A 49,483-nucleotide genomic window follows, 5' to 3' on the forward strand; every position below is an offset into this window, starting at 1 on the left:
AGGAGACCGAGGTGGGCATGGTCTTCGCCAATCAGGGCGAGGGCGAGGCCACCATCCGCCGCTTCCTCGATCAGGAGGATCTGCCCGGCGCCGATGTCTGGCTCGATCCGTCGAGCTCGCTTCTGGCCGAGTTCACCGTGCCGGGCCTGCCCGCCACGCTGTTCTTCGACGCCTCGGGCGCGCTGCACCACATCCACATGGGCGAGATTTCCCGCGCCGCCCTCCTGTCGCGGATGGACGAGATCCGCGGCCCCGCCCCTCAAGCCCGCCCGTAGGCCCCATCCTTAAGGCTGAGATAAGCCGCGGCGGCTTCGTTGCGGCGACACAGGGAAGGACAGTCCATGCCGCTTACCCGACGCAGCCTCATCGCCGCCAGCGCCTCGCTGGTCCTCGCCCCGCTCGCCCTGCGCGCGCAAGGCTATCCCGATCCCGGCGAGGTGCTGAACGACCCCGACGCGCCGGTGCTGGGCAACCCGCAGGGCGATGTCACCATCGTCGAGTATTTCGACTACCAGTGCCCTTACTGCAAGCGCGGCCACCCGGCGCTGACCGAGGAGGTGGCGCAGGACGGCAACATCCGGCTGATCCTGAAGGACTGGCCGATCTTCGGCACGGCCTCGGTCCATGCCACGCGGCTGGTGCTCGGCGCGCAGAAGCAGGGGGCCTATGCCGCCGGGCTCGAGGCGCTGATGGCGACCGAGGGGCGGCTGAGCGAGGCGCAGGTCGACCGGCTGCTGACCGGGGCCGGCGTCGATCTCGCCGCGGCCGGCGCCGCCTACGAGGCAGAGAGCGCCCGCTGGGACGCCTTGCTGCAGCGCAACGACGCTCAAGCCTCGGCCTTCGGCTTCATGGGCACACCCGCCTACATCATCGGCATGACGATGTTTCCCGGCGCCATCGACCGCGACACCCTGCGCGAGGCGATCAGGGCCGCCCGCGGCGCCTGAACTCAGCGCGGGGCGCAGAAGGTGTCGTAGAGCGCGGCCATCAGCGCCTCGGTCTCGGCATCGCCCAGCCGGTAGTGGATCGTCTTGGCGTCGCGCCGCGTGGCCACCATGCCGGCGGCGCGCAGCTTGGCGAGGTGCTGGCTCAGCGCCGACTGGCTGAGCCCGACCGCCGCCTGCAGCGCCCCCACCGACCGCTCGCCCTGCGCCAGCTCGCACAGAATCAAGAGACGGCGCGCGTTGGCCGCCAGCGCCAGCCGGGCGGCGACATGCTCGGCCCGGGCTTCCAGATCGTCCAGCGGCAGGGTCGGGGTCATTTCAGGTATCTCTATTGCATATATTAGACATCGCTCATATGTGCGCTTCACGGGACCGATCCGCAACCGGTCCGGGATAGAAATCAAGGAGAACAGATGGGTCCCGTCGTTCCAACGGAGTTCACACCCTGGATGTCGCTGCTCGGCGGCATGCTGATCGGCCTGAGCGCCGTCATGGTCATGGCGCTGTTCGGCCGGATCGCCGGCATCGCCGGGATCACCAACGGCGTGCTGGGCGCCCTCGCCCCGGTGAAGCGCGCCGCGACCGACCGGGGCTGGCGGCTGGCCTTCCTGCTCGGCCTCGCCGCCGCCCCGCTCGCGGTGGTCGTGGCGGGGGGCGAGGTCACCCAGACGGTTTCCGACAACCTGCCCGGCATGGCCGTTGCGGGGCTGCTGGTCGGGTTCGGCACCGCGCTCGGGTCGGGTTGCACCTCGGGCCACGGGGTCTGCGGCCTCGCCCGGCTATCGCCCCGCTCCGCCACAGCGGTGGGAACCTTCATGGCCGCGGCGGGCGTTACCGTCTTCCTGCTGCGCCACGTGTTCGGAGCCTGATCCATGCGCCTGATCCTCGGTTTTCTCAGCGGCCTCACCTTCGGCATCGGCCTCGTCGTCTCGGGCATGTCCAATCCGGCCAAGGTGCTCAACTTCCTCGACGTCTTCGGCGCGTGGGATCCGAGCCTCGCCTTCGTCATGGGCGGCGCCACTCTCACCGCCTTCGTCGGCTACCGTCTGGCCTGGCGCCAGCCGGAGCCGGTGCTGACCGACAGCTTCGACATGCCTGACACAAGGAAGATCGACCGTCCGCTGCTGACGGGGGCGGCGCTCTTCGGCATCGGCTGGGGCATCGGCGGCTTCTGCCCCGGCCCGGCCTGGACTTCGCTGCCGCTCCTGTCGCCCGCGATCCTCGTCTTCCTGCCCATGATGCTCGTCGGGCTCTGGCTCGGCGCGCAGTTGAAATCAATGCCAGTCGTCAGAGGAGCGTGACCATGAGCGACCCGAAACTGAAGCAGCGCGTCGTGCGCCACTCGCCCTCCCGCGGCGCGGGCAGCCCGGATGTCTGGGGCATCTACGAGCCCGACACCGGCTCGATCCAGTATGTCTGCGCCGATCCGGCGACCAGGCAGGCGGCGCTGATCGACGTGGTGTGGAACTTCGACGCCAAGCATTACCGCTTCTCGACCGGCAGCATGGATCAGGTGCTGGAGCTGGTGCAGCAGCAGGGGCTCAGCGTCGCCTGGGTGCTCGACACCCATCCCCATGCCGATCACGTCATGGCCTCGGCCCGGCTGAAGGAGCGGACCGGCGCGCCCAATGCCATCGGCGCCAAGGTGGGCGAGATCGCGAAGATCTGGGCCGAGATCTACAACCTGCCCCATGCCTTCGACCCCGCCCGCGATTTCGACCGGCTGTTCGCCGAGGGCGAGACCTTCGCGCTTGGCGAGCTGGAGATGCGGGTGATGCTCTCGCCCGGGCATACACTGGGCTCGATCACCTATCTCTGCGGCGATGCGGCCTTCACCCATGACACGCTGATGCAGCCCGATGTCGGCACCTCGCGCGCCGACTTCCCCGGCGGCGCCGCGTCGGACCTGTGGACTTCGATCCAGGCGATCCTCGCGCTACCCGCCGATACACGCCTGTTTGTCGGCCATGACTACGGCACGAAGGAGCGCGACGAGCCGATGTGGGAGGCGACGGTGGCCGAGCACAAGGCGCAGAACGTCCATGTCCGCGACGGCACGATCCGCGAGGACTGGATCGCCAGGCGCAAGGCGCGCGACGCCACCCTGCCCCTGCCCGACCGCATCCTCGCGGCGCTGCAGATCAACCTGCGTGGCGGCCGGCTGCCCCCGGCGGAGGATGACGGGCGGCACTATGTGAAACTGCCGCTGAACCGCTTCTGAAGCACCGCTCCCCGCCCGGCGGCGGGGAGCCGGCAGGAGGCCCCCGGGCCGGTCAGCCCGGGTTGAAGCCGGCGATCAGCTGGCGCAGGCCGATCATCGCGCCGACCACGATCGACAAGAGGGTGACCGGCCCGGACCAGGCCAGCGTGGCGATACCGGTGACGCCCTGCCCGATCGAGCAGCCCATCGCCACCACGCCGCCCACGCCCATCAGCACGGCGCCGCTGACCTGACGGCCAAGCTCGCGCGGGTCCTCGCAGGCTTCCCAGCGGAACAGGCCGCGCAGCAGCGATCCCAGCAGCGCGCCCAGCATGACGCCCAGCACCGAGCCGACCGAGAAGTTGATGCCGCCGGCGGTGGAGGTCATCAGAAACAGCAGAGTCCGCCCCACCGGCGCGGTGAAGGATGGGCCCTCGACCGCCACCGCGCCGAGGCTGTCGTTGAAGAGCCAGGTGGTGCCGACCAAGCACCAGACCACCGCCAGCCCGGCGGCGACGCCCCAGGCCAGCATCTTCGGCTGCGCCCGCAGCGGCGCATGCGACAGCGCCCAGCCGAGCGGCAGCAGCCCCAGCGCCAGCACGGTCAGCAGCGGCGCGACGCCCAGTTGCCCAAGGTCGTGCACGATGCCCTGCGGCCCGGCGGCGGCAGGCTGCGGGAAGATGAGCTCGCGCAGCGGCGCCAGCGGGCCGGAGAGGGCGATGAAGCCGAAGATCCCCAGCACCACCACGATCACCAGGGATCGCAGGTCGCCACCGCCGAAGCGCACCAGCGCGCCGAAGCCGCAGTTGCCGGCCAGCGCCATGCCATAGCCGAAGACCAGCCCGCCGAGGATCGAGGCCGCCGGGTTCCAGCTGATCGCGTGGTAGAAGGTCGCGCCGAGATCGACGAAGCCTGCCAGCGCCAGCAGCTGCGTCCCGAGGATCGCGACCCCCAGCACGAGGCCCCAGAGCCGCATCCGCCGCTGGTCGCCGCCGTAGACCGCCGCCTCCAGCGCGCCGAGGGTGCAGAAATCTCCCAGCCGCGCGGCCAGCCCCAGCACGACGCCGCCGGACAGACCCACCAACGCGGCAAGCAACCCTGTCGGGACTGCCTCCATAGCCTTCTCCTCCCTTCAATTCCCCGCCAGTGGCGGGGGCGTCTGCGCCCTAGGGCCGGTCTTCCGCCGGTTCCGTGAAAAGCTGGGCAAGCAGTCCGATGAGCTCCGTCACCTTGGGGTCAAGGAGCGAATAGTAGATCGCCTGCCCTTCGCGGCGGGCGCTGACCAGTCCCTCCAGCCGCAGTCGGGCGAGTTGCTGACTGACGATAGCCTGACGCGACATCAGCAGGTTTTCAAGCTCGGTGACGCTCTTGGGACCGTCGCGCAGGTGACACAGGATGGTCAGCCGGCCCTCGTGCCCGAGCGCCTTCAGCAGGGTCGACGCCTCTTCGGCCCGGCGCACCAGGGAGCCGAGCGGGGGATTTTTCCGGATCCCGTCAAGATCATCGCCAATTTCGCCCACGTCCTACCCCGGCCCACCCTGTCCTGACCCATGTTAGCCCGGCAGCGGGCAAACCGGAACAGCGCCAGTTCGGAAGGACTTTGCGACGGGCGGGCCGGATCATTCAAGGGCGGGACGTGCGGAATCAATCAGTTCATCAAGAAGAGGCCAGAAAAAATCCTCACCGGGATAACCTTCGAGGCGGCCCTGCTCCTGCCCGTCCCGGACGAGGACGAAGGTCGGGGTGAAGACCGGCGGCGAGACCAGCCGGATGTCCTCCGGCACCGGGTCGCGCAGCTGCAGCCGCCGCAACGGGGCGGCGCGCCCCTCCTCGGTCAGCGGATAGGCGGGGGCCACCTCGGCGTTCCAGCGGGCGCAGTAGAGGCATCCCGGCTGTTCGAACATCAGAAGCTGAAGCTCCGCCGCCGTGACGGGGGAGGACCAGAGCAGCGCGGAGGCCAGGAATATCTTGCCGAGATGGCGCACGTTGACAGCCTTATTGAAACATAGGAATATGCTAATGTAACTTTGCCATTGGGGCAAGGCACCGCTTCGGGGAGGGGGCGATGCTGGAGATGACCTATGGCGGGGCTGCGCTGGCGGGACTTCTGTCCTTCCTGTCGCCCTGCATCCTGCCCATGGTGCCGTTCTACCTGTCCTACATGGCGGGCCTGTCGGTGCGCGAGCTGCGCGACGGCGGCGAGATCGCCCCGGGCGCCCAGGCGCGGCTGGTGCGGCAGTCGCTCCTCTTCGCCCTCGGTGTCACCACGATCTTCGTGCTGCTGGGCATGGGCGCCACCGCGCTCGGCCGGGTCTTCGTGCAATGGCGCGAGGTGCTGTCCTGGGTGGCCGGGGGCGTGCTGATCCTGTTCGGGCTGCATTTCCTCGGCGTGCTGCGCATCGGCCTGTTCTACCGCGAGGCCCGGGTGCAGACGCAGAGCAAGCCGACGACGCTGGTCGGCGCCTATGTCATGGGGCTCGCCTTCGGCTTCGGCTGGACGCCCTGCGTCGGCCCGGCGCTGGCGGCGATCCTGATGGTGGCCAGCGGCATGGGCGAGGTTTGGCGCGGCGGCGCGCTGCTTCTGGTCTACGGGCTTGCGATGACCCTGCCCTTCGTGATCGCCGCGCTCTTCGCTGGCCCCTTCCTCGGCTGGATCGCCCGCCACCGCGCGATGATGGGACATGTCGAGAAGGTCATGGGCGTCATGCTCATCGTCTTCGGGCTGCTGATCGCCACCAACTCCGTCAACCTGATCGCCGACTGGATGATCCGCAACTTCGACTGGTCGGCCACCCTGAACTAGCGGAAGGACACACCGTGACCCGACTTCTCCAGACTGTTGCAGCGCTCTGCCTCGCAGCCTTGCCGGTTCAGGCGGTCGAACTGGGCGACGACGGGCTGCACAAGCCGACTTGGCTGCGCGAGACCTTCAAGGACCTGCGCGAGGATCTGGCCGAGGCCAATGCCGAGGGCAAGCGGCTGCTGATCTCGGTCGAGCAGCGCGGCTGCATCTACTGCACCCGCATGCACGAGGAGGTGCTGGTCGACCCTGCGATCGACCGGCTGATCCGCGACAACTACTTCGTCATCCAGATGAACCTGTTCGGCGATGTCGAGGTCACCGACTTTGACGGCGCGGCGCTGCCGGAGAAGGACATGGCGGCGCGCTGGGGGGTGATGTTCACCCCGACCTTCATCTTCCTGCCGGAGGACGTGGCGGAGGGCGCGACGGCCGCCGACTCGGCGGTGGCGATGATGCCGGGGGCCTTCGGCAAGGGCACCACCTCCGCCCTGCTCACCTGGGTGAAGGATCACGGCTATGAAAACGGCGAGCATTTTCAGAAGTTTCTGGCCCGCCAGGTGCTTCCGGCCGAATGAGCCGGAATTGCTGCAGCGCAGAACATAGAAATATTCGCGGATTACTATATTTCTGTTGCGCCATGTGACATTCCGCCACTATCCTCGGGTGGAGAAGAGATCAGGGAGGATCGCAATGACTCGCCGGCTTTGGTCGGCGGCCCTGGCAGCGCTGTGCGCCGCCACGCCCGTCGCAAGTGAAACCGCCCCCAAGGACGTCGCCTTTCACGAGGGGGCGGTCGAGGCCCCCCTGTCCGGCGCTCCGGGGAATCCCGAAGCCGGCGTGACGGTGATGACGACCAACGCCCTGGGAAATTGCGTGGCCTGCCACACCGTCGCGGCGCTACCTGACGTGCAGTTCCCCGGCAACATCGCCCCGGCGCTGGACGGCGTCGCGGACCGCTATTCCGAAGCGCAGCTTCGTGGCATCGTGGCCAATGCCAAGATGACCTTCGAGGGCAGCTTCATGCCCGCCTTCTACAAGACCGACGGCTTCATCCGCCCCGGCGACGGTTTCACCGGCAAGGCTGCCGAGGGCGAATTGCCGCCCATCCTGAATGCACAGCAGATCGAGGACGTGGTCGCCTACCTCACGACACTCAAGGAGTGAGGCGACCCAATGCTCAAGGAGATCAGAATGAACCTGTCCAGACGTGACACCCTGATGTTCGGCCTCGGTGGTTTCGCCACCCTGGCCCTGCCCGGCGCGCTCTCGGCCGCCACGGTCGAGGAACTCGCCGCGCCCTTCACCGGCGGCGCGACGCCCGGCGCCGGCGGCATCACCCTGACGATGCCGGAGATCGCCGAGAACGGGAACACCGTTCCGGTCGAGGTCGACGCCCCCGGCGCCGTGGCCATCCTGCTCCTGGCCAGCGGCAACCCCGAACCGGCCGTCGCCACCTTCACCTTCGGCCCCGCCGCCGCGAACCAGCGCGCCGCCACCCGCATCCGGCTTGCCAAGACGCAGGACGTGATCGCGATGGCCAAGATGGCGGACGGCTCCATCGTGCAGGCGTCGGCGACGGTCAAGGTCACCATCGGCGGCTGCGGCGGCTGAACCAAGGGATCGAGGAGACAAACATGGCAGAAGATGCAAAACCCCGCGTGAAAGTGCCGAAATCGGCTTCGGTCGGCGAGGCCGTGACGATCAAGGCGCTGATTTCGCACAAGATGGAATCCGGCCAGCGCAAGGATGCCGAAGGCAAGCTGATCCCGCGCTCGATCATCAACCGCTTCACCTGCGACTTCAACGGCGCGAATGTCATCGACGTGGCGATCGACCCGGCTGTCTCGACCAACCCCTATTTCGAATTCGACGCCAAGGTCGATGCGGCAGGGGAATTCAAGTTCACCTGGTATGACGACGACGGCTCTGTCTACGAAGACAGCAAGTCGATCGAGATTGCCTGAGCGGACGGGACATTAGGGAGGATAGCCATGCACCGCACAGCCAAGTCGATCGCCGCACTGGCCCTGGGCCTCGCCCTGACGGGCATGGCGTCCGCCGACCCGGTCGAGGACACGCTGACGGTCGAGACCGATGACGGCCCGCTCACGCTGACCACCATGACCTCGGCGCCGGACCACCTGACGGATACGATGGATACCATCTGGTCCGGCTGGCACTACCGCGAGGACGATACCCGCGACATGGAACGGGACGACTTCGACAATCCGGGCATGGTCTTCGTCGACCGTGCGATCGACAGCTGGAACGCGCCGCAGGGCGTCAAGGGCGAAAGCTGCGCCGGCTGCCACGAGGGGCCGGAGAGCATGGCCGGGCTGCGCGCCGTCCTGCCGCGCGTCGATCCCGAGAGCGGCAAGCTGATGCTGATGGAAGACCACATCAACAGCTGCGTCACCGAACGGATGGGTCTCGAGGCCTGGAAGCTGACCGGCGACGAGATGAAGGACATGCTCGCCCTCATCTCGCTGCAGTCGCGCGGCCAGCCGGTGAACGTCGCCATCGACGGCGCCGCCGCTCCCTTCTGGGAGAAGGGCAAGGAGATCTACTACACCCGCTTCGGCCAGCTCGAGATGTCCTGCGCGAATTGCCACGAGGACAACCAGGGCATGATGATCCGCGCCGACCACCTGAGCCAGGGCCAGATCAACGGCTTCCCGACCTACCGGCTCAAGGATGCGGGCCTTCTGTCCTCGCAGCAGCGCTTCATCGGCTGCGTCCGCGACACCCGCGCCGAAACCTTCAAGGCCGGCTCGGACGAGTTCAAGGCGCTGGAGCTCTATGTCGCCTCGCGCGGCAACGGACTGTCGGTGGAAGGCGTCTCGGTGCGCCACTGACACCGTCGCGGCCGCCCGCCGGCCGCGACAGCATGTGAAATCACGATACGGATCGGTCCGGTCGGCGTCATGATGACGCCCGGCCTGCCATTCCCGACGACAGGGAGACGCGCATGATCACGCGCCGCGAGTTTTTTCAGGCCGCATTGGCCACGTCGGCGCTGTATGGCGCGTCCGGGCTCGGCAACTGGGCGCGGCTTGCCGCCCAGCAGGCGCTGACGCAGGACCAGCTGCTGCAGTTCGACGACTTCGGCAATGTGACCCTGATGCACATCACCGACATCCACGCCCAGCTGAAGCCGATCTGGTTCCGCGAGCCGGAGGTCAACATCGGCGTCGGCGAGGCCAAGGGGCATGTGCCTCATGTCACCGGGCTCGAATTCCAGAAGATGTTCGGCATCGCGCCACAATCACCCGAAGCCTATGCGCTGACCTATGCGGATTTCGAGGCTCTCGGTCGCGCCTATGGCAAGATGGGCGGCATGGACCGCGTGGCCACGGTGGTCAAGGCGATCCGCGCCGCGCGGCCCGACGCGATCCTGCTCGACGGCGGCGACACCTGGCACGGGTCGATGACCAGCTTCCTGACCAAGGGGCAGGACATGGTCAACGTGATGAATGCCCTCGGCGTCGAGGCGATGACCAGCCACTGGGAATGGACCTACGGTTCAGGCCGGGTGAAGGAGATCGTCGAGACCCAGCTGAAATTCCCCTTCCTCGGCGCCAACATCTTCGACGCCGAATGGGACGAGCCCGCCTTCGAGCCCTACAAGATCTTCGAGCGCGGCGGCCAGCGCATCGCCGTGATCGGTCAGGCCTTCCCCTACATGCCCATCGCCAACCCGCGCTGGATGTTTCCCGAATACAGCTTCGGCATCCGCGAGGAGCGGATGCAGGAGATGGTCGACGAGGTGCGCGCCGAGGGGGTGGATCTGGTGGTCTGCCTCAGCCACAACGGCTTCGACGTGGACAAGAAGATGGCCTCGCGCGTCAAGGGGATCGACGTGATCCTGACCGGCCACACCCATGACGCCGTGCCCCAGCCGGTGCTGATCGGCGAGACGATCCTGATCGCCAGCGGCTCCAACGGCAAGTTCCTGTCGCGCGTCGATCTCGACGTGCGCGACGGGCGGATGATGGGCTACCGGCACAAGCTGATCCCGATCTTCTCGGATGTCATCACCCCCGACCCCGAGATGGCCAGCCTGATCGACGCCGAGCGCGCACCGTTCAAGGCGGATCTGGAGGAGAGGGTCGGCACCACCGAAACCCTGCTCTACCGCCGCGGCAGCTTCAACGGCACCTGGGACGACCTGATCTGCGAGGCGATCCGCTCGGAGCGCGACGCGCAGATCTCGCTCTCGCCCGGCGTGCGCTGGGGCACCACGCTGATGCCCGGCGACGCGATCACCCGCGAGGACATCCACAACGTGACCTCGATGACCTACGGCGCCTGCTACCGCAACGAGATGACCGGCGAGACGCTGAAGACCGTGCTCGAGGACGTGGCCGACAACCTGTTCAACACCGACCCCTACTACCAGCAGGGCGGCGACATGGTGCGGGTCGGCGGGCTGTCCTATGCGATCGACGTGTCCAGGCCTATCGGCACGCGGATCTCGGATCTCAGGCTCACCGACAGCGGTGAGGCGATCGAGCCGTCCAAGGCCTATACCGTCGCGGGCTGGGCCTCCGTCAACGAGGGCACCGAGGGGCCGCAGATCTGGGATGTGATCGAATCCCACATCCGCAAGCTCGGCACCGTGACCCTGCAGCCCAAGAACCCGGTCACCGTGACCGGCCTCTGACAGACGAAGGAGAGTTCGCCAATGACCGACGAACCAAGGAGCGGCACGTCGCGCCGCGGATTTCTGCGGACATCCGCCCTCGCGGGCGCAGGCCTCGCCGCCGGGGCCACCGCCGCCCGCGCGGAAGCCGCCGACCCGCTGATCACCGAGGTGCAGGACTGGGCCAGCGCCTTCGGCGATCCCGTCGACGCCACGCCCTATGGCATGCCGATCAGGTTCGAGAGCCATGTGGTGCGGCGCAACGTGTCTTGGCTGACCGAAAGCCCGGTCTCCTCGATCAACTTCACGCCGATCCACGCGCTGGAAGGCACGATCACCCCGCAGGGCTGCGCCTTCGAGCGTCACCACTCGGGCGCGATCGAGATGTCGAAGCAGGACTACCGGCTGATGATCAACGGTCTGGTCGACCGTCCGCTGGTCTTCACCTTCGAGGATCTGCTGCGCTTCCCCCGCGCCTCGACCACCGCCTTCCTCGAATGCGCGGCGAATGGCGGCATGGAATGGGCGGGCGCCCAGCTCGAGGGCTGCCAGTTTACCCAAGGCATGATCCACAACATGGAATATGTCGGTGTGCCGCTGCGCGTTCTCCTCGAAGAGGCCGGGGTGCAGCCCGAGGGCAAGTGGATCTACGCCGAGGGCGCCGATGCCTCCTCCAACGGTCGCTCGATGCCGCTGGAGAAGGCCATGGACGACGTGATCGTCGCCTTCTTCGCCAATGGCGAGGCGCTGCGCAAGGAGCATGGCTATCCCGTGCGCCTCGTGGTGCCGGGCTGGGAAGGCAACATGTGGATCAAGTGGCTGCGCCGGATCGGGGTCTACGATCAGGCGGTGGAAAGCCGCGAGGAAACCTCGAAATACACCGACCTCATGCCGGATGGCCGGGCGCGCAAGTGGACCTGGGTGATGGACGCGAAATCCGTCATCACCGCGCCGAGCCCGCAGGTGCCGATCCGGCACGGCAAGGGCCCGCTGGTCATCACCGGCCTCGCCTGGAGCGGCAACGGCGCGATCAGCCGCGTCGATGTCTCCACCGACGGCGGCAAAAACTGGCAGACCGCGCGTCTGACCGGCGATTCAAAGCCCAAAGCGCTGGTGCGCTTCCACCTCGACATCGACTGGGACGGCGAGGAGATGATGTTGCAGTCGCGCGCCATCGACGAAACAGGCTATGTCCAGCCGACCAAGGATGCGCTGCGGGAGATCCGCGGCCTGAACAACGTCTATCACAACAACGGCATCCAGACCTGGTGGGTCAAGGCGGATGGGGAGGTCGAGAATGTCGAAGTCGCGTAATCTGGCGCTCGGCGCGATCCTCTCGGCCCTTGCCGCCCCGGTCGCCGCCGAACCGCTCGGCCTCGGCCGCCCTGCCCTGCCGGGAGAGGTCACGGCCTGGGACGTGAGCGTGCTGCCCGACGGCACCGGCCTGCCCGAGGGCTCGGGCGACGTGCTGACCGGCGAGGAGGTCTTCGCCGAAAAATGCTCCTCCTGCCACGGTGAATTCGCCGAGGGGCTCGACAGCTGGCCGGTGTTGGCGGGGGGTGAAGGCACCCTGACCGACCGCCGGCCGGTGAAGACGGTGGGCAGCTACTGGCCCTATCTCTCCACCCTCTTCGACTACATCCACCGCTCGATGCCCTTCGGCGCGGCGCAGACGGTGAGCGTGGACGAAACCTATGCGATCACCGCCTTCCTGCTCTATTCCAACGGGCTGGTGGAGGATGACTACGTCCTGTCTAAGGCGAACTTCCTCGAGGTCGAGTTGCCCAACGCGGACGGTTTCTACGCCGACGACCGGCCCGAGGCGGAATACGCGCTGTTCAGGGGCGAGCCCTGCATGGCCGATTGCGCCGCCGAGGTGAAGGTCACCAAGCGCGCGGCCGAGCTGAACGTGACGCCGGAAGACCCGGACGGCCGCCCGGCAGGCAGCCTGCCCGACCTGCGGACGGCCGCGGCCGAGACGGCCGCGCCGGAGGCGCCCGCCGCCGAAGTGACGGCCGGTGACGCTGCCCCGGCAAGCGCCGAGGCGCCGGTAGAGGCTCCGACCGCCGCCGACCCGGCGCTGATCGCCGCGGGCGAGTCGGTGTTCAAGAAATGCTCCGCCTGTCACAAGGTGGGCGAGGATGCCAAGAATGGCGTCGGGCCGACGCTGAACGGCGTGGTCGACGGCCCGGCGGCGCATGAGGAGAAATTCAAATACTCCAAGGCGCTGCTCGACAAGGCCGAAGAGGGTCTCGTCTGGGACGAGGCCGCGCTGGGCGCCTTCCTCGAGAACCCGAAGCGCTATCTGAAGGGCACCAAGATGTCCTTCCCGGGGCTGAAGAAGGAAGAGGACCGCACGGCGATCATCGCCTATCTCGCGTCGCTGCCGAAGTAAGCTCGGCGCCGGCGCCGTCCCCGCGATGGCGCCGGCGGCCCGCCGGAACAGCCGCCGCCCCGGTTCCGCCGGGTCGGCCCCCTCTGGAGGAGACCCCCGCATGATCCTGACCCGGCGCCTGTTCATCGGCACCAGCCTCGCGGCCTCCTCCGCCCTCGCCTCTCCCGCCGTGCTGGCGCAGGCCCGCCTCCATGTCGTCGTCATCGGCGGCGGCGCCGGCGGGGCGACGGTGGCCCGCCACCTCGCCCGCGACAGCGGCGGCGCGCTCGACGTGACGCTGGTCGAGACCAACCCGGTCTACACCACCTGCTTCATGTCCAATCTCTACCTCGGTGGCCTCCGCAGCTACGAGAGCCTGGAGCACGGCTACGGGGCGATCGGCGCCGGGGTGACGGTGATCCACGACACCGCGACGGCCGTCGATCGCGAGCGCAAAAGCGTGACGCTGGCCGGGGGGCAGAGCCTCGCCTACGACCGTCTGGTGCTGGCGCCGGGGATCGACTTCGTCGAGGATGCCGTGCCCGGCTGGTCGCTGGAGCCTCACGCCGGGATCATGCCGCATGCCTACAAGGCCGGGCCGCAGACCCAACTGCTGAAGTCCATGGTCGAGGCGATGCCGCAGGGCGGCACCTTCGCGCTGGTGGCCCCGCCCGACCCCTACCGCTGCCCGCCCGGTCCCTACGAGCGGGTCAGCATGATCGCCACGCTGTTCAAGCGGACGAACCCGACGGCCAAGATCCTCATCATCGACCCGAAGGAAGGCTTCTCCAAGCAGACGCTCTTCGAGAATGCCTGGCTGAAATACTACGACGGCATGATCGACTGGATCGGCCCCGACTTCGGCGGCGATCTCGTCGAGGTGCGGCCCGAGACGATGGAGCTGGTGATCGACGGCGAGGTGCAGAAGGTCGACGCCTGCAACGTCATCCCCGCGCAGGTGGCCGGGCGCATCGCCGCCGCCGCCGGGGTCACGGATGACAGCGGCTGGGCTCCGGTGGCGCCCGAAAGCCTGCGCTCGAAGATCGACGAGGCCGTCTTCGTGCTGGGCGACAGCGCGTTGCAGGGCGACATGCCGAAATCGGCCTCGGCGGCCAACAGTCAGGCGGCGGTGGTGGTGCGGGCAATCCGGGCCGATCTGCTCGGGACCAAGCTGCGCAATGCGGACTATGCCAACACCTGCTGGTCGCTGCTGGCGCCCGACGACGGCGTGAAGCTCGGCGGCGCCTACGAGGCGACACCCGAGAAGATCGCCTCGGTGCATCATTTCATCAGCGAGGCGCATGAGGATGCCGCCCTGCGCAAGGCCACCTACGAAGAAAGCATCGGCTGGTATGACGGCATCACCGCCGACATCTTCGGCTGATCGGGGAGAACGACCATGCTGAGCCGCCGCCACTTCCTTGTCACCGCCCTTGCCGCGCCGCTCGCGCCGCGCAGGCTCTGGGCCGCCTCGACGCTGACCTCGGGCTCCTGGCAGCTCGACACGCTGTCGGATGGCAACCTGATGCTGCCCGGCGATTTCGTGCTGGGCGGCATGCCCGAGGCCGAGATGCGGGAGATCGTCGCCCGCTACGGTCTGGCCACCGATCAACTGACCCCGCCCTGCAACGTGACCCTGCTGCGCGACGGCACGAACACGGTGCTCTTCGACGTCGGCGCAGGCCCGGACTTCCAGTCTTCCGCAGGCAAGCTGGCCGAGAGCCTCGAGGCGCTTGGCGTGGCCCCGGAGGAGATCACTCATGTTCTCTTCACCCATGGCCATCCCGACCACCTCTGGGGTCTGCTCGACGAGTTCGACGAGCCGGTCTTTGCCAATGCCGAATATGCCATCGGTCAGGCGGAGTTCGACTACTGGACCGACCCCGAGACGGTGGACAGCATCGGCGAGGCGCGTACCACCTTCGCGGTGGGCGCTGCGCGGCGGCTGGCGGTGATCGCGGACAGCGTGCGCAAGCTCAGCGATGGCGAGGAGGTGCTGCCCGGCATTGCAGCCCGGCTGACCCCCGGCCACACGCCGGGACACATGTCCTTCGAGCTGGCCGCGCCCTCGCCAGTCATGGTGCTGGGCGACGCCATCGGCAACCACCACATCGGCTTCGAGCGCCCGGACTGGGCCTCGAACTCCGATCAGGACAAGGATCTTGCTGCGAAAACCCGCAGCGCGCTCTTGGACCGGCTGGCGGCCGAGCAGATGATCCTGATCGGCTATCACCTGCCCGGCGGCGGCATCGGCCGGGCCGAGAAGGCGGGCAGCGGCTACCGCTACGTCGCCGATCTCTGACGGCGGGCGGCTCAGGCCGCCAGCGGGGCGCGGCGCTGGTCGACGAGGAAGTCGGTCACCACCGCCCCCACCCACATGCAGAGCAGCGCCAGCCAGGCGGTCGCCACGAAGATCGAGCTGCCGGTGACGCCCGAGCCGATGGCGCAGCCCCCGGCCAGCATCGCGCCGAAGCCCATCAGTACCGCGCCCAGCATCGAGCGCCGCATCTGGCTTTCGCCGTCGAAGCCCTGGAACCGCAGCTCGCGCTTCAGCCCCGCCGAGAGCAGCGCGCCGAGGAAGACGCCCGGCACCAGCCCGATGTCGAAGTCGAGCGCCGGCGAGTCGGTCAGGAAGAACATCAGGAAATTCGCGGAAGGCCCGGAGAAGGTGGCCGAGGTCACGCTGACCGGGTCGAAGGCGACCTGCGCCAGGCTGAAGGTCAGCACCCAGCCGAGCGCCACGGCGAAGCCCACGCCCGACGCGAAGACCAGCGACAGCCAGGGCATCCGCCGATGCGCGGCGAGCCAGAGCGCTGCGGCGGCGAAACCGAGGCCGATCACCAGCCCGGCGGCCTCCGGCAGGCCCGCCAGCGCCAGGAGGTTCACATTGGCCCCGCCCGGCGTCACCCAGAGCCCGGCCAGCCACTGCCGCAGCGGCGCGAGCCAGCCATGCAGCGACATCTGCGCCACCACGGCGAAGATCAGCCCCGAGACCACCGAGCGCAAGTTGCCGGTCGCCGCGAGCACAAGCAGCCGCCCCGAACAGCCGCGCGCCAGCACCATCCCGGCGCCGAACATCAGCCCGCCCAGCACCGCGCCCGACCAGGACCCGGTCACCGCCATCATCCGCGCCTCCTCGGCGCGGAACAGGCCGAGCATCTGCGCGCCCTGTACCCAGATCATCGCGGTGGAGAAGGTCAAAAGCCAGACCGCGATCCGGTCGCCCAGCTGGCCACGGGCGAATTCCACCGTCGCCGCCCTGAGGCAGAAGGCGGAGCGATGCGCCGCAACGCCGAAGGTCACGCCGGTGAGCACGCCGAACAGCGCGGCGAGCGTGGCCTCATCCATCAGATCGGCGAGAAATTCGAGAGCCATCCTGCCCCCATCCGGCGCAACCTCACCCCAAGAATACAGCACGGTCAGCAACTCGTATTGATCTGGCGCAACCGCTGTCATCCCCCCAGTCCGCGTTCCAGGCTCGGAGCACAGGGGCGAGGGGACCGCTGCGAACCGACGATGCCGAAGCTCGCGTTCTGGTTCGTCGCCTCCACGACCAGGCTCGGAGCCTCGATCAGCGTGCCAAGCCATCGCGCCCAGACCGACTTGCCGATCCCGACGGGCCCGTCGAGCAGCAGGGGCGGCATCCGGAAGCCCGGCCAGCCTTCCCGCACCGAGCGGCGCATCGCGCGCCAGACCACCTCGGTGGCGGGCGCCAGCCAAGGGAATTCCCCGTGCAGCTCGGCGGCCAGTTCATCTGCCCGGTGCTCGGACGGGATGACCGCGAGGCGGACTCCCCGGGCCAGCACCTCGAGACGGTCCCGGTCCTCCTTCTTCAGGTGCTTCATCCCGGAAGCCGCTTCCCGCCGATGGAACAGCCGCCTTGCCCTGCGGTCGATCTTCGACCGGTCGGCGGCGGTGAGGCTGATGGTGCTCGCGGTTCTCGTGAGCACTCGATCGGCCGGCGGCAAGAACAGGTCGTCATCCTTTGCGCCATCGGCATCGGCGCCTTTCGCCTTCCTGATCCCGACAGCAGGCTGCGCCGCATCTTCCTGTCGGAGCGGCGCTGCGGCCTCGGCCAGCCTCCGCTCCTGCGCCTCCCGCAGCTTCCACAGGTGGTCGGTCAGGCGGCGGGTGATGTCCAGCTGCGATGCAGCGACAGCGGGGAACCGCGCCTCGATGAACCGGATGTGGCCTTTGGCCAGGATGGGGTCGGCGGGCATTGTAGCCTCCTCGAGCATGCCTCCGCCCTGCGGGAAAGCAGTGCTTTCCCGGTGGGGAAGATGTGGTTTTGGGAACTGCCGGGAAGGCTGGAGGCGTCAGCGCCTCTTCGCCGGACCGGACAAGATGACGGAAACCATGCTCAGGAGGGTCGAAACCGTCAACGGGGTGGGGAGAGGGCCGACCGGCTTGCACGGCCCGGAGGCGCTCAAGCCCCGGACCACGCCAACTAGTTGATAACTATAATGAAAGGGCCACAGCCCCCAAACCGATGGACATTAATTGCGCGTCCAATGGTCAAAACAGGGGGAAATGGACAGTATTTGCTGTGTATTACAACAACAGCTGGTTGTCGGTTCACCTCACCCGCACTTCGAAAATCCGCAGCTTGCGCAGGTCATGCAGCCTTCCACCATCCGCAGGTCGTAGCTGCCGCAGGAGGAGCAGGCCTTGGCCTTCATTCCCAGCACCGCCACGTCGGCCTTGGGGTCGGTCTTCAGGCCCATGCCCTCGCCCTCGATGAAGCCGATGGCGATCAGGTGGCGTTCGATCACGCCGCCGATGGCCGCGAGGATCGAGGGGATGTAGCGGCCTTCCATCCAGGCGCCGCCGCGCGGGTCGAAGACCGCCTTCAGCTCCTCGACCACGAAGGAGACGTCGCCGCCGCGGCGGAAGACGGCGGAGATCATCCGGGTCAGCGCCACCGTCCAGGCGAAATGCTCCATGTTCTTGGAGTTGATGAACACCTCGAAGGGCCGGCGGTGACCGGCGATGACAATGTCGTTCACCGTGATGTAGAGCGCATGCTCCGACCCCGGCCATTTCACCTTGTAGGTCGCGCCCTCCAGCTCCGCGGGCCGGTCGAGCGGGTCGGTCAGGTAGACCACCTCGCCCTTCGGCTCCGGCTCGGCCGGCGCGGCCTGCGCCGCTTCGGACACGCTCAGCACCGAGCCCGTCACCTCGTTCGGGCGGTAGGTGGTGCAACCCTTGCAGCCCTGATCCCAGGCGGCCATGTAGACCTCGGCGAAATCGTCGAAGCTGATGTCCTCGGGGCAGTTGATCGTCTTGGAGATCGAGCTGTCGATCCATTTCTGCGCCGCGGCCTGCATGCGGACATGCTCCAGCGGGGCGAGGGTCTGGGCGTTCACGAAGTAATCCGGCAGCGGCGCGTCGCCATGGGTCTCGCGCCACAGGCGGACGGCGTAATCGACCACCTCCTCCTCGGTGCGGGTGCCGTCCTTCTGCAGGACCTTGCGCTTGTAGGCATAGGCGAAGACCGGCTCGATGCCCGAGGAGACGTTGCCCGCATAGAGGCTGATCGTCCCGGTCGGGGCGATCGAAGTCAGCAGCGCGTTGCGGATGCCATGGGTGCGGATCGCCTCGCGCACATCCTCGTCCATATGGGTGAGCGAACCCGAGGCGAGGTATTTCTCGGCGTCGAACAGCGGGAAGGCGCCCTTCTCCTTGGCCAGATCGACCGAGGCGAGATAGGCGGCGCGGGCGATGGCCTTCATCCAGACTTCGGTCTGCTCCGCCGCCTCGACCGAGCCGTAGCGCTGGCCGACCATCAGCAGCGCATCGGCGAGCCCCGTGACGCCGAGACCGATGCGGCGCTTGGCCTGGGCCTCCTGCGCCTGCTGCGGCAGCGGGAAGCGCGAGGCGTCGACCACATTGTCCATCATCCGCACCGCCAGACGCACCAGCTTGTCCAGCGCCGCCAGATCGAGCGTGGCCTCAGGGGTGAAGGCGCCGCTGACCAGCGTCGCCATGTTGATCGAGCCCAGGAGGCAGGCGCCGTAGGGCGGCAGGGGCTGCTCGCCGCAGGGGTTGGTGGCGGCGATGGTCTCGCAATAGCCGAGGTTGTTCATCGCGTTGATCCGGTCGATGAAGATCACCCCGGGCTCGGCGAAATCATAGGTGGAGCGCATGATGCGGTTCCACAGGTCGCGCGCCTGCACCGTCTTGTAGACCTTGTCGCCGAAGACCAGCTCCCACGGGCCGTCGGCCTTCACCGCCGCCATGAAGGGATCGGTGACCAGCACCGACAGGTTGAACATGCGCAGCCGCGCCGCGTCCTTCTTGGCCTCGATGAACTGCTCGATATCCGGGTGGTCGCAGCGCATGGTGGCCATCATCGCGCCGCGACGGCTGCCCGCCGACATGATGGTGCGGCACATCGCGTCCCAGACGTCCATGAAGGACAGCGGGCCGGAAGCGTCCGCCGCCACGCCCTTCACCTCGGCCCCGCGCGGGCGGATGGTGGAGAAGTCATAGCCGATGCCGCCGCCCTGCTGCATGGTCAGCGCGGCCTCCTTCAGCGCGTCGAAGATGCCGCCCATGTTGTCGGGCACGGTGCCCATGACGAAGCAGTTGAACATGGTGACCGCCCGGCCGGTGCCGGCGCCCGCGGTGATCCGGCCGGCGGGCAGGAACTGGAAATCCTCCAGCGCGTGATAGAAGCGGTCCTCCCAGACCTGCGGCTCGGCCTCAACCTCGGCCAGCGAACGGGCGATGCGGCGCCAGGTGTCCTCGACCGTCCCGTCGACCACCACGCCCGAGGCATCCTTGAGACGATATTTCATATCCCAGATCTGTTCGGCGATGGGGGCATGAAAACGGGACATGGGAGATTCCTTGTGGTGGGACGACGGGGAGTGTTGTTCGGGGAAGGACGTACAAGATATGCCCCCGGCCCGCTAGGGTCAAACCATAGATTGAGAGAACGGTAGGTTTTTCCGGCAGGCCGCCGCCTTGAACTCGGATGCCAAAAGGTTAATGTCAGGCCTCCCCCCTGCGGAGATTCCCTTGGCCGATTTTGTCAACCTGTTGAAACTCTGCGTCGGTGCCGAGAAGGTCGAAGACCTGATCGACTGGCAGCAGAGCCAGCGCGGTCGCTGGCCCGACGGTCTTCCGCGCCATGTCACCCGGATGTGGCCCAAGCGCGAGACCGAGATCATCAGCGGCGGCTCGCTCTACTGGGTGTTCAAGGGGATGATTCTGGCGCGGCAGCGGATCGACGGGCTGGAGGAGGTCGTCGGCGCCGACGGCATCACCCGCTGCGCGATCCTGCTCGACCCCGAAGTGATCCGCACCGAAGGCGCCCCCCGCCGCCCCTTCCAGGGCTGGCGCTACCTCTCCGCCGAGGAAGCCCCGCGCGACCTGCCCAAGGGCCGCGCCCGCGAAGAGGCCCTGCCCCCGGCGCTGGCGCAGGCGCTGGCAGAGATCGGACTGCGCTGACGCGTCGCTTGCCCGGTTTCCGGCGGCTGGCTAGCCTCCCCGCAGGATGCGCGGGGGTGGCTAGTGGCGGAGCAGATCTTCCATCGTCGCGCGGATGAGCGGGAGCGCCGGCTGGTCGCGGATTCCGGCTGGCTCTGGGGCAAGGCGCCGCGGCAGATCGCCGGAAATGGCCCGGCCTGCGTGAAGGCCTATCTTGGCCCGCTCCCTGTCGGAGAGGCGGGCTACAGCTTCCGCACCGGGGTTCCGCCTTCACATTATCGTAGCTTCTTCGGGGTAAAGGGAGCAATCTGGGACGAGGGCGCGACAGGTGTGCTTGATGTGCCCGGCCTGCGTGGCCACGTAAGGATACCAGTCGAGGTTATCTGATGACCGCAATCGCAACGAAACCAGAGCCTGCCCTTGGCCCGTCGAACGGTACGCGCGGCGCGGCGCCCGGGCTGGTCTGGCCCAGCGGCCGCGGCCACGAAATCGCTCTCATCCGCGGTTCGCTCGACAGCGTGCGCCGGACCATCCTCGCCAAGGGCTCCGCGACCCCGCCACAGATCGACCTGGTCGAGGAGGACGGGGCGAAGGCGCTAGTGCTGCGCGGGCTGGTCGAAGGGCCGGTGTCGATCCTGAACGACCCGTCGGCCTCGCGCAGCCAGCTCGCGGTCATTGCCGATGACGGGCAGGACGCCACGATCCTGATAGACAGGTTGGCGCTGCTCCTCGCCCCCCTGTCGCTGGTCAGGACCGGGTAAACTCGGGCTCGGCCACATCCAGCTTCTGCACAAGCTGCGCCAGCGTCCCCGCAGCCTCCCCCCACTCCGCCCGCCGCGAGGCGAAAAGCACGGCCTGCGAGCTGTGGACCAGCGCGTCGGACAGGATCTTCAGGTGGTTCGCCCGAAGCGTCTCACCCGAGGAGGTGATGTCGGCGATCGCCTCGGCGGTGCCGTTCTTCACCGTGCCCTCGGTCGCGCCCTGGCTGTCGACCAGCTGATAATCCGCAACCCCCTGCGCCGTCAGGAATTCCCGCACCAGCCGGTGATACTTGGTGGCGATGCGCAGCCGGAAGCCATGCGCCGCCCGGAAAGCCGCCGCCGCCGCGTCGAGGTCGTCGAGCGTGTCGACATCGATCCAGCAGGCCGGTACGGCGATGATCAGGTCGGCATGGCCGAAGCCCAGATGCGCCAGCTCCGCCACCTGCGTCTGCCAGTCGGCAAGCTTGTCGCGCACCAGATCCGATCCGGTGACGCCCAGATGGATGCGCCCCGCCGCCAGCTCGCGCGGGATCTCGCCCGCCGAGAGCAGCACCAGCTCCACCCCGTCGATCCCCTCGACCGCGCCGGAATATTCGCGCTCCGCCCCGGTCTGGCGCATGGCGATGCCGCGCGCGTTGAACCAGTCGAAGGTCTTCTCCATCAGCCGCCCCTTGGACGGCACGCCGATCTTCAGCATCAAAGGGTCCCCTTCAGCTGCGCCACCAGCCCCGGGCGGATCACCCCGCCCACCGCCGGGATTGATCGGCCCTGCCCCAGCACCGCCGTCAGCGCATCATAGCGCCCGCCTGTCGCCACCGGCGGCAGCGCGGGGTTGGCGGCGTGGAAGCTGAAGACGAAGCCGTCATAATATTCCAGCGTGCTCTGGCCATGGCTCGCGGCGAAGGGCAGCGTCGCGGCATCCATCCCCCGCGCCTCCAACGCCCCGAGCCGCCGCGCGAAGCGGTCGACCGAGGTGGCGATCGCCGGCATCTCGGCCGCAATCGCGCGCAGCCGCTCCAGCGCCGCCGCAGCCGTGTCCTCCAGCGTCAGAAGCTCGTCCAGCATTCCGGCCTCGGCGCCGCTGATCGGCGCGGCCTCGGCATCCTCGATCAGCGCCGCCGCCCGTGCCGCGATATCGGCAGGCTCGCGCAGCCCGATCACCGGCCCCGCCGCCTCGATCAGCGCCTCGGCCGAGCCCGTGGCCAACCGCTCCAGCAGCTGCAGCCGCGCCTCGGGCGCCGGCGCCCGCCCGGCGAACCGGTCGAGCAGCGCGCGGAACCGCTTCGGCCGCCAGACATGGCGCAGCAGCGCCGCCTTGCGCCGCTCGGTGGTGCCGAGGCCGCGCACCGCCGCCAGCAGGATGCCGATGTCGCCGGTCGCCGCCTTCAGCCCCAAAGGCGCCAGCAGCCGCGAGAACAGCGCGAAAACCTCGGCATCCGCCGCTTCCGGCTCGGCGCGGTCGAAGATTTCGAAGCCAACCTGCAGATATTCCGAGGCGCGCGGCCCGAAATGCTCCTGCCGCCGGAACACCTCGCCCATGTAGGTATAGCGGGCGGGATCGGCGCCATGCGCCATATGCGCGTGCACCACCGGCACGGTGAAGTCAGGCCGCAGCATCATCTCGCCGCGCAGCGGGTCGGCGGTGACATAGGCCCGCGCCCGGATATCCTCGCCGTAGAGGTCGAGCAGCGTGCCGGCGGGCAGCAGGATGTCGGCCTCCACCGGCAGGGCGCCCGCGGCCTGGAAGGCGGCGAACAGCGTCTCGGCCTCGGCCCGGATCGCGGCCTTGGTCACTGGTCCAGCATCCGCTTCACGGCGGCGACCAGATCGGCCCGCGCCACCTCGACCTGCGCCGGGCGGGATTTCCACTCCTCGAGGCTGGCCTCCTCGGCCACCTTGGCGCCCAACACCAGATCCTTCAGCACCACGACGCCGCGCCCGGCCTCGTCGGTGCCCTGGATCACCGCCACCGGAGAGTGGCGATTGTCGGCGTATTTCAACTGGTTGCCGAAGTTCTTCGGGTTGCCGAGATAGAGCTCCGCCCGGATCCCGGCCGAGCGCAGCTCGCCCACCATCGCCATGTAGTCGCCCATCCGGTCGCGATCCATCACCGTCACCACCACCGGCCCGACCGACTTCTGCCCGGCCCGGCCTTTGGCCCGCAGCGCCGCCAGCAGACGGTCCACACCGATGGAGACCCCGGTCGCCGGCACCGCCTGTCCGGTGAAGCGCTTGACCAGATCGTCGTAGCGCCCGCCGCCCGCCACCGAGCCGAACTGCCGCTTGCGGCCCTTCTCGTCGAGGATCTCGAAGGTCAGCTCGGCCTCGAACACCGGCCCGGTGTAGTAGCCGAGGCCGCGCACGACGGAGGGATCGATCTCGATCCGGTCGGGGCCATATCCCTGCCGGTCCAGCAATTCGGCAATGGTTTCAAGCTCCTGCACGCCCTCGCCGCCCAGAACCGAGCCGCCGACCAGATCGCGCAGCCGCGCCACCGTCTCGGCGCCCGTGCCGCGCTTGGCGGCCATGAAGCCCATCACCACCTCGGCCTGTTCGTCCGACAGCCCGGCGCCCTTGGTCACGTCGCCCGACTCGTCGCGCCGCCCCGCGCCCAGCAGGGCGCGCACCCCGGCCTCGCCCAGCCGGTCCAGCTTGTCGATGGCGCGCAGCACGATGCCGCGCTCCGCCTCGAATTTCGACGGGTCGGAAGGGTCGAGCACCCCCGCCACTTCCATGACCCCGTTCAGCACCTTGCGGTTGTTGACCCGCACCAGATAGTCGCCGCGCGGAATGCCCACGACTTCCAGCGCATCGGAAAGCATGGCGCAGATCTCGGCATCCGCCGCGACCGAGGCCGCGCCGACCGTATCGGCATCGCATTGATAGAACTGGCGAAACCGCCCCGGCCCCGGCTTCTCGTTGCGCCAGACCGGGCCCATGGCGTAGCGGCGGTAGGGCGAGGGCAGGTCATTGCGGAACTGCGCCGCCACCCGCGCCAGCGGGGCCGTCAGGTCATAGCGCAGCGCAAGCCAGTCGCCATCCTCGTCCTGCCAGCCGAAGACCCCCTCGTTCGGGCGGTCGACGTCGGGCAGGAACTTGCCCAGCGCCTCGACGGTCTCGACGGCGGAGGTTTCCAGAGGATCGAAGCCGTAGCGGTGATAGACCTCGGCGATGCTGTCGAGCATCGCCTTGCGTTCCGTCACATCCGCGCCGAAATAGTCGCGGAAGCCCTTGGGCGTTTCCGCGCGGGGGCGGCGGGGAGACTTGTCCTTGGCCATTACCGGACCCTTCGCTGTGTTTCGCTGGGGGTGTATCGGAGGAGAGGGCGCGGGACAAGCCGCGGGCGTTTGCGGCAAAACGGCGATGCACGACCGATGCACAGGTCATGCACGACGCATGCAGAGGAAAGGAAGCGGCGGATGGACAGGATGGATGCGGCCGAGGAGCAGATCGCGCATCTGACGCGGGCGGTGGAAGACCTCTCGGAGGTGGTGGCGCGGCAGTCCAAGGACATCGAGCGGCTGTCGCGCCGCGTCGGCCTGCTGCTCGAACGCGAGGCCGAACGTGAGGCCGACAGCGGCGGCGGCATCCCCCTCGCCGATCAGCGCCCGCCGCACTGGTAAGCGGACTTTCTTATAAGCTGAATTTCAGGCCGACTTTCTTTCCCCTCACCTTGGAAAAATATCCTCGGGGTGGGGGTCCGGGGGAGGGGCAGACAGCCCCTCCCCCGGCGCTTGCCGGAAGCGCCGCATATCCCTCCGCGCCTTGCCTTTCCGCCATGCCGGTGGTGATGTGCCGCGGATGCGTTTCTCCCTCCCCTTCGACCCTCTCGCCACCCTCCTGACCCTCGCCATCGGCGCGGCGGGCGGGTTGGCGGCCAAGGCGGCGGGGTTGCCGCTGGCGCTGCTGCTGGGGTCGCTGACCGCGGTGGGCTGTTCGGCGGCCTTCCGGCTCCGGCTGTTCAACCGGGCCATCGCCGTGCCGCAGAGCCTGCGCACGCTGTTCGTGCCGATCATCGGGCTGGGGATCGGCGGCTCCTTCACGCCGGAGGTGCTGGCGCAGATGCCCGGGTGGTGGTCGAGCCTGCTGGCGCTGGGGCTCTACATCCCGATGGCGCATTACATCGGCTACCGGATCTACCGCCGTCTCGGGCCGCTCGATGCGCCGACCGCCTTCTTCGGCGCGGTGCCGGGCGGGCTGATCGAATCGGTGACGCTCGGGCAGGAGGCCGGGGCGGACGAGCGGATGCTGGTGCTCCTGCAGTTCCTGCGGCTGATCCTGACCATCGTCGCGGTGCCGCTGATCTTCAGCTGGCTCACCGGCCATGCGGTGGGCAGCAGCGCCGGGGTGAGCACCGGCGGGCACTCCCCGCTCGGCTTTGCCGATGTGCTGGTGCTGACGCTCTGCGGAGTGCTGGGGGTGGTGATCGGCACGCGGCTGAAGATGCCAGCTGCGGTGATGACCGGGCCGCTGACCCTGTCGGCGCTGGCGCATCTGGCCGGGCTGACCGAGGCGGTGCCGCCGGGCTGGGCGGTGCAGGTGACGCAGGTCGTCATCGGCTCGGTGCTGGGCGCGCGCTTCGCCGGGCTGACCCGTGGCGCGCTGCCGATGGCGCTGCGGCTGGCGGTGGTGAATGTCAGCGCGATGATGCTCCTGGCCTTCGGCTTTGCCTTCGCGCTGGCGGGCGTGGTCGGCCAGCCCGCCATGGCGGTGTTTCTGGCCTTCGCGCCGGGCGGGCTGGCCGAGATGAGCCTGATCGCCCTGAGCCTGCAGATGAGCGTGGTCTATGTCACGGCGCATCACGTCGCGCGGATCATCTTCAGCGTGCTGGTGGCGCGGATCTTCTCCAGCCGGATCGGCTAGATCTCCTCGATCATCACCACGCCCTGCATCGCCTTGATCGCGCCCTTGATCTGCGGCGTCACCGGGTAGTCCTTTGGCAGGGCGATGTCGATCTCCTGCCCGCTGGCCGGATCGGCGACGCAGATGGTGATCTGGCCGCGCGCCCGCCCCGCCTCGGTGACCCGGGCAAACAGCGCCGCGACCGAGGCTGCGGCCTCGGCCCGGTCGAGATGGATGCGCAGGCTGGAGCCCCCGGCTTCGGCGGCAACCGAATCGATCGGCTGGGCGGCGCGGGCCAGCAGTTTCAGCGTATCGCCTTCCAGCGTCGCCTCGACCGTCAGCACCACGTTCTTGCCGGGTTCCAGCAGGTCGCGCGCCTGTTCCAGCGTGTCGGAGAAAACCGTGACCTCGTAGAGCCCGGTCGGATCGGAGAGCTGGACGAAGGCGAAGCGGTTGCCCTTGGCCGATTTCTTCTCCTGCCGGGACGAGACCGAGCCCGCGAGCTTGCCGATGATCGGCCCGCGCTGCGCGGCTTCGGTCAGTTCGGTCAGCGTCATCACCTTCTTGCGCTTCAAGGGCCCCATGTAATCGTCGAGCGGATGGCCCGAGAGATAGAAGCCGATGGCCTGATGCTCCTGCGTCAGCCGCTCCACCGGCAGCCAGTCGTCACGGCTGGCCAGACGCGGTTCCGGCAGGTCGGCCCCGGCCTCGCCGAACAGCGAGACCTGGCTGGAATTCCGGGCTTCATGGATGGCGGCGCTGTAGGCGACCAGCGGATCGAGCGCCTCGAACACCCGTGCGCGGTTGGAATCGAGACAGTCGAAGGCCCCGGCGCGGGCCAGCATCTCCAAGGGGCGTTTGCCGACGCGCTTCAGGTCCACCCGGCGGGCCAGGTCGAAGAGCGTGGCGAAGGGCCGGTCGCCCCGCGCCTCGACGATCAGCCGCATGGCATCGAGGCCGACGTTCTTCAGCGCGCCGAGCCCGTAGACCACCGCCCCGTCGCGCACGGTGAAGCTGGCCAGCGAGGCGTTGACGCAGGGGGCGATCGTCTTGATGCCGAGCTTGTCGACCTCGCGCTTGTAGACGGCGAGCTTGTCGGTCAGGTGGATATCGCAGTTCATCACCCCGGCCATGAACTCGACTGGGTGATTGGCCTTGAGCCAGGCGGTCTGGTAGCTGACCACGGCATAGGCGGCGGCGTGCGACTTGTTGAAGCCGTAGTTGGCGAATTTCTCGAGAAGATCGAAGACCTCGCCCGCCTTCTTCTCCGGCACGCCATGGGTGGCCTTGGCGCCCTGGATGAACTTCGGGCGTTCCTTGGCCATCTCCTCGGCTATCTTCTTGCCCATGGCGCGGCGCAAGAGGTCGGCGCCACCGAGGCTGTAGCCGCCCATGACCTGCGCGATCTGCATCACCTGTTCCTGATAGACGATGATGCCCTGCGTCTCCTGCAGGATGTGGTCGATGGTAGGATGGATCGACTCGAGATCCTTGAGCCCGTTCTTCACCTCGCAATAGGTCGGGATGTTCTCCATCGGGCCGGGGCGGTAGAGCGCCACCAGCGCCACGATATCCTCGATGCAGGTCGGCTTCATCCGCCGCAGCGCGTCCATCATGCCGCTGGATTCCACCTGGAAGACGGCGACGGTCTTGGCGGCGGCGTAGAGCTCGTAGGTCGGCTTGTCGTCGAGCGGGATCATCGAGATGTCGACCTCGACGCCGCGCAGCTTCATCAGGTCCAGCGCATTCTGGATCACGGTGAGGGTCTTCAGCCCGAGGAAGTCGAACTTCACCAGCCCCGCCGCCTCGACCCATTTCATGTTGAACTGGGTCGCCGGCATGTCCGACCGCGGATCCTGATAGAGCGGCACCAGCTCGTCCAATGGCCGGTCGCCGATCACCACGCCTGCGGCATGGGTGGAGGCGTTGCGCAGCAACCCCTCGATCTGCTGGCCGTAGTCCAGGAGACGCTGCACCACCTCCTCGGCCTTGGCCGCCTCGCGCAGCCGCGGCTCGTCGGCCAGCGCCTTCTGGATCGAGACCGGCTTCACCCCCTCGACCGGGATCATCTTCGACAGACGGTCCACCTGCCCGTAGGGCATCTGCAGCACCCGCCCCACGTCGCGCACCGCCGCCTTGGACAGGAGCGCGCCGAAGGTGATGATCTGCCCCACCTTGTCGCGGCCATATTTGCCCTGCACATACTGGATCACCTCTTCGCGGCGATCCATGCAGAAGTCGATGTCGAAGTCGGGCATCGACACCCGCTCGGGGTTCAGGAAGCGCTCGAACAGCAGGTTGTAGCGCAGGGGGTCGAGGTCGGTGATGGTCAGCGCATAGGCCACCAGCGAACCCGCCCCCGAGCCGCGGCCCGGACCGACGGGAATGCCCTGCGCCTTGGCCCATTTGATGAAATCGGCCACGATGAGGAAGTAGCCCGGAAAGCCCATCTGCTCGATGATGCCGAGCTCGAAGGCCAGCCGCGCCTCGTACTCCGCCACTGGCACGGCATGGGGGATGATCGCCAGCCGCGCGGCCAGACCCTCCTGCGCCTGACGGCGCAGTTCCACCACCTCGTCATCGGCGAATTTCGGCAGGATCGGCGGGCGCTTGGCCACCTTGAAGGCGCAGCGCCGGGCGATCTCCACCGTGCTCTCCAAGGCCTCGGGCAGATCGGCGAAGAGCGCGCACATCTCGGCTTCGGTCTTGAAGTAGTGCTGCGGCGTCAGGCGGCGGCGGGGCGCCTGCTGGTCGACATAGGCGCCTTCCGCGATGCAGATCAGCGCGTCGTGGGCCTCGTACATCTCGGACTTGGGGAAATAGACGTCGTTGGTGGCGACCAGCGGCAGGCCCAGCGCATAGGCCAGCTCCACCAGCCCCTGCTCGGAGGCGCGCTCCGCCTCGGGGAGCCGCCCGCCCTCGCCCGGATGGCGCTGCAGCTCGACATAGAGCCGGTCGCCGAAGATCGCCTGCAGCCGGCGCATCAGCGCCTCGGCCTTGGGCCCCTGCCCGGCCTGCAGGAACCTGCCCACCGGCCCCTCGGCCCCGCCAGTGAGGCAGATCAGCCCCTCGGCATGGGTTTCGAGCTGCTCGAGGCTGACCTGCGGCAGCTGCCCGCCGGTGCCGATATAGAGGCAGGAGTTCAGCTTCATCAGGTTCATGTAGCCGCGCTCGGACTGCGCCAGCAGCACGACCGACGCCGGGGCGCGCGGCTTTTCCCCCACCGCCGCCGGATCGAAGCAGACCGAGATCTGGCAGCCGACGATCGGCTGGATGCCCGCGCCGCTGGCCAGCACCGAAAATTCCAGCGCGGCGAACATGTTGTTGCTGTCGGTCACGGCCACGGCCGGCATAGCCTGCGCGGTGCAGAGGCCGATCAGCTTCTTCACCGGCACCGCGCCTTCCAGCAGCGAATGTTCGGTATGGGTGCGGAGATGGATGAATCGGGGCGCGTTCGACATGGCGGCACCCTAGCCGAGCCGTGGGCCGGGCGGAACCCTGCGTGGATTTTGCGCCGCCCCGGCGCGCGGTGACGCAGCGATGCGAAGACAGCCCTTGCCATGTGCCCGGCGCAAAGGCTTCATGGTGTCGCACCACCCCCGCTTTACGCCGCATCGGGCGGGCTGGCGCAGGCCCTGCCGGGGCCACGGGATGCAGAGAAGGCGGCAGGTTACCCTATGACGGACATCGCGTTTCACCTGAACGGAACGCCGGTGCGTGTTTCGGGAGCATCTCCCACGCGCACCCTTCTCGACTGGCTGCGCGAGGAGCGCGGGCTGACCGGCACCAAGGAGGGCTGCAACGAGGGCGATTGCGGCGCCTGCACCGTGATGGTGACCGACGAGACCGGCCCGCGCGCGCTGAACGCCTGCATCCTGTTCCTGCCGCAGCTGCAGGGCAAGGCGATCCGCACGGTCGAGGGCATCGCCGGTCCCGAAGGCCAGCCGCATCCGGTGCAGCAGGCGATGGTGGCCGAACACGGCAGCCAATGCGGCTTCTGCACCCCGGGCTTCGTCGTCTCGATGGCCGTGGCCCATGCACAGGGCCGCACCGACCATGACGACGTGCTGGCCGGCAATCTCTGCCGCTGCACCGGCTACGCCCCGATCATCCGCGCAGCCAAAGCCGCGGAAGGCGCGCCGGTCCCCGACTGGTTCTCTGCCCCTCTCACCTTGGCCCAAACGCACCCCGAGGAGGGGGCAGACAGCCCCCTCCCCGACGCTCTCCGCCCGCGCGGCATCGCCGAGCTGGCGGACCTCTACGCCGCCCATCCCGAGGCCACGCTGATCGCCGGGGCGACCGATGTGGGCCTCTGGGTGACGAAGGAGCTGCGGGAGCTGCCGCTGCCGATCTTCCTCAACGGCATCGCCGAGCTGGCGCGGATCGAGCGGCAGGGCGACAAGCTGCGGATCGGCGCCGGGGTGACGATGGCGGCGCTGCGCGACGCGGTGCGCGACCTGCACCCCAGCCTCGGCGAATTGCTGCGCCGCTTTGCCAGCGAGCAGATCCGCAACGCGGCGACCGTCGGTGGCAATATCGCCAATGGCTCGCCGATCGGTGACACGCCGCCCGCGCTGATCGCGCTGGGCGCGGTGCTGCATCTGCGGCAGGGCGAGGCGACGCGCGACCTGCCGCTCGAGGCCTTCTTCCTCGACTACCGCAAGCAGGACCGCCGCCCGGGCGAGTTCGTCGAGGCGGTGACGATCCCCGCCGAGGCCCCGGCCCTGCGCTGCTACAAGCTGTCGAAACGCTTCGATCAGGACATCTCGGCGGTCTGCGGCTGCTTCAACGTGACCGTCGCGGAGGGCCGCGTGACCGCCGCCCGCATCGCCTTCGGCGGCATGGCGGGCATCCCGAAACGCGCCGCGGCGGTGGAAGCGGCGCTGCTGGGCCAGCCCTGGGGCGAGGCCGCGGTGGCCGCCGCCCTGCCCGCCTTTGCCGCCGATTTCACCCCGCTCAGCGACATGCGCGCCTCGGCGGGCTACCGGCTGCAGGCGGCGCAGAACATGCTCACGCGCTATCTCCACGATCTTGCCGGGCGACCTGTCTCGGTGCTGGAGGTGCAGCCATGAGCGCGGGCAAGCCGTTGCCGCATGACGCGGCCCCGCTGCATGTCACCGGCGAAGCACGCTACATCGACGATCTGCCGACCCCGCGCGGCACGTTGCATCTGGCCTTCGGGCTGAGCCCCGCGGCCCATGCCGAGATCCTGTCGCTGGATCTTGCGGCGGTGCGGGAAGCGCCGGGCGTCGTCGCGGTTTTCGGGCCGGACGCCTTCGATCCGATGCCCGACTGCTCGCCCTCGGTGCATGACGAGCCGCTGCTGGCGCAGGGCGTGGTGCATTACCTCGGCCAGCCCATGTTCCTCGTGGTGGCCGAAAGCCATCTCGCGGCGCGCAAGGCGGCGCGGCTCGGGCGGATGGAGCTGCGCGAGCGGCCTGCCATCCTGACCGTGGACGAGGCGCTGGCGGCGGAGAGCCGCTTCGAGGACGGGCCGGTGGTCTGGCAGAAGGGCGATGCGGCGGCGGCCATCGCCGGGGCGGCGCAGCAGATCGAGGGTTCGATCGAGCTGGGCGGGCAGGAGCATTTCTATCTCGAGGGTCAGGTGGCGCTCGCCCTGCCGCAGGAGGGCGGCGACATGGTGGTGCAGAGCTCCACCCAGCACCCGACCGAGATCCAGCACAAGGTTGCCCATGCGCTGCACCTGCCGATGAGCGCGGTGCGGGTCGAGGTGCGGCGGATGGGCGGCGGCTTCGGCGGCAAGGAGAGCCAGGGCAACGCGCTGGCCATCGCCTGCGCGCTGGCGGCGCGGGCGACCGGGCGGCCCTGCAAGATGCGCTACGACCGCGACGACGACATGACGATCACCGGCAAGCGCCACGACCTGCGCATCGACTACCGCGCAGGCTTCGACGCCGAGGGCAGGCTCGCCGGGGTGGAGTTCCGCCACCTGATGCGCTGCGGCTGGTCACAGGACCTGTCGCTGCCGGTGGCCGACCGGGCGATGCTGCATGCCGACAACGCCTATCACCTGCCCGCCGTGCGGATCGAGAGCCACCGGCTGCGCACCAACACCCAGAGCGCCACCGCCTTCCGCGGCTTCGGCGGGCCGCAAGGGATGGTGGGGGTCGAGCGGGTGATGGATCACGTGGCACACCAGCTGGGGCGCGATCCGCTGGAGGTGCGGCGCGTCAATTTTTACGCGGCGCGGGTGGACAGGCCGGGGGGCTGTCTGCCCCCCAGCCCGGCCACGGGCCGGGCGTTCTTCGCTGGAAATCCTCCACCGGAGGATTTCCGGACGCTCATCACCCCCGAGGATATTTTTCGACAGAAAATGGGGGGAGAGGACGCCGAGGCGCTTCGGGTTCTGGATGCGGAGGAGGTGGATCTGACCTCGCGGGGGGCGGAGACCTTCCAGCATGGTGAGGCGCCGCCGGCGCCCGAGGGGGTGCAGACCACGCCCTATCACATGCCGGTCGAGGATTTCATCGGCCATGAGCTGGTGGGGGCGCTGGCCGAAAGCGCGGACTATGCGCGGCGGCGGGCGGAGATCGCGGCGTGGAATGCGGGGAACCCGATCCTGAAGCGCGGCATCGCGTTGACGCCGGTGAAGTTCGGCATCTCCTTCACGCTGACATGGCTCAATCAGGCCGGGGCGCTGGTGCATCTCTATCAGGATGGGTCGGTGCATCTGAACCATGGCGGCACCGAGATGGGACAGGGGCTGTTCCAGAAGGTGGCGCAGGTGGCGGCGGGGGTGTTCGGGCTGGAGGCGGAGGCGGAGGCGGTGAAGATCACCGCGACCGATACCGGCAAGGTGCCCAACACCTCGGCCACGGCAGCCTCTTCCGGGTCGGACCTGAACGGCATGGCGGCGCGGATCGCCTGCGAGACGCTGCGCGACCGGCTGGCGGCCATGCTGGCCGAGCGGCATCAGGCGCAGGCCGCCGAGGTGCGCTTTGCCGGTGGCCGGGTGACGGTGGCGGGGGCCGAGTACAGCTTTGCCGAGGTGGTGGGGCTAGCCTATCAGGCGCGGATCTCGCTGTCCTCGACAGGCTATTACCGGACGCCGAAGATCGTCTGGGACCGCAAGAAAGGCGAGGGGCGGCCGTTCTTCTATTTCGCCTATGGCGCGGCGGTGTCGGAGGTGGTGATCGACACGCTGACCGGCGAGAACCGCCTGCTTCGGGTGGATGTGCTGCATGACACCGGGCGCAGCCTGAACCCGGCGCTCGACATCGGCCAGATCGAGGGCGGCTTCGTGCAGGGCGCGGGCTGGCTGACCACGGAGGAGCTGGTCTGGGACGGCAAGGGGCGGCTCAGGACCCATGCGCCCTCGACCTACAAGATCCCGGCCTGTTCCGACCGGCCGCCGGTGTTCAACGTGGCGCTCTGGGGCCGCGACAACCCGGAGGACACGGTGGGGCGGTCGAAGGCGGTGGGCGAACCGCCGTTCATGCTGGGGATCTCGGTGCTGATGGCGCTGAGCGATGCGGTGGCGGCCTGTGGCGATGGTTCGGTCTATCCGGGTCTCGACGGGCCGGCGACGGCGGAGCGGGTGCTGGCCGCCGTGGGGCGGCAGCGTGGCTGAGCGGGGCTTCGATCTGGCGGGGCTGCGGGCCGCGGTCGAGGCCCGGGGCCGCGTGGCCCGCGTGGTCGTGGCCGCCGGCGACGGATCGAGCCCGCGCGAGGCCGGGGCGGCAATGCTGGTCTGGCAGGGCGGCGCCTCGGGCACCATCGGCGGCGGGGCGCTGGAATGGGAGGCCATGGCGCGGGCGCGGGCGATGCTCGACGCGGGCGGGCGGCGGCTGGAGCGGGTGGCGCTCGGCCCGTCGATCGGCCAGTGCTGCGGCGGGGCGGTGAGCCTGCTGACCGAGGTCTATGATGCCGGAGCGGTGGCGGCGCTGGACGGGCCGGTGATCGCACGCGGGCCGGGAGAGATGCCGCTGGCGGTGAAGCGGCTCCTGGCGCGGGCGCGTGGCGAAGGGCTGCTGCCGGAGCCGCAGCTGGTGCAGGGCTGGATGGTCGAGCCTGTGGCGCGGGTGGACCGGCAGATCTGGATCTGGGGCGCGGGCCATGTCGGGCGGGCGCTGGTGGCAGTGCTGGCGCCCTTGCCGGGGCTGGCGCTGACATGGGTCGATGCCGGGGCGGAGCGGTTTCCCGATGCCGTGCCGGAGGGGGTGACGGTGCTTTGGGCCGCGGCGCCGGAGGCTCTGGCGGGCCATGCGCCGCGCGGGGCGGAGCATCTGGTGCTGACCTATTCGCATGCGCTGGATCTGGAGCTGTGTCATCGGCTGCTGGGGCATGGCTTTGCCGCGCTGGGTCTGATCGGGTCCGAGACCAAGGCCGCGCGCTTCCGGTCGCGGCTGCGCGCGCTCGGTCATGGCGATGCGCAGATTTCGCGCATCCTGTGCCCTATCGGTGACAAATCGCTCGGCAAGCATCCGCAGGCGATTGCGCTTGGCGTGGCGGTAGCGTTGCTGGGACAGAGACGACCAACCGAGACGGAGATCGCGGTATGACAACGGGGGACCTTCTGCGCGTCGAGGGGCTGACCAAGGCCTATCCGGGCGTGGTGGCCAACAGCGACGTGTCCTTTGCCATCAAGCCGGGCGAGGTGCATGCCCTGCTGGGCGAGAACGGCGCGGGGAAATCGACGCTGGTCAAGATGATCTACGGGCTGGTGCGACCGGATCACGGGCGGATGCTGCTGCGCGGCGCGGAGTATGCGCCGGCCGAGCCGCGGGCGGCGCGGGCCTCGGGCGTGGCGATGGTGTTCCAGCATTTCTCGCTGTTCGAGGCGCTGAACGTCGCCGAGAACGTGGCGCTGGGGATGGAGAACCCGCCGAAGCTGCGCGAGCTGGCGGGCAAGATCCGGCAGGTGTCGCAGGATTACGGGCTGCCGCTGGACCCCTCGCGCATGGTGGGCGACCTGAGCGCCGGCGAGCGGCAGCGGGTGGAGATCATCCGTTGTCTGCTGCAGGACCCGAAGCTGTTGATCATGGACGAGCCGACCTCGGTGCTGACGCCGCAGGAGGTGGAAATCCTGTTCCAGACGCTGCGGCAGCTCTCGGCGGAGGGGACGGCGATCCTCTATATCTCGCACAAGCTGGAGGAGATCCGGGCGCTCTGCGACGAGGCGACGATCCTCAGGCGCGGCAAGGTGGTCGCCACCTGCACGCCGCGCGACCGCTCGGCGCGGGAGATGGCGGAGCTGATGGTGGGCACGGTGCTGACCCCGCCCGCCCGCAGCGGCACGGCCAAGGGGGCGGTGGCGCTGGAGGTGGCGGGGCTGACGGTGGACTCGCCCATCCCCTTCGGCACCTCGCTGAAGAACGTGAGCTTCAAGGTGCAGCGCGGCGAGGTCCTGGGCATCGCCGGGGTGGCGGGCAACGGGCAGGACGAGCTGCTGCTGGCGCTGTCGGGCGAGTTGCGCTCGGGCGTGGATGCGGTGCAGATCGCCGGCGTCGGCATGGGAACGGCCGGGCCGAACGAGCGGCGGCGCGCGGGGCTCGTCTCGGCCCCCGAGGAGCGGCTGGGCCATGCGGCGGCGCCCGACATGTCCTTGGTGGAAAACGCGCTCCTGTCGGGCGATACCCGCAAGGGGCTGACGCGGCACGGCTTCATCGACTGGGGCAAGACGCGGGCCTTTGCCGAGGAGATCGTCAAGGAGTTCGACGTGCGCACGCCGGGCACATGGGTCGCGGCGCGGGCGCTTTCGGGCGGCAACCTGCAGAAATTCGTCGTGGGCCGGGAGCTGTCACAGGCGCCGTCGGTGATCGTCATCAACCAGCCGACATGGGGCGTCGATGCCTCGGCGGCCGCGGCGATCCGGCAGGCGATCCTCGACCGGGCGGCGGAGGGGGCGGCGGTGGTGGTGATCAGTCAGGATCTTGACGAGCTTCTGGAAATCGCCGACCGCTTCGCCGCGCTGAACGAGGGGCGGCTGAGCGCACCGCGTCCGGTGCAGGGGCTGACCATCGACGAGATCGGCCTGATGATGGGCGGCGCGCATGGCATGGAGGTGGCGCATGGTCATGCTTGAGAAACGCCCGAACCCCTCGCGGTTCTGGACGGCGGCGACCCCGGTTCTGGCGGTGGTGCTGACCATGATCGCGGGCGGGGTGATGTTCGCCATTCTCGGGAAGAACCCCTTGGAGGCGATCCGCACGATCTTCTGGGACCCGCTGTTCGGCGAGTTCGCCTGGTATTTCCGCGGGCAGCTTCTGGTGAAGGCCGGGCCGCTGATCCTGATCGCGGTGGGGCTGTCCTTGGGCTTCCGCGCCGGGATCTGGAACATCGGGGCCGAGGGGCAATACATCATGGGGGCGATCTTCGGCGCCGCCGTGGGTCTGGCCTTTTACCCGATGGAGGCCTGGTTCATCTTTCCGCTGATGGTGATCGCCGGGGCCTTCGGCGGCTGGCTCTGGGCGATGATCCCGGCGGTGCTGCGCACGAGGTTCCGCACCAACGAGATCCTCGTCTCGCTGCTCCTAGTCTACGTCGCGCAGTCGATCCTGTCGTCGATGGCGCTGGGGGCGCTGCGCAACCCCGAGGGCGGCGGTTTTCCCGGGTCGCGCAACCTGTCGCAATATCCTTCGGCGGCGAATGGCGAGCTGATCGCCGGGAGCGGGATGCATTGGGGCGTCGTCGCCGCCTTCATCGCGGTGATCGCGGCCTATGTGCTGCTGCAGCGGCATATCCTCGGCTTCCATATCCGGCTGGCGGGTCAGGCGCCGCGCGCCGCGCGCTTTGCCGGGGTGTCGCCGAACCGGCTGGTGCTGCTCTGCATGGGGATCTCCGGGGCGCTGGCGGGGCTTGCCGGGCTGTTCGAGGTGAGCGGGCCCGCGGGGCAGATCAGCATCGATTTCGCCTCGGGCTACGGTTTCACCGCGATCATCGTGGCCTTCCTCGGGCGGCTGAACCCGGTGGGCATCCTGCTGGCGGGGCTCTTGATGGCGCTGACCTATATCGGCGGCGAGAATGCCTCGACCAATCTCGGGCTGCCCTCGGCCTCGATCCAGGCGTTTCAGGGGATGCTCTTGTTCTTCCTGCTCGCCGTGGACCTTCTGTCCAACTACCGCCTCCGCCTGTCCAACCGGGAGACCGCATGATGCTTGGAGGGATCAACCCCGCCGTCCTGATCGCCTCGCTCATGGTCGCCGCCGTGCCGATCATCCTTGCCGCCATCGGCGAGCTGGTGGTGGAGAAGGCAGGCGTGCTGAACCTCGGGGTCGAGGGAATGATGATCATGGGCGCGATCTGCGGCTTCGCCGCGGCGGTGGCGACCGGCAGCCCGCTGATGGGCTTTGTCGGCGGCGCGCTGGGAGGGGCGGCGCTGAGCGTGATCTTCGCGCTGCTGACGCAGTTCCTGATGGCCAATCAGGTGGCGACGGGGCTGGCGCTGACGCTGTTCGGGCTGGGGCTGTCGAGCCTGATCGGACAGGGCTATGTGGGCATCAAGCCGCCGCCGACGGCGCGGCTGGATCTGGGGCCCTTGAGCGACATCCCGGTGCTGGGCACCATCCTGTTCCGGCATGACGTGATGGTCTATGTCTCGGTCGCGGCGGTGGCGGTGGTCTGGGCGGTGCTGCGTTATACCCGCACCGGGCTCGTGCTGCGCGCGGTGGGCGAGAACCACGACGCGGCGCATGCGCTGGGTTATCATGTGATCCGCATCCGCTTTCTGGCGATCCTGTTCGGCGGGGCGATGGCGGGGCTGGGCGGCGCCTATCTGAGCCTGATCCGCGTGCCGCAATGGACCGACGGGATCACCGCCGGGGCAGGCTGGATCGCGCTGGCCATCGTGGTCTTCGCCAGCTGGAAACCCTGGCGCGTTCTGCTGGGCGCCTATCTTTTCGGCGGTATCGCCGTGTTGCAGCTTAACCTGCAGGCAGCGGGGGCGCGGATTCCGGTCGAATACTTGTCGATGTCCCCCTATCTGATAACGATCCTCGTGCTGGTCATCATGTCCGCCGACAAGAGCCGCGCCGCTGCCGCAGCGCCCGCAGCCCTTGGCAAGAATTTCCACGCCTCGCGTTGAGGCAAGCATCAAGCCGGGACCGCCCGGCGCAACAGGGAGCCTAACATGAATCGCAGAACCCTTCTCGCCAGCGCGGCGATCGGCCTCGGCCTGTCGATGACCGGCGCGGCCTTCGCGCAGGACAAGCTGAAGGTCGGCTTCATCTACGTCGGCCCGATCGGCGACGGCGGCTGGACCTTCCAGCACAACGAGGGCCGTCTGGCGTTGGAAGCGGAATACGGCGACCGGATCGAGACCGTCTATCAGGAAAGCGTGCCGGAAGGCGCCGACGCCGAGCGCGTGCTGACCCAGATGGCGCTGGGCGGGGCCGACATCATCTTCACCACCTCCTTCGGCTACATGGATGCGACCAATGCCGTCGCCGCCAAGTTCCCGAACGTGAAGTTCGAGCATGCCACCGGCTTCAAGCGCGAGCATCCGAACGTCGCCACCTACAACGCGCGCTTCTACGAGGGCCGCGCCGTCATGGGCACCATCGGCGGGCGCATGACCAAGTCGAACAAGATCGGCTACATCGGCTCCTTCCCGATCCCGGAAGTGATCCAGGGCATCAACGCCTCCTACATCCACGCCAAGAAGGTGAACCCGGATGTCACCATGTCGGTGGTCTGGGCCTATACCTGGTTCGACCCAGCGAAAGAGGCCGACGCCGCCAAGGCGCTGATCGAGCAGGGCGTCGACGTGATCCTCGCCCATACCGATTCCACCGCGCCGCTGGCCGAAGCCGCCAAGACCCCGGGCGTGATCGGCTTCGGCCAGGCCTCGGACATGATCAGCTATGCGCCCTCGCCGCGCGTGTCGTCGATCATCGACAACTGGGCGCCCTATTACATCGAGCGTGTGGGCATGCTGCTGGATGGCACCTGGGAGAGCACCGACGCTTGGGAAGGCATCGGCGGCGGCGAAGTGAAGATCGGCGAGATCACTGACGCGGTGCCCGCGGAGGTGAAGGCCGAGGCCGAGGCGCTGGCCGCCTCGATCGCCGATGGCAGCTACCACCCCTTCACCGGCCCGCTGAACAAGCAGGACGGTTCGGCCTGGCTGGCCGAGGGCGAGACCGCGGATGATGCGACGCTGGCGGGGATGAACTTCTACGTCGAAGGCATCACCGGCGACATCCCGAAGTAACGCCCGCCCCGGCGCGGCCGGAAACAGGCGACGGAAGGCCCGGTCCCGCACCGGGCCTTCTGCATTTTGACGCCGTGCGTGAACTGGGCGTCAAAACGACGGAGGCGGCGCAAGCCCCTGTTCCGACAGGCCAATGAGTCGTGCTAGCTTTCCCTTACGGAAGCGGTTCAAGTTCCCATTTACGAGTAGTCAGGAGTATCCCAATGCCCCGCTTTGTCGTGGACCTCGGAGATATGGAGATGAGCACCGAGGTTCAATCTGCCCTGAATCGCGACATCCAGAAGGTGGCCCTCGGCCGAACTGAAGATGGAGCGTCCGATCGCAGTCGAATTTCCGCATGACTGGGTCGGCCTGATCGCGCGCCTTGATGTCGAGCGCCTCGCGGCGGTCGAGAAGGCGCCGGGGGCCATTTCGCCCTCGATCCGGGCCGGACGGAGCAGATGACGGCCCTGACCTGTCCGAGCGCACCGGCTTCCCCTGGCGCGGTGCTGCTGGGCATGACGGGAGCGGAGGGGCGGATCGTGCCCCTCCGCACCAGGATGGAGGCGGACGCGAAATTTCTCGCGTCCGCCTCCCGCCGGGGGGCCGCCCGAGGCGCAGATGCGCTTCGCCTCGCCCTGCCGGTCCGAAGGCTGCGCCCAATGGACCGGGACCGCCTGCGGCATCATCCAGCGGGTGCTCGACCACATCGACCGGCTGCCCGACCCGCCACGCCTGGCGGAGACCCTGCCGCCCTGCACCATCCGGCAGAGATGCCGCTGGTTCAGCGACAGGGGCCGCCCGGCCTGCGTCGCCTGCGACCTCGTCGTGACCGATCAGGCCGCCGCCGGTTCCTGATCCTCGACCCGCGCCTCCTCCTCCCGGGGCGGCGGGCCCTTGCCTGCGGCGCGAGCATCGCCTTCCTCCCCCCGGCCGCTCGACCGCAGGCCTTTTTGCCGCCGCCGGCGCCGGGATCCCCTTGCACTTGCCCCAAGGGCAGGCCAGCTTGCGGCATGGAACATGATTTCGTGATTGTCGGCGGCGGGATCGCCGGTGTGTCCGCGGCGGCGCGGTTGTCCGCCCTGGGGTCGGTGCTGCTGCTGGAAGCGGAGGATGCGCTGGCGCATCACGCCTCGGGCCGGTCGGCCGCGCTCTACGAGCCGCGCTACGGCCTGCCGCCGGTGGTGGAGCTGTCGCTGGCCTCGGGCGCGTTCTTCCGAGCCGCCGAGGGTGTGCTGTCGCCGCGCGGGCTGATGATCGTCGGTCGCGCCGAGGAGGCCGGGCAGCTGGCCGAGGATGCCGAGACCATGCATCTGGAGCGGATCTCGACCGAGGCGGCGCGGGCCATGGTGCCAGTGCTGAACGACCAGGTGGCCTTCGCCGCGCATGGCGACCACGCCTGGGACATCGACACCGACCTCCTGCTGCAGGGCTTCGCCCGCGAAGCGCGCAGCCGCGGCGCGGTGATCCTGACCGGCGAGAAGGTGACCGGCATCCGGCGCGAGGCGGCGGGCTGGCAGGTCAGCACCGCGAAGGGCGTGCATCGCGGCGCCCTGCTGGTGAACGCCGCCGGGGCCTGGGCCGATGTGGTGGCGGGGATGGCCGGGGTGCGGCCGCTGGGGCTGCAGCCCAACCGGCGCTCGATGGCGCGGATCCGGGCGCCGGGCGGGCATGACGTCAGCCGCTGGCCGATGCTCTTCGGCGCGGGCGAGACCTGGTACGCCAAGCCCGACGCGGGGGCGCTGATCGTCTCGCCCGCCGAGGAACATCCGATGGAGCCGCATGACGCCTGGGCCGACGACATGGTGCTGGCCGAGGGGCTGGCGCGCTACGAGGAGATGGTGACGACGCCGGTCACCCGGCTGCTGGCCAGCTGGGCCGGGCTGCGCACCTTCGCGCCGGACCGCGTGCTCGTCATCGGCCGCGATACCGGCGAGCCCGGCTTCTTCTGGCTGGCGGGACAGGGCGGCTACGGCTTCCAGACCTCGCCCGCCGCGAGCCGGCTGGCCGCCGACCTGCTCGGCGGCACGGCGCCCGAGCTGGATGCGGCGACGCTGGCGGCGCTGTCGCCCACCCGCTTCGGATGAGCCTGCGCCTGCCCGATTCCGGCGCGCCGCAGCTGCCGGACGGCCGGCGGCTGGCGCCTTCGGCCGAGCGCAACGCCGAGCCGATCCTCGCGCTGCTGCAGGCCGAGGGCCTCTCGGGTCGGCTTCTGGAGCTGGCCAGCGGCACCGGGCAGCACGCGGCGCGCTTCGCCGCCGCCCTGCCCCGGCTCGACTGGCAGCCGAGCGACCTCGAGCCGGCGAACCTCGTCTCGATCGAGGCCTGGCGGGCGCAGGCCGGGGTCGCGAACCTGCGGCCGCCGGTGCTGCTGGACGCCGCCCGGCCCGGCTGGTCGGCCGATTGGCAAGGGCTGGACGCGATCCTGCTGGTGAACCTGCTGCACCTGATCCCAGCGCCCGCCGCGGCGACCGTGCTAGCGGAGGCCGCCCACGCTCTGGCCCCCGGCGGCAAGCTGCTGCTCTACGGTCCCTTCCTGCGCGACGGCAGGCCAACCAGCGAGGGCGACGCGGCCTTCGACGCCAGCCTGCGGGCGCAGGACGCGGCCATCGGCTACAAGGATCTCGCCTGGGTGACGGGACATCTGGCGGAGGCCGGGCTGACAGCGCAGGTGGTGGAGATGCCGGCCAACAACCTGATGCTGGTCGCGCGCAGCGGCTGATCGCCGGGCGCCAAGTTTGCCCATGACAGCCCGGCGGATTTGCGGCAGGTTGGCCGCGACCCTGACGTTCCGGAGCCCCATGACCCCGTTTTCCCGCCTGCTGTCGCTCGGGCTCCTCGCCTTCGCCCTGACCTCCTGCGGCCGTCCCGAAGTGACCGCCGAACTGCCCTCCGGCCAGGTGGTGACCATCGCGCCGCCGAGCTTCGGCGACGCCCGCCCGCATGCCTGGCAGGGCCGCGCCCCCTCAGACTATGCGGTGCACGGCACGGATGTGTCGCGCTTCCAGGGGCCGATCGACTGGCCGACGGCGACGGCGGCGGGGGTGTCCTTCGCCTTCATCAAGGCGACCGAGGGCGGCGACCGGGTGGACCCGATGTTCCACGAGAACTGGCGCGGCGCCGCGCGCGCCGGGGTGCCGCGCGGGGCCTATCACTTCTTCTACTTCTGCCGCCCCGCCGCCGAGCAGGCCCGCTGGTTCATCGAGAACGTGCCGAAGGCCGCCCGCAGCCTGCCGCCGGTGCTGGACATGGAGTGGAACCCCTTCTCCCCCACCTGCACCCTGCGCCCCGCCCCCGAGGTGGTGCGTGCCGAGGCGCTGGAGTTCATGCGGATCGTCGAGCGGCATTACGGCAAACCGGCGATCATCTACACCACCGTCGATTTCTACGAGCGCAACGAGATGTGGCGGCTGCGCGGCCATGACTTCTGGCTGCGCTCCACCGCCGGCCACCCGTCGGAGCGCTACGGCAGCCAGAGCTGGCGGTTCTGGCAATACACCGGCACCGGCATCGTCCCCGGCATCGCCACCCAGGCCGACATCAACGTGTTCAACGGCAGCGCCGCCGAATGGGCCGGATGGCTGGCGCAGCGCGGGCAATGAGGCGGGCAATGAGCCGGGCGGGCTTCCCTCGGCCGCCGGTTTGCGCGAGAAACGCCTGACAGACCGCCTGACCGCAGCAGAGGAAACAGCATGCCCACCGTCTTCATCACCGGGACCGCCGGCTTCATCGGCTTCCACCTGGCGCGCGAGCTGCTGGCCGCCGGGTTCCGGGTCGTCGGCTTCGACGGTATGACCGACTATTACGACGTGGCGCTGAAGCGGCGCCGGCACGCGATCCTGCTGCAGAACCCGGAGTTCTCGGCCATCGAGGGCCGGCTCGAGGACGCCGATCTGGTGCTGCGCAGCATCCGCGAGGCGGCGCCCGATGTCATCGTCCATCTCGCCGCCCAGGCCGGGGTGCGCTACTCGCTGGAGAACCCGCGCTCCTATGTCGAGTCGAACCTCGTCGGCACGTTCAACGTGATGGAAGCCGCGCGCGAGATCGCGGTCGGCCACCTGCTGATGGCTTCGACCTCCTCGGTCTATGGCGGCAACACCGACATGCCCTTCGAGGAGAGCCAGCGCACGGACATGCCGCTGACGCTCTACGCCGCGACCAAGAAGGCCAACGAGCACATGGCGCACAGCTATGCGCATCTGTGGAAGATCCCGACGACGATGTTCCGCTTCTTCACGGTCTACGGCCCCTATGGCCGGCCGGACCTGGCGCTGTTCAAGTTCGTCCGCGCCGCCCTGGCCGGCGAGGCGATCGACGTCTACAACCACGGCGACATGGCCCGCGACTTCACCTATGTCGGCGATCTGGTGCGGGGCATCCGGCTGCTGATCGACTGCCCGCCGCAGGAGGCCGAAGACCCCGAGACCATCCCCGACTGGGACAGCCTGAGCCGCGTCGCCCCCTTCCGGGTGGTGAACATCGGCAACGGCCAGACGGTGCGGCTCCTCGACTTCATCGAGGAGACCGAGAAGGCGCTGGGGATGCCGATCCGGCGCAACATGCTGCCGATGCAGAAGGGCGACGTGCCGGCGACCTGGGCGAACTCGGACCTCCTGTTCAACCTGACCGGCTTCCGGCCCGACACGCCGATCGCGCAGGGGATCGGCGAGTTCGTCGCCTGGTACCGCGAGTATTACGACCTCTGACCGCAGGGCCTTGGGCTGCCCCTGATGCGCCGGGCGGGCGCCGCGCGTCCGCTTGTCTCGACGCCGCGCCGGGCCTATCACCGCAGTGACGACGCGGCATGACAGGCGAGACCCCCCAGATGCAGACCGAACCCGCAGCCCCCACTCCCCCGGCGGACCTCCATATCCGCCGCGACTCGCCGCTGGCCGCCGAGGTGCTGCCGCTCCTCGAGCGGCATCTGGCGCTGATGCACGCCTCCTCGCCGCCCGAGAGCGTGCACGCGCTCGACCCCGCCGCGCTGGCCGGCCCGGAAGTGGCCTTCTTCACCCTGCGCGAGGCCGGGGCGGTGCTCGGCATGGCGGCGTTGAAGCGGATCGACGCCAGCCACGCCGAAATCAAGTCGATGCATATCGTGGCCGAAGCCAGAGGCCGCGGCCTCGCCCGCCCGCTGCTCGCCCACCTGCTGGCCGAGGCCCGCGCCGCGGGCTATGCGCGGCTGAGCCTCGAGACCGGCGTCGAGGACGTCTTCGCCCCCGCCCGCGCGCTCTACGCCGCCGCTGGCTTCACCCCCTGCCCGCCCTTCGAGGGCTACGCCGAGGACCCCAACAGCGTCTTCATGACCCTGACGCTGTAGCCGCGGCACCCTTTGCTGCGCGCTCCTGCGACGGAACGCCCGGCGCTTGCGAAGTTTTTTCCGAGACGGTATCAGAGGAGTCACGGTCCCGTAGCTCAACTGGATAGAGCACCTGACTTCTAATCAGGATGTTGGGCGTTCGAGTCGTCCCGGGATCGCCACTTATGCTTATGTTGTAGTGTAGATGGGGCATAAGTGCGCAAAAATTGCGCATAAGCGTGCACACCCCCTGTCAAGCACATTCGGCCCTTAGCGGGCTATTATCACCTAAGTCACTGTTTCTGTTTTACTTTGATGGATTACGCGGTTTGACATAGGAAGTAGCCTCTTCAAAGCTCTGCCTCGGCCCTAAGTGTCCGATTGCCGAATAGGCGCCTAAACCTGCTGGGCCGGCAGGCAGTCGATGGGCTTGGCTAATGCAGGCGGCGACGTTGCGGACGTGCGTTCAAGGCAATTTCCTTCAGCGCGCCACGGGCTGCGTCAGGTCAGATCATGCAGCACCTTGCCGACCGGCGCCCCGATCTGGAACTCGGAAAACCGCACCTTCAGGCCATCCCGCTCGGGGCTGCAGCACATGGGGCCGACAAGATAGCTGGATGCCTGTGGAAAAGGGCAGAGGCCTAACAGCGGCCATCGCAACCCATCGAGATGGAACATCTTAGATCGGCAGTCGTTTGCCGCCTTACCAGCCTTTCGGCTGCAACATCTGCCTCGAAGCGCGCCGTCGGGGCCGAACGGCATCCCGGCGCCCGTCTTGCCATAGAAGTGCAAGCCGCCCGCCTGTTCTCCATTATGCATCAGCTCCTTGGTATGTGCGACAGCCGCAGATGAGACGTGCAACTTGCCCTCGATCATCCGGGCCAGGAAACCGACGTGTTCGATGGGCGAGATTTGCAGGGACGAGCTCAGCCACGCGTTTGCAAGGCCGTTCCCTTCGCCCTCGTCCCCCGAGACGTCCTCGTTGCCGTAATCGAACGCATCGACATAGGCCGCGAAGCGCTTCATCCCGAGCTGCTCGGTGGCACGCTGCGAATACCAGACGACGGAATCCCGCATCCAACTTTCCGGGGTCGTCGTCCGTTTCCAGCGCGGGTTCCAGTCGGCGTACCCCTCCTTGAAGGGCCAATCCGGCGCATCCGGCGCCGTGAATGTCCCGGCGTCGAAGCCCATCAGACTGATCGCCACTTTGAAGGTGGATGCCGATGAAATCCGCACGTTGCATATCCCTCTTGAATCAATGGTGCCGATGAGCGGGGTCCATAGCGATCATGCAGACCACCCGCTCTTCGGCGTGTGCGGCGAGGGTTAGTGTCAGAACAGTTGAGACCGCGGCTAGGATCATCTTGCTCATGGGGCTTTCCTTCTTGCCTGCTCGCCAGATACGGCTGCGGAGGCCAGAAAGTCCAAGTCGTCTTCGGACTTGTTGCGCAGCAATACGGAATGATCGGCACGTCCGGTGAAGTCCGGCGCCGGCTAATCCAGCCCGGCAAGTTCAAGCAAGCTAGCCACCATGCCTGTCGTTTGCCGCAGCGGCAGCCCGATGAGAGCCGCCGCATGACCCCTACGCCCTGTTCCTTTGGACAAGCACGAGATTGTCCTCCAGCAACGCCCCTGCCCCGTCCGGGCCACGCCCGGGACGCGTTACCACCTGCGCTTCTATCACCTCCAGCTCAGCGGACGGCGCACCTATCGCATCGAGTTCCTCGGCCACGGTCGGGAAGATGGTCGATGAGGTTGCTTGCGGGGACCAAGGAGGCGGGGCGGCGTGGGACAGGACCAGAAGATGGCCACCGGGTCGAAGGCGCCGCGTCGCCTGCCCGAGGATCGCCGCGCGCGCAAGGGCCACGGGCGATTGCAGGTAGAGTGCGGTGATGAGGTCGAAACCGCCCTCGGGCAGGGAAACCGACAGGTCGCACCGCTCGAATTGCGCCCCCTGCGCAAGGCCAAGCTCAGCCGCGCGCGCCTGGGCCTGCTCAACGGCAACCTGGGAGATGTCGCACCCGCGGGCGTGCCAACCCTGCTGGGCCAGCCAGATCACGTCATCGCCGTGCGAAGCGCCAAGATCGAGCGACAGGCCCGGCGTCAAGGCGACTGCGATCCGCTGCAGCGCGGCGGTGGCGCGGCCACTCGAACTGGTCCGCTTGGTGAGGTAGAACTCTTCCCAGAACACTGCGGGGCTCTGGATGTGATCGGTTGTCATCCTTCGTCCTTTCGGTGCAGTAAAGGCCGTCCGTGCAGCAGCGTGGCAGCCAGCAGCGCCGCTCCGCCAGTCGAGGTGATCTGCAGCCAGAGCATCACCGACGCGGCCTCGAGCCCTGGCCGCGTTGCCAGCGCTTGGCCGTAGAGCGCGAAGCTCAGCGCAATCGAGGCGGCCATGCAGACCTGCTGCATTGTCTGGATGGCGCCGGCCCCCGCTCCGGCAAGGGGCTTCGGCAGGCCCGACATGCCAAGCTGCATCACGGATGTCACCGTCAGACCCATCGACAGCCCGGCCGTCAACACGCCGAGGCGCAGTGGCCAGAGTTTTTGTGTTGTCATCTGCGGAAGGATGGCGCGGATCAGCACGAAGCTGGCGCAGAGCAGGCCGACACCAAGCGCCACCCGGGCAATTGTCTGCAGCGGAAGGCGTCCGGAGATCCAGGATCCGGCCACGACACCGGCGGGAAAGCCTGCCGTCACCAATCCGGTCTGGATCGGGCTCAGTCCCAGCTCACTTTGCAAGACCAGCGACAGGACAACGAAGAAGCCCGGAGGGGCCGAGACGGCCAGAAAAAGGAAGGCGAGGCTCCAACGGAAGCTGGGCGCCTGAAACAGTCCGGGCGGGATCAACGCTGCCGGTCCGGCCCGCGCCATGAGGCGTGCGAACAGGGCGGCGCAGGGCAGTGCTGCGGCGGGCATCACGAAGACCAGCGGCGGCCATGAAAAGGCTGGCCCGACATAGAGCGGCGCAACGAGACAGAAGATGATCGCTGAAAAACTGGCGATCTCGGCGGGGCGGCCGCCGCTGCCGGCGACTTGATCGTCATGATCCAACTGCCGCGCAGCCAGCAGCATGACGGTCAGCGCAAGCCCCGCTTCAACCAGGAAGATGGCGCGCCAACCAATCCACGCAGGCGCCGCAACCAGCAGCATCCCCGCCACCAGTGGTCCGCAGACCGAGGCGAAGGATGCAGTCATGGCAAGGCGCGCGAACGCACCGGATTGGGTCTTGGGCGTGAAAAGACGCGGGATCAGCGCCAGCGCCTGGGGTGCGAGCGCCGCTCCGCCGACCCCCTGCAACATCCGCGCGCCCGCCAGGGCTGAGGGCCCGGTCGCAACCGCCGCGAGAAGCGCGCCCAAGGCGAACAGCCCCCCACCGACCAGAAACACCCGCCGCCGCCCGAACCGATCTCCGGCGCGGCCCGCCGGAAGCAGCAGCATGGCGACAAGCAATGGATACGCTCCGGCAATCAGGGCCAGCGTCTCGGTCCCCAAGCCGAGGTCGCTGCCGATCCCCGGCATGGCGATGGCCATCATCGACACATCAGTGACGGTCAGGGCCATGCCGATCAGCAAGGCCGAAAAGCCGCGCGACCGGCGGCGAGGTCGCGACACCCATATCTGCCGAATCATGTAACTTCATGAGTATCTTGATGGCACAGGTCGGGCGGGTCATGTAATACTTAAAGTTACACGATCCAAGGAACCCGGATGCGCCAAGACACCCGCCTCTCCCGCCTTTTGCATGTGCTGCTGCACATGGCGCAGACCGATGCGCCGATGACCTCGCAACAGATCGCGCTGACGCTGGGTTCGAATGCGGTTGTGGTTCGGCGGATCATGGCCGGGCTCCGCGACGGCGGCTATGTCGAATCCGAACGCGGTCATGGCGGCGGCTGGCGGATCACGAGGCGGACAGACGAGATCACGGTGCTCGATGTCTACCGCTCGCTCGGCTCGCCCGACCTCTTCGCTTTTGGTTTCTCGAACCCGAAGCCGCACTGCCTGGTCGAGCAATCCGTAAACGCCGCGGTCGAGGACACGATCAGAAGTGCCACTACCTCTATCCTTGAGCAGTTCGGCGCTTTGCGCCTGTCGCAGATCGAGGCAGAAGTTCGGGACAGGATGCCGTCTCGTGCGATGCGCTGCGCGGATCACTAGCTTGGCGCCCACGGCTCGACGGTGCCGGCGATGCGAGCGCGGCGGCCCACCTTGGGGCGCTGTAGCTCTGCCCAAGCAGCTTTGCGCCCGCTCTCGTCCTTCAGCCTCTTCCTCGAAGACGGCCGGGTGGCCATCGACAACAATCCCGCCGAGCGCACCCTGCGCCCGATCGGCATCGGACACCGCAACTGGCTCTTCGCCGGGGCCGACACCGGCACCGAAACGCTGGCCCGCGCAATGACCGTCATCGAGACCGCCAAGATGAACGACCTCGATCCGCAGGCCTATCTGACCGACATCCTGGCCCGCATCCACGATCACAAGATCAATCGACTCGACGAGCTGCTGCCCTGCAACTGGTCGCAGCTGACCTCTGCGTTGCCCGAGGCCGCCTGACGGCAACCGTCACCCATGTCTGCACCCTCGACTACGTCGCCAGGATGCTGGGCGAAGACCCCGAGCTTCTCGATGCCATCGTCTACAATGACGACAACCTGACCTATGGGGCGATCATCAGCGTCTAAACCGGCCCCGACGAGACCATCACCGCCCTGACTGACGACGGCATCGAAGAACTGCAAGACATGCTCAGGGCAGCTCGCATGACAACTGAAACTTGGCACGACTTCTTCGACGACTTCGTCCATGATCCAGAACTCGTCGCCCGCATCAAGGCTCAGCCGCCGCGGTAGCAATCGGCCGGTTACCAAATACCTCTCCACGTCGTCGAGGAAGTTGACCCCGGCCCTTCTCTATTGGGGGGAGGTTCGTCAAGGCAGCAGTGTTACCTTGCAGGCGCTGTCGGCTATGCGGGACAAAACTGCCGTTGATCGCCCAAGACACGCGGGTTATCATTGGCAGGTCTGAAACAGG

Annotated in this window: 50 protein-coding genes, 1 tRNA gene and 1 pseudogene; 38 read left to right on the top strand and 14 right to left on the bottom strand. The window is 68.3% G+C overall.

Annotated features, from left to right (window positions below; all coding sequences use genetic code 11):
- Together C5F48_RS25105 and C5F48_RS07520 are read left to right on the top strand one after the other, a co-directional pair.
- Positions 1–275 (top strand): TlpA family protein disulfide reductase (locus C5F48_RS25105; protein ID WP_373454332.1); only part of this gene is annotated, 275 nt, incomplete at its 5' end.
- A gap of 66 nt (positions 276–341) precedes the next feature.
- The gene (locus C5F48_RS07520) at positions 342–947 is read left to right on the top strand and encodes a DsbA family protein (RefSeq protein ID WP_107663288.1); all 606 of its coding nucleotides are present in this window, start codon (positions 342–344) and stop codon (positions 945–947) included.
- A gap of 2 nt (positions 948–949) precedes the next feature.
- On the opposite strand, the gene C5F48_RS07525 is transcribed toward C5F48_RS07520, so the two are convergent.
- On the bottom strand, positions 950–1,261 hold the full coding sequence (locus C5F48_RS07525) for an ArsR/SmtB family transcription factor (protein WP_107663289.1): 312 nt from the start codon (positions 1,259–1,261) through the stop codon (positions 950–952).
- A gap of 132 nt (positions 1,262–1,393) precedes the next feature.
- On the opposite strand from C5F48_RS07525, the gene C5F48_RS07530 reads away from it, so the two are divergent.
- Genes C5F48_RS07530 through C5F48_RS07540 form a run of 3 tightly spaced genes read left to right on the top strand, consistent with a single transcriptional unit; the run spans position 1,394 to position 3,165 of the window.
- A complete protein-coding gene (locus C5F48_RS07530) occupies positions 1,394–1,813 on the top strand; it encodes a YeeE/YedE family protein (RefSeq protein ID WP_258186488.1) in 420 nt (139 codons plus the stop codon).
- Positions 1,814–1,816: 3 nt separating this feature from the next.
- Positions 1,817–2,245, top strand: coding sequence for a DUF6691 family protein (locus tag C5F48_RS07535; protein ID WP_107663291.1), 429 nt, complete (start codon positions 1,817–1,819; stop codon positions 2,243–2,245).
- Between the two features lie 2 nt (positions 2,246–2,247).
- Complete coding sequence (locus C5F48_RS07540; RefSeq protein ID WP_107663292.1) at positions 2,248–3,165, top strand: MBL fold metallo-hydrolase; 918 nt, start codon at positions 2,248–2,250, stop codon at positions 3,163–3,165.
- Positions 3,166–3,217: 52 nt separating this feature from the next.
- On the opposite strand, the gene C5F48_RS07545 is transcribed toward C5F48_RS07540, so the two are convergent.
- The 3 genes from C5F48_RS07545 to C5F48_RS07555 form a co-directional block, all read right to left on the bottom strand.
- Complete coding sequence (locus tag C5F48_RS07545; protein WP_107663293.1) at positions 3,218–4,261, bottom strand: YeeE/YedE family protein; 1,044 nt, start codon at positions 4,259–4,261, stop codon at positions 3,218–3,220.
- Between the two features lie 49 nt (positions 4,262–4,310).
- A complete protein-coding gene (locus C5F48_RS07550; protein ID WP_107663294.1) occupies positions 4,311–4,664 on the bottom strand; it encodes an ArsR/SmtB family transcription factor in 354 nt (117 codons plus the stop codon).
- Positions 4,665–4,763: 99 nt separating this feature from the next.
- Complete coding sequence (locus tag C5F48_RS07555; RefSeq protein ID WP_107663295.1) at positions 4,764–5,129, bottom strand: thioredoxin fold domain-containing protein; 366 nt, start codon at positions 5,127–5,129, stop codon at positions 4,764–4,766.
- Positions 5,130–5,209: 80 nt separating this feature from the next.
- Here C5F48_RS07555 and C5F48_RS07560 point away from each other — a divergent pair, with 80 nt between their 5' ends.
- The 11 genes from C5F48_RS07560 to C5F48_RS07610 all read left to right on the top strand — a co-directional run bounded on the left by C5F48_RS07560 (position 5,210) and on the right by C5F48_RS07610 (position 15,265).
- Positions 5,210–5,947, top strand: a complete 738-nt coding sequence (locus C5F48_RS07560; protein WP_107663296.1) for a cytochrome c biogenesis CcdA family protein — start codon at positions 5,210–5,212, stop codon at positions 5,945–5,947.
- A 14-nt stretch (positions 5,948–5,961) separates the two neighbouring features.
- Positions 5,962–6,522, top strand: coding sequence for a SoxW family protein (locus C5F48_RS07565; RefSeq protein WP_107663297.1), 561 nt, complete (start codon positions 5,962–5,964; stop codon positions 6,520–6,522).
- Between the two features lie 115 nt (positions 6,523–6,637).
- Entirely contained in the window at positions 6,638–7,111 is a 474-nt protein-coding gene (gene soxX / locus C5F48_RS07570) for a sulfur oxidation c-type cytochrome SoxX (protein WP_107663298.1), read from the top strand.
- 27 nt (positions 7,112–7,138) lie between these two features.
- Complete coding sequence (gene soxY / locus C5F48_RS07575) at positions 7,139–7,558, top strand: thiosulfate oxidation carrier protein SoxY (protein ID WP_107663333.1); 420 nt, start codon at positions 7,139–7,141, stop codon at positions 7,556–7,558.
- 23 nt (positions 7,559–7,581) lie between these two features.
- A complete protein-coding gene (soxZ, locus tag C5F48_RS07580) occupies positions 7,582–7,911 on the top strand; it encodes a thiosulfate oxidation carrier complex protein SoxZ (RefSeq protein WP_107663299.1) in 330 nt (109 codons plus the stop codon).
- 27 nt (positions 7,912–7,938) lie between these two features.
- Positions 7,939–8,802, top strand: coding sequence for a sulfur oxidation c-type cytochrome SoxA (gene soxA / locus C5F48_RS07585; RefSeq protein ID WP_107663300.1), 864 nt, complete (start codon positions 7,939–7,941; stop codon positions 8,800–8,802).
- A gap of 113 nt (positions 8,803–8,915) precedes the next feature.
- Positions 8,916–10,610, top strand: coding sequence for a thiosulfohydrolase SoxB (gene soxB, locus C5F48_RS07590; protein ID WP_107663301.1), 1,695 nt, complete (start codon positions 8,916–8,918; stop codon positions 10,608–10,610).
- Between the two features lie 21 nt (positions 10,611–10,631).
- Positions 10,632–11,903 carry a sulfite dehydrogenase gene (soxC, locus tag C5F48_RS07595; RefSeq protein WP_107663302.1) on the top strand — a complete coding sequence of 424 codons (1,272 nt, stop codon included), beginning with the start codon at positions 10,632–10,634 and terminating at the stop codon, positions 11,901–11,903.
- On the top strand, positions 11,887–12,984 hold the full coding sequence (locus tag C5F48_RS07600; RefSeq protein ID WP_107663303.1) for a c-type cytochrome: 1,098 nt from the start codon (positions 11,887–11,889) through the stop codon (positions 12,982–12,984). The genes soxC and C5F48_RS07600 overlap by 17 nt, the downstream gene beginning before the upstream one ends.
- A 100-nt stretch (positions 12,985–13,084) precedes the next feature.
- A complete protein-coding gene (locus tag C5F48_RS07605) occupies positions 13,085–14,347 on the top strand; it encodes an NAD(P)/FAD-dependent oxidoreductase (RefSeq protein WP_107663304.1) in 1,263 nt (420 codons plus the stop codon).
- A 15-nt stretch (positions 14,348–14,362) separates the two neighbouring features.
- Entirely contained in the window at positions 14,363–15,265 is a 903-nt protein-coding gene (locus C5F48_RS07610; protein WP_107663305.1) for an MBL fold metallo-hydrolase, read from the top strand.
- A gap of 11 nt (positions 15,266–15,276) precedes the next feature.
- Here the strand turns inward: C5F48_RS07610 and C5F48_RS07615 are convergent, their stop codons facing one another.
- From C5F48_RS07615 to C5F48_RS07625, 3 genes are all read right to left on the bottom strand, one after another.
- Complete coding sequence (locus C5F48_RS07615) at positions 15,277–16,338, bottom strand: YeeE/YedE family protein (protein WP_107663306.1); 1,062 nt, start codon at positions 16,336–16,338, stop codon at positions 15,277–15,279.
- A 77-nt stretch (positions 16,339–16,415) separates the two neighbouring features.
- Positions 16,416–17,183, bottom strand: a complete 768-nt coding sequence (locus C5F48_RS07620; protein ID WP_107663307.1) for a hypothetical protein — start codon at positions 17,181–17,183, stop codon at positions 16,416–16,418.
- A gap of 360 nt (positions 17,184–17,543) precedes the next feature.
- Complete coding sequence (locus C5F48_RS07625) at positions 17,544–19,805, bottom strand: adenosylcobalamin-dependent ribonucleoside-diphosphate reductase (RefSeq protein WP_107663308.1); 2,262 nt, start codon at positions 19,803–19,805, stop codon at positions 17,544–17,546.
- 181 nt (positions 19,806–19,986) lie between these two features.
- Here C5F48_RS07625 and C5F48_RS07630 point away from each other — a divergent pair, with 181 nt between their 5' ends.
- The 3 genes from C5F48_RS07630 (at position 19,987) to C5F48_RS07635 (ending at position 21,158) form a co-directional block, all read left to right on the top strand.
- Complete coding sequence (locus C5F48_RS07630; protein WP_107663309.1) at positions 19,987–20,418, top strand: DUF1489 family protein; 432 nt, start codon at positions 19,987–19,989, stop codon at positions 20,416–20,418.
- A 63-nt stretch (positions 20,419–20,481) separates the two neighbouring features.
- Entirely contained in the window at positions 20,482–20,784 is a 303-nt protein-coding gene (locus C5F48_RS24775; RefSeq protein WP_146170568.1) for a hypothetical protein, read from the top strand.
- On the top strand, positions 20,784–21,158 hold the full coding sequence (locus C5F48_RS07635) for a hypothetical protein (RefSeq protein ID WP_107663310.1): 375 nt from the start codon (positions 20,784–20,786) through the stop codon (positions 21,156–21,158). Before C5F48_RS24775 ends, C5F48_RS07635 begins: the two co-directional genes overlap by 1 nt.
- On the opposite strand, the gene hisG is transcribed toward C5F48_RS07635, so the two are convergent.
- The 3 genes from hisG to hisS are packed head-to-tail and all read right to left on the bottom strand — an operon-like array spanning position 21,145 to position 24,436.
- Entirely contained in the window at positions 21,145–21,858 is a 714-nt protein-coding gene (hisG, locus tag C5F48_RS07640; protein WP_107663311.1) for an ATP phosphoribosyltransferase, read from the bottom strand. The two genes, C5F48_RS07635 and hisG, sit on opposite strands and share 14 nt — an antisense overlap.
- Positions 21,855–22,952: an ATP phosphoribosyltransferase regulatory subunit gene (locus C5F48_RS07645; RefSeq protein ID WP_107663312.1), complete on the bottom strand. Its 1,098-nt coding sequence runs from the start codon at positions 22,950–22,952 to the stop codon at positions 21,855–21,857. Before C5F48_RS07645 ends, hisG begins: the two co-directional genes overlap by 4 nt.
- Entirely contained in the window at positions 22,949–24,436 is a 1,488-nt protein-coding gene (gene hisS, locus C5F48_RS07650) for a histidine--tRNA ligase (RefSeq protein WP_107663313.1), read from the bottom strand. Before hisS ends, C5F48_RS07645 begins: the two co-directional genes overlap by 4 nt.
- Positions 24,437–24,577: 141 nt before the next feature.
- On the opposite strand from hisS, the gene C5F48_RS07655 reads away from it, so the two are divergent.
- Positions 24,578–24,781: a SlyX family protein gene (locus tag C5F48_RS07655; RefSeq protein WP_107663314.1), complete on the top strand. Its 204-nt coding sequence runs from the start codon at positions 24,578–24,580 to the stop codon at positions 24,779–24,781.
- Positions 24,782–24,959: 178 nt separating this feature from the next.
- Complete coding sequence (locus C5F48_RS07660) at positions 24,960–26,021, top strand: AbrB family transcriptional regulator (RefSeq protein ID WP_107663315.1); 1,062 nt, start codon at positions 24,960–24,962, stop codon at positions 26,019–26,021.
- Here C5F48_RS07660 and dnaE read toward each other — a convergent pair.
- A complete protein-coding gene (gene dnaE / locus C5F48_RS07665; RefSeq protein WP_107663316.1) occupies positions 26,018–29,461 on the bottom strand; it encodes a DNA polymerase III subunit alpha in 3,444 nt (1,147 codons plus the stop codon). The two genes, C5F48_RS07660 and dnaE, sit on opposite strands and share 4 nt — an antisense overlap.
- 216 nt (positions 29,462–29,677) lie before the next feature.
- Between dnaE and xdhA the strand changes: the two genes are divergently transcribed.
- From xdhA to C5F48_RS07735, 15 genes are all read left to right on the top strand, one after another.
- Entirely contained in the window at positions 29,678–31,072 is a 1,395-nt protein-coding gene (gene xdhA / locus C5F48_RS07670; RefSeq protein WP_107663317.1) for a xanthine dehydrogenase small subunit, read from the top strand.
- Complete coding sequence (locus C5F48_RS07675) at positions 31,069–33,591, top strand: xanthine dehydrogenase molybdopterin binding subunit (RefSeq protein ID WP_107663318.1); 2,523 nt, start codon at positions 31,069–31,071, stop codon at positions 33,589–33,591. Before xdhA ends, C5F48_RS07675 begins: the two co-directional genes overlap by 4 nt.
- On the top strand, positions 33,584–34,522 hold the full coding sequence (gene xdhC, locus C5F48_RS07680) for a xanthine dehydrogenase accessory protein XdhC (RefSeq protein ID WP_181247678.1): 939 nt from the start codon (positions 33,584–33,586) through the stop codon (positions 34,520–34,522). The genes C5F48_RS07675 and xdhC overlap by 8 nt, the downstream gene beginning before the upstream one ends.
- On the top strand, positions 34,519–36,045 hold the full coding sequence (locus C5F48_RS07685; RefSeq protein WP_107663320.1) for an ABC transporter ATP-binding protein: 1,527 nt from the start codon (positions 34,519–34,521) through the stop codon (positions 36,043–36,045). Before xdhC ends, C5F48_RS07685 begins: the two co-directional genes overlap by 4 nt.
- Positions 36,032–37,114, top strand: a complete 1,083-nt coding sequence (locus tag C5F48_RS07690) for an ABC transporter permease (RefSeq protein ID WP_107663321.1) — start codon at positions 36,032–36,034, stop codon at positions 37,112–37,114. Before C5F48_RS07685 ends, C5F48_RS07690 begins: the two co-directional genes overlap by 14 nt.
- Positions 37,111–38,043, top strand: a complete 933-nt coding sequence (locus C5F48_RS07695) for an ABC transporter permease (protein WP_107663322.1) — start codon at positions 37,111–37,113, stop codon at positions 38,041–38,043. The genes C5F48_RS07690 and C5F48_RS07695 overlap by 4 nt, the downstream gene beginning before the upstream one ends.
- 45 nt (positions 38,044–38,088) lie before the next feature.
- Positions 38,089–39,171: a BMP family ABC transporter substrate-binding protein gene (locus tag C5F48_RS07700; protein ID WP_107663323.1), complete on the top strand. Its 1,083-nt coding sequence runs from the start codon at positions 38,089–38,091 to the stop codon at positions 39,169–39,171.
- 306 nt (positions 39,172–39,477) lie between these two features.
- Positions 39,478–39,615 carry a hypothetical protein gene (locus tag C5F48_RS25110; protein ID WP_170139598.1) on the top strand — a complete coding sequence of 46 codons (138 nt, stop codon included), beginning with the start codon at positions 39,478–39,480 and terminating at the stop codon, positions 39,613–39,615.
- A gap of 156 nt (positions 39,616–39,771) precedes the next feature.
- Complete coding sequence (locus tag C5F48_RS07705; protein WP_107663324.1) at positions 39,772–40,008, top strand: hypothetical protein; 237 nt, start codon at positions 39,772–39,774, stop codon at positions 40,006–40,008.
- Positions 40,009–40,163: 155 nt separating this feature from the next.
- Positions 40,164–41,237, top strand: coding sequence for an NAD(P)/FAD-dependent oxidoreductase (locus C5F48_RS07710; RefSeq protein WP_107663325.1), 1,074 nt, complete (start codon positions 40,164–40,166; stop codon positions 41,235–41,237).
- The gene (locus C5F48_RS07715) at positions 41,234–41,872 is read left to right on the top strand and encodes a DUF938 domain-containing protein (protein WP_107663326.1); all 639 of its coding nucleotides are present in this window, start codon (positions 41,234–41,236) and stop codon (positions 41,870–41,872) included. Before C5F48_RS07710 ends, C5F48_RS07715 begins: the two co-directional genes overlap by 4 nt.
- 79 nt (positions 41,873–41,951) lie before the next feature.
- Positions 41,952–42,752, top strand: a complete 801-nt coding sequence (locus C5F48_RS07720; RefSeq protein WP_107663327.1) for a glycoside hydrolase family 25 protein — start codon at positions 41,952–41,954, stop codon at positions 42,750–42,752.
- Between the two features lie 90 nt (positions 42,753–42,842).
- Entirely contained in the window at positions 42,843–43,856 is a 1,014-nt protein-coding gene (locus tag C5F48_RS07725; RefSeq protein WP_107663328.1) for an NAD-dependent epimerase/dehydratase family protein, read from the top strand.
- A 98-nt stretch (positions 43,857–43,954) separates the two neighbouring features.
- The gene (locus C5F48_RS07730; protein ID WP_245941377.1) at positions 43,955–44,470 is read left to right on the top strand and encodes a GNAT family N-acetyltransferase; all 516 of its coding nucleotides are present in this window, start codon (positions 43,955–43,957) and stop codon (positions 44,468–44,470) included.
- 84 nt (positions 44,471–44,554) lie between these two features.
- A tRNA-Arg gene (locus tag C5F48_RS07735) sits at positions 44,555–44,631 on the top strand.
- Positions 44,632–44,950: 319 nt separating this feature from the next.
- Here C5F48_RS07735 and C5F48_RS07740 read toward each other — a convergent pair.
- The 3 genes from C5F48_RS07740 to C5F48_RS07750 all read right to left on the bottom strand — a co-directional run bounded on the left by C5F48_RS07740 (position 44,951) and on the right by C5F48_RS07750 (position 48,082).
- Positions 44,951–45,685 (bottom strand): penicillin-binding transpeptidase domain-containing protein, encoded by a 735-nt coding sequence (locus tag C5F48_RS07740; RefSeq protein ID WP_107663329.1) that lies wholly within the window; start codon positions 45,683–45,685, stop codon positions 44,951–44,953.
- A 346-nt stretch (positions 45,686–46,031) separates the two neighbouring features.
- On the bottom strand, positions 46,032–46,670 hold the full coding sequence (locus tag C5F48_RS07745; RefSeq protein ID WP_107663330.1) for a class I SAM-dependent methyltransferase: 639 nt from the start codon (positions 46,668–46,670) through the stop codon (positions 46,032–46,034).
- On the bottom strand, positions 46,667–48,082 hold the full coding sequence (locus C5F48_RS07750) for an MFS transporter (protein ID WP_107663331.1): 1,416 nt from the start codon (positions 48,080–48,082) through the stop codon (positions 46,667–46,669). Before C5F48_RS07750 ends, C5F48_RS07745 begins: the two co-directional genes overlap by 4 nt.
- Positions 48,083–48,160: 78 nt before the next feature.
- On the opposite strand from C5F48_RS07750, the gene C5F48_RS07755 reads away from it, so the two are divergent.
- Positions 48,161–48,610: an RrF2 family transcriptional regulator gene (locus C5F48_RS07755; protein WP_107663332.1), complete on the top strand. Its 450-nt coding sequence runs from the start codon at positions 48,161–48,163 to the stop codon at positions 48,608–48,610.
- A 96-nt stretch (positions 48,611–48,706) separates the two neighbouring features.
- Positions 48,707–49,006: pseudogene (locus C5F48_RS07760) on the top strand (transposase domain-containing protein); the annotation flags it as partial.
- Between the last annotated feature and the right edge of the window lie 477 nt (positions 49,007–49,483).

It is taken from the genome of Cereibacter changlensis JA139 (assembly GCF_003034985.1).
Taxonomy (GTDB): Bacteria; Pseudomonadota; Alphaproteobacteria; order Rhodobacterales; family Rhodobacteraceae; genus Cereibacter; species Cereibacter changlensis.

Excerpts from the sequence above, each read along its gene's own strand:
- C5F48_RS07610 (WP_107663305.1), top strand. The coding sequence starts at position 14,363 with ATGCTGAGCCGCCGCCACTTCCTTGTCACCGCCCTTGCCGCGCCGCTC.
- C5F48_RS07705 (WP_107663324.1), top strand. The coding sequence starts at position 39,772 with ATGCGCTTCGCCTCGCCCTGCCGGTCCGAAGGCTGCGCCCAATGGACC.
- C5F48_RS07535 (WP_107663291.1), top strand. The coding sequence starts at position 1,817 with ATGCGCCTGATCCTCGGTTTTCTCAGCGGCCTCACCTTCGGCATCGGC.
- soxY (WP_107663333.1), top strand. The coding sequence starts at position 7,139 with ATGAACCTGTCCAGACGTGACACCCTGATGTTCGGCCTCGGTGGTTTC.
- C5F48_RS07525 (WP_107663289.1), bottom strand. The coding sequence starts at position 1,261 with ATGACCCCGACCCTGCCGCTGGACGATCTGGAAGCCCGGGCCGAGCAT.
- C5F48_RS07540 (WP_107663292.1), top strand. The coding sequence starts at position 2,248 with ATGAGCGACCCGAAACTGAAGCAGCGCGTCGTGCGCCACTCGCCCTCC.
- C5F48_RS07600 (WP_107663303.1), top strand. The coding sequence starts at position 11,887 with ATGTCGAAGTCGCGTAATCTGGCGCTCGGCGCGATCCTCTCGGCCCTT.
- xdhA (WP_107663317.1), top strand. The coding sequence starts at position 29,678 with ATGACGGACATCGCGTTTCACCTGAACGGAACGCCGGTGCGTGTTTCG.
- dnaE (WP_107663316.1), bottom strand. The coding sequence starts at position 29,461 with ATGTCGAACGCGCCCCGATTCATCCATCTCCGCACCCATACCGAACAT.
- C5F48_RS07545 (WP_107663293.1), bottom strand. The coding sequence starts at position 4,261 with ATGGAGGCAGTCCCGACAGGGTTGCTTGCCGCGTTGGTGGGTCTGTCC.
- hisS (WP_107663313.1), bottom strand. The coding sequence starts at position 24,436 with ATGGCCAAGGACAAGTCTCCCCGCCGCCCCCGCGCGGAAACGCCCAAG.
- C5F48_RS07730 (WP_245941377.1), top strand. The coding sequence starts at position 43,955 with ATGACAGGCGAGACCCCCCAGATGCAGACCGAACCCGCAGCCCCCACT.
- C5F48_RS07520 (WP_107663288.1), top strand. The coding sequence starts at position 342 with ATGCCGCTTACCCGACGCAGCCTCATCGCCGCCAGCGCCTCGCTGGTC.
- C5F48_RS07615 (WP_107663306.1), bottom strand. The coding sequence starts at position 16,338 with ATGGCTCTCGAATTTCTCGCCGATCTGATGGATGAGGCCACGCTCGCC.
- C5F48_RS07750 (WP_107663331.1), bottom strand. The coding sequence starts at position 48,082 with ATGATTCGGCAGATATGGGTGTCGCGACCTCGCCGCCGGTCGCGCGGC.
- C5F48_RS07530 (WP_258186488.1), top strand. The coding sequence starts at position 1,394 with ATGTCGCTGCTCGGCGGCATGCTGATCGGCCTGAGCGCCGTCATGGTC.
- C5F48_RS07635 (WP_107663310.1), top strand. The coding sequence starts at position 20,784 with ATGACCGCAATCGCAACGAAACCAGAGCCTGCCCTTGGCCCGTCGAAC.
- C5F48_RS07625 (WP_107663308.1), bottom strand. The coding sequence starts at position 19,805 with ATGTCCCGTTTTCATGCCCCCATCGCCGAACAGATCTGGGATATGAAA.
- soxZ (WP_107663299.1), top strand. The coding sequence starts at position 7,582 with ATGGCAGAAGATGCAAAACCCCGCGTGAAAGTGCCGAAATCGGCTTCG.
- C5F48_RS07695 (WP_107663322.1), top strand. The coding sequence starts at position 37,111 with ATGATGCTTGGAGGGATCAACCCCGCCGTCCTGATCGCCTCGCTCATG.
- C5F48_RS07675 (WP_107663318.1), top strand. The coding sequence starts at position 31,069 with ATGAGCGCGGGCAAGCCGTTGCCGCATGACGCGGCCCCGCTGCATGTC.
- C5F48_RS07605 (WP_107663304.1), top strand. The coding sequence starts at position 13,085 with ATGATCCTGACCCGGCGCCTGTTCATCGGCACCAGCCTCGCGGCCTCC.
- C5F48_RS07745 (WP_107663330.1), bottom strand. The coding sequence starts at position 46,670 with ATGACAACCGATCACATCCAGAGCCCCGCAGTGTTCTGGGAAGAGTTC.
- C5F48_RS07560 (WP_107663296.1), top strand. The coding sequence starts at position 5,210 with ATGCTGGAGATGACCTATGGCGGGGCTGCGCTGGCGGGACTTCTGTCC.
- soxB (WP_107663301.1), top strand. The coding sequence starts at position 8,916 with ATGATCACGCGCCGCGAGTTTTTTCAGGCCGCATTGGCCACGTCGGCG.
- C5F48_RS07655 (WP_107663314.1), top strand. The coding sequence starts at position 24,578 with ATGGACAGGATGGATGCGGCCGAGGAGCAGATCGCGCATCTGACGCGG.
- soxC (WP_107663302.1), top strand. The coding sequence starts at position 10,632 with ATGACCGACGAACCAAGGAGCGGCACGTCGCGCCGCGGATTTCTGCGG.
- C5F48_RS07720 (WP_107663327.1), top strand. The coding sequence starts at position 41,952 with ATGACCCCGTTTTCCCGCCTGCTGTCGCTCGGGCTCCTCGCCTTCGCC.
- C5F48_RS07660 (WP_107663315.1), top strand. The coding sequence starts at position 24,960 with ATGCGTTTCTCCCTCCCCTTCGACCCTCTCGCCACCCTCCTGACCCTC.
- soxX (WP_107663298.1), top strand. The coding sequence starts at position 6,638 with ATGACTCGCCGGCTTTGGTCGGCGGCCCTGGCAGCGCTGTGCGCCGCC.
- soxA (WP_107663300.1), top strand. The coding sequence starts at position 7,939 with ATGCACCGCACAGCCAAGTCGATCGCCGCACTGGCCCTGGGCCTCGCC.
- C5F48_RS07715 (WP_107663326.1), top strand. The coding sequence starts at position 41,234 with ATGAGCCTGCGCCTGCCCGATTCCGGCGCGCCGCAGCTGCCGGACGGC.
- C5F48_RS07725 (WP_107663328.1), top strand. The coding sequence starts at position 42,843 with ATGCCCACCGTCTTCATCACCGGGACCGCCGGCTTCATCGGCTTCCAC.
- C5F48_RS07685 (WP_107663320.1), top strand. The coding sequence starts at position 34,519 with ATGACAACGGGGGACCTTCTGCGCGTCGAGGGGCTGACCAAGGCCTAT.
- C5F48_RS07690 (WP_107663321.1), top strand. The coding sequence starts at position 36,032 with ATGGTCATGCTTGAGAAACGCCCGAACCCCTCGCGGTTCTGGACGGCG.
- C5F48_RS07755 (WP_107663332.1), top strand. The coding sequence starts at position 48,161 with ATGCGCCAAGACACCCGCCTCTCCCGCCTTTTGCATGTGCTGCTGCAC.
- C5F48_RS25110 (WP_170139598.1), top strand. The coding sequence starts at position 39,478 with ATGGAGCGTCCGATCGCAGTCGAATTTCCGCATGACTGGGTCGGCCTG.
- C5F48_RS07620 (WP_107663307.1), bottom strand. The coding sequence starts at position 17,183 with ATGCCCGCCGACCCCATCCTGGCCAAAGGCCACATCCGGTTCATCGAG.
- C5F48_RS07710 (WP_107663325.1), top strand. The coding sequence starts at position 40,164 with ATGGAACATGATTTCGTGATTGTCGGCGGCGGGATCGCCGGTGTGTCC.
- C5F48_RS07700 (WP_107663323.1), top strand. The coding sequence starts at position 38,089 with ATGAATCGCAGAACCCTTCTCGCCAGCGCGGCGATCGGCCTCGGCCTG.